Origin of the sequence: Endobacter medicaginis (assembly GCF_014192375.1) — a bacterium.
Classification (GTDB): Bacteria; Pseudomonadota; Alphaproteobacteria; order Acetobacterales; family Acetobacteraceae; genus Endobacter; species Endobacter medicaginis.
In genome coordinates, this window is sequence record NZ_JACHXV010000001.1 from 282,815 (window position 1) to 339,088 (window position 56,274).

At 68.5% G+C, this 56,274-nt stretch carries 53 protein-coding genes (1 of these 53 running past the window's edge); 31 read left to right on the forward strand and 22 right to left on the reverse strand.

The genetic code is table 11. The features are described 5' to 3' along the window. Positions 1-24: 24 nt before the first annotated feature. The 7 genes from FHR90_RS01290 to FHR90_RS17290 all read right to left on the reverse strand — a co-directional run bounded on the left by FHR90_RS01290 (position 25) and on the right by FHR90_RS17290 (position 7,730). Positions 25-852, reverse strand: coding sequence for an aldo/keto reductase (locus tag FHR90_RS01290; RefSeq protein WP_176622312.1), 828 nt, complete (start codon positions 850-852; stop codon positions 25-27). Positions 853-1,007: 155 nt separating this feature from the next. Beyond that, complete coding sequence (locus tag FHR90_RS01295) at positions 1,008-2,036, reverse strand: aldo/keto reductase (protein ID WP_176622310.1); 1,029 nt, start codon at positions 2,034-2,036, stop codon at positions 1,008-1,010. 73 nt (positions 2,037-2,109) lie between these two features. Next, positions 2,110-3,354 (reverse strand): multidrug effflux MFS transporter, encoded by a 1,245-nt coding sequence (locus tag FHR90_RS01300; protein WP_176622308.1) that lies wholly within the window; start codon positions 3,352-3,354, stop codon positions 2,110-2,112. 8 nt (positions 3,355-3,362) lie between these two features. Continuing rightward, positions 3,363-4,544: a lactonase family protein gene (locus tag FHR90_RS01305; protein ID WP_176622306.1), complete on the reverse strand. Its 1,182-nt coding sequence runs from the start codon at positions 4,542-4,544 to the stop codon at positions 3,363-3,365. Further along, positions 4,541-5,989 (reverse strand): metalloprotease TldD, encoded by a 1,449-nt coding sequence (tldD, locus tag FHR90_RS01310; RefSeq protein WP_183274615.1) that lies wholly within the window; start codon positions 5,987-5,989, stop codon positions 4,541-4,543. The genes FHR90_RS01305 and tldD overlap by 4 nt, the downstream gene beginning before the upstream one ends. Before the next feature lie 26 nt (positions 5,990-6,015). Then, entirely contained in the window at positions 6,016-7,278 is a 1,263-nt protein-coding gene (locus FHR90_RS01315) for an MFS transporter (RefSeq protein ID WP_183274672.1), read from the reverse strand. Positions 7,279-7,289: 11 nt separating this feature from the next. Next, positions 7,290-7,730 carry a hypothetical protein gene (locus FHR90_RS17290; protein WP_176626795.1) on the reverse strand — a complete coding sequence of 147 codons (441 nt, stop codon included), beginning with the start codon at positions 7,728-7,730 and terminating at the stop codon, positions 7,290-7,292. A 155-nt stretch (positions 7,731-7,885) separates the two neighbouring features. Here FHR90_RS17290 and FHR90_RS01325 point away from each other — a divergent pair, with 155 nt between their 5' ends. Together FHR90_RS01325 and FHR90_RS01330 are read left to right on the forward strand one after the other, a co-directional pair. Continuing rightward, on the forward strand, positions 7,886-8,572 hold the full coding sequence (locus tag FHR90_RS01325; protein ID WP_183274616.1) for a TVP38/TMEM64 family protein: 687 nt from the start codon (positions 7,886-7,888) through the stop codon (positions 8,570-8,572). 93 nt (positions 8,573-8,665) lie between these two features. Next, positions 8,666-9,928, forward strand: a complete 1,263-nt coding sequence (locus FHR90_RS01330) for a multidrug effflux MFS transporter (RefSeq protein ID WP_183274617.1) — start codon at positions 8,666-8,668, stop codon at positions 9,926-9,928. On the opposite strand, the gene FHR90_RS01335 is transcribed toward FHR90_RS01330, so the two are convergent. Next, positions 9,900-10,532, reverse strand: a complete 633-nt coding sequence (locus FHR90_RS01335) for a TetR/AcrR family transcriptional regulator (protein ID WP_183274618.1) — start codon at positions 10,530-10,532, stop codon at positions 9,900-9,902. The genes FHR90_RS01330 and FHR90_RS01335 overlap by 29 nt on opposite strands. 147 nt (positions 10,533-10,679) lie before the next feature. Here FHR90_RS01335 and FHR90_RS01340 point away from each other — a divergent pair, with 147 nt between their 5' ends. The 4 genes from FHR90_RS01340 (at position 10,680) to FHR90_RS01355 (ending at position 18,025) form a co-directional block, all read left to right on the forward strand. Next, positions 10,680-11,855: an efflux RND transporter periplasmic adaptor subunit gene (locus tag FHR90_RS01340; RefSeq protein ID WP_176623268.1), complete on the forward strand. Its 1,176-nt coding sequence runs from the start codon at positions 10,680-10,682 to the stop codon at positions 11,853-11,855. Next, positions 11,855-15,028, forward strand: a complete 3,174-nt coding sequence (locus FHR90_RS01345; protein ID WP_176623267.1) for an efflux RND transporter permease subunit — start codon at positions 11,855-11,857, stop codon at positions 15,026-15,028. The genes FHR90_RS01340 and FHR90_RS01345 overlap by 1 nt, the downstream gene beginning before the upstream one ends. Then, on the forward strand, positions 15,025-16,560 hold the full coding sequence (locus FHR90_RS01350; RefSeq protein WP_176623265.1) for an efflux transporter outer membrane subunit: 1,536 nt from the start codon (positions 15,025-15,027) through the stop codon (positions 16,558-16,560). The genes FHR90_RS01345 and FHR90_RS01350 overlap by 4 nt, the downstream gene beginning before the upstream one ends. A gap of 115 nt (positions 16,561-16,675) precedes the next feature. Further along, positions 16,676-18,025 carry an 8-oxoguanine deaminase gene (locus FHR90_RS01355; protein ID WP_183274619.1) on the forward strand — a complete coding sequence of 450 codons (1,350 nt, stop codon included), beginning with the start codon at positions 16,676-16,678 and terminating at the stop codon, positions 18,023-18,025. On the opposite strand, the gene FHR90_RS01360 is transcribed toward FHR90_RS01355, so the two are convergent. Continuing rightward, entirely contained in the window at positions 18,026-19,171 is a 1,146-nt protein-coding gene (locus tag FHR90_RS01360) for a CaiB/BaiF CoA transferase family protein (protein WP_183274620.1), read from the reverse strand. It lies immediately after the preceding gene. A 30-nt stretch (positions 19,172-19,201) separates the two neighbouring features. Then, complete coding sequence (locus FHR90_RS01365) at positions 19,202-20,008, reverse strand: IclR family transcriptional regulator (RefSeq protein ID WP_176625856.1); 807 nt, start codon at positions 20,006-20,008, stop codon at positions 19,202-19,204. Positions 20,009-20,210: 202 nt separating this feature from the next. Here FHR90_RS01365 and FHR90_RS17580 point away from each other — a divergent pair, with 202 nt between their 5' ends. The 5 genes from FHR90_RS17580 to FHR90_RS01385 all read left to right on the forward strand — a co-directional run bounded on the left by FHR90_RS17580 (position 20,211) and on the right by FHR90_RS01385 (position 25,953). After that, positions 20,211-22,334, forward strand: a complete 2,124-nt coding sequence (locus FHR90_RS17580; protein ID WP_183274621.1) for a 3-hydroxyacyl-CoA dehydrogenase NAD-binding domain-containing protein — start codon at positions 20,211-20,213, stop codon at positions 22,332-22,334. Between the two features lie 15 nt (positions 22,335-22,349). After that, positions 22,350-23,558: an acyl-CoA dehydrogenase family protein gene (locus tag FHR90_RS01375; protein ID WP_176623860.1), complete on the forward strand. Its 1,209-nt coding sequence runs from the start codon at positions 22,350-22,352 to the stop codon at positions 23,556-23,558. Between the two features lie 11 nt (positions 23,559-23,569). Beyond that, positions 23,570-24,046, forward strand: a complete 477-nt coding sequence (locus FHR90_RS17305; protein WP_246329943.1) for an acyl-CoA dehydrogenase family protein — start codon at positions 23,570-23,572, stop codon at positions 24,044-24,046. Positions 24,047-24,127: 81 nt separating this feature from the next. Beyond that, positions 24,128-24,736 (forward strand): acyl-CoA dehydrogenase family protein, encoded by a 609-nt coding sequence (locus tag FHR90_RS17310; protein ID WP_266152612.1) that lies wholly within the window; start codon positions 24,128-24,130, stop codon positions 24,734-24,736. A 14-nt stretch (positions 24,737-24,750) separates the two neighbouring features. Next, positions 24,751-25,953 carry an acyl-CoA dehydrogenase gene (locus FHR90_RS01385; protein WP_176623862.1) on the forward strand — a complete coding sequence of 401 codons (1,203 nt, stop codon included), beginning with the start codon at positions 24,751-24,753 and terminating at the stop codon, positions 25,951-25,953. Positions 25,954-25,978: 25 nt separating this feature from the next. Here FHR90_RS01385 and FHR90_RS01390 read toward each other — a convergent pair whose 3' ends face one another. The 3 genes from FHR90_RS01390 to FHR90_RS01400 form a co-directional block, all read right to left on the reverse strand. Continuing rightward, on the reverse strand, positions 25,979-26,533 hold the full coding sequence (locus FHR90_RS01390; RefSeq protein WP_176623864.1) for a hypothetical protein: 555 nt from the start codon (positions 26,531-26,533) through the stop codon (positions 25,979-25,981). Between the two features lie 96 nt (positions 26,534-26,629). Then, on the reverse strand, positions 26,630-27,583 hold the full coding sequence (locus tag FHR90_RS01395) for an electron transfer flavoprotein subunit alpha/FixB family protein (RefSeq protein ID WP_183274622.1): 954 nt from the start codon (positions 27,581-27,583) through the stop codon (positions 26,630-26,632). A 2-nt stretch (positions 27,584-27,585) separates the two neighbouring features. Then, on the reverse strand, positions 27,586-28,335 hold the full coding sequence (locus FHR90_RS01400) for an electron transfer flavoprotein subunit beta/FixA family protein (RefSeq protein ID WP_176625645.1): 750 nt from the start codon (positions 28,333-28,335) through the stop codon (positions 27,586-27,588). A 249-nt stretch (positions 28,336-28,584) separates the two neighbouring features. Between FHR90_RS01400 and FHR90_RS01405 the strand changes: the two genes are divergently transcribed. Next, positions 28,585-29,100 (forward strand): adenine phosphoribosyltransferase, encoded by a 516-nt coding sequence (locus FHR90_RS01405; RefSeq protein ID WP_176625647.1) that lies wholly within the window; start codon positions 28,585-28,587, stop codon positions 29,098-29,100. A 59-nt stretch (positions 29,101-29,159) separates the two neighbouring features. On the opposite strand, the gene metE is transcribed toward FHR90_RS01405, so the two are convergent. Then, the gene (gene metE, locus FHR90_RS01410; protein ID WP_338082143.1) at positions 29,160-31,421 is read right to left on the reverse strand and encodes a 5-methyltetrahydropteroyltriglutamate--homocysteine S-methyltransferase; all 2,262 of its coding nucleotides are present in this window, start codon (positions 31,419-31,421) and stop codon (positions 29,160-29,162) included. A 181-nt stretch (positions 31,422-31,602) separates the two neighbouring features. Between metE and FHR90_RS01415 the strand changes: the two genes are divergently transcribed. After that, the gene (locus FHR90_RS01415; protein ID WP_176624175.1) at positions 31,603-32,511 is read left to right on the forward strand and encodes an ArsR/SmtB family transcription factor; all 909 of its coding nucleotides are present in this window, start codon (positions 31,603-31,605) and stop codon (positions 32,509-32,511) included. 108 nt (positions 32,512-32,619) lie between these two features. On the opposite strand, the gene accC is transcribed toward FHR90_RS01415, so the two are convergent. The 3 genes from accC to aroQ form a co-directional block, all read right to left on the reverse strand. Then, positions 32,620-33,969 (reverse strand): acetyl-CoA carboxylase biotin carboxylase subunit, encoded by a 1,350-nt coding sequence (accC, locus tag FHR90_RS01420; RefSeq protein ID WP_176624177.1) that lies wholly within the window; start codon positions 33,967-33,969, stop codon positions 32,620-32,622. Between the two features lie 10 nt (positions 33,970-33,979). Next, entirely contained in the window at positions 33,980-34,456 is a 477-nt protein-coding gene (locus FHR90_RS01425) for an acetyl-CoA carboxylase biotin carboxyl carrier protein (protein ID WP_176624179.1), read from the reverse strand. A 64-nt stretch (positions 34,457-34,520) separates the two neighbouring features. Next, positions 34,521-34,970: a type II 3-dehydroquinate dehydratase gene (aroQ, locus tag FHR90_RS01430; protein WP_176624181.1), complete on the reverse strand. Its 450-nt coding sequence runs from the start codon at positions 34,968-34,970 to the stop codon at positions 34,521-34,523. Between the two features lie 407 nt (positions 34,971-35,377). On the opposite strand from aroQ, the gene FHR90_RS01435 reads away from it, so the two are divergent. Then, positions 35,378-35,971 (forward strand): septal ring lytic transglycosylase RlpA family protein, encoded by a 594-nt coding sequence (locus FHR90_RS01435; RefSeq protein ID WP_183274624.1) that lies wholly within the window; start codon positions 35,378-35,380, stop codon positions 35,969-35,971. A gap of 6 nt (positions 35,972-35,977) precedes the next feature. On the opposite strand, the gene FHR90_RS01440 is transcribed toward FHR90_RS01435, so the two are convergent. Continuing rightward, positions 35,978-37,018 (reverse strand): YihY/virulence factor BrkB family protein, encoded by a 1,041-nt coding sequence (locus tag FHR90_RS01440; protein WP_176624460.1) that lies wholly within the window; start codon positions 37,016-37,018, stop codon positions 35,978-35,980. A 340-nt stretch (positions 37,019-37,358) separates the two neighbouring features. Here FHR90_RS01440 and FHR90_RS01445 point away from each other — a divergent pair, with 340 nt between their 5' ends. Further along, a complete protein-coding gene (locus tag FHR90_RS01445) occupies positions 37,359-38,495 on the forward strand; it encodes a type III PLP-dependent enzyme (protein ID WP_176624462.1) in 1,137 nt (378 codons plus the stop codon). Positions 38,496-38,523: 28 nt separating this feature from the next. On the opposite strand, the gene FHR90_RS01450 is transcribed toward FHR90_RS01445, so the two are convergent. Next, complete coding sequence (locus FHR90_RS01450; RefSeq protein ID WP_176624464.1) at positions 38,524-38,967, reverse strand: acyl-CoA thioesterase; 444 nt, start codon at positions 38,965-38,967, stop codon at positions 38,524-38,526. Positions 38,968-39,050: 83 nt separating this feature from the next. On the opposite strand from FHR90_RS01450, the gene FHR90_RS01455 reads away from it, so the two are divergent. Together FHR90_RS01455 and FHR90_RS01460 are read left to right on the forward strand one after the other, a co-directional pair. Further along, the gene (locus FHR90_RS01455) at positions 39,051-40,544 is read left to right on the forward strand and encodes an RAD55 family ATPase (protein ID WP_176624466.1); all 1,494 of its coding nucleotides are present in this window, start codon (positions 39,051-39,053) and stop codon (positions 40,542-40,544) included. A 24-nt stretch (positions 40,545-40,568) separates the two neighbouring features. Further along, the gene (locus FHR90_RS01460; RefSeq protein WP_176624468.1) at positions 40,569-40,937 is read left to right on the forward strand and encodes a response regulator; all 369 of its coding nucleotides are present in this window, start codon (positions 40,569-40,571) and stop codon (positions 40,935-40,937) included. Between the two features lie 7 nt (positions 40,938-40,944). Here FHR90_RS01460 and ccmB read toward each other — a convergent pair whose 3' ends face one another. Further along, positions 40,945-41,601 (reverse strand): heme exporter protein CcmB, encoded by a 657-nt coding sequence (gene ccmB, locus FHR90_RS01465; RefSeq protein WP_183274625.1) that lies wholly within the window; start codon positions 41,599-41,601, stop codon positions 40,945-40,947. Beyond that, complete coding sequence (gene ccmA / locus FHR90_RS01470) at positions 41,598-42,194, reverse strand: heme ABC exporter ATP-binding protein CcmA (protein WP_266152607.1); 597 nt, start codon at positions 42,192-42,194, stop codon at positions 41,598-41,600. The genes ccmB and ccmA overlap by 4 nt, the downstream gene beginning before the upstream one ends. A gap of 153 nt (positions 42,195-42,347) precedes the next feature. On the opposite strand from ccmA, the gene acnA reads away from it, so the two are divergent. The 5 genes from acnA to FHR90_RS01495 all read left to right on the forward strand — a co-directional run bounded on the left by acnA (position 42,348) and on the right by FHR90_RS01495 (position 47,830). After that, entirely contained in the window at positions 42,348-45,035 is a 2,688-nt protein-coding gene (gene acnA / locus FHR90_RS01475; protein WP_176624738.1) for an aconitate hydratase AcnA, read from the forward strand. 72 nt (positions 45,036-45,107) lie between these two features. Further along, positions 45,108-45,557, forward strand: a complete 450-nt coding sequence (locus tag FHR90_RS01480; RefSeq protein ID WP_176624740.1) for a hypothetical protein — start codon at positions 45,108-45,110, stop codon at positions 45,555-45,557. 91 nt (positions 45,558-45,648) lie between these two features. Next, positions 45,649-46,242, forward strand: a complete 594-nt coding sequence (locus tag FHR90_RS01485; RefSeq protein ID WP_176624742.1) for a sigma-70 family RNA polymerase sigma factor — start codon at positions 45,649-45,651, stop codon at positions 46,240-46,242. Further along, positions 46,239-46,997: an anti-sigma factor family protein gene (locus tag FHR90_RS01490; RefSeq protein WP_183274627.1), complete on the forward strand. Its 759-nt coding sequence runs from the start codon at positions 46,239-46,241 to the stop codon at positions 46,995-46,997. Before FHR90_RS01485 ends, FHR90_RS01490 begins: the two co-directional genes overlap by 4 nt. Next, the gene (locus FHR90_RS01495; protein ID WP_183274628.1) at positions 46,994-47,830 is read left to right on the forward strand and encodes a hypothetical protein; all 837 of its coding nucleotides are present in this window, start codon (positions 46,994-46,996) and stop codon (positions 47,828-47,830) included. The genes FHR90_RS01490 and FHR90_RS01495 overlap by 4 nt, the downstream gene beginning before the upstream one ends. Here the strand turns inward: FHR90_RS01495 and FHR90_RS01500 are convergent. Further along, a complete protein-coding gene (locus FHR90_RS01500) occupies positions 47,772-48,395 on the reverse strand; it encodes a DNA-3-methyladenine glycosylase I (RefSeq protein ID WP_246329945.1) in 624 nt (207 codons plus the stop codon). The two genes, FHR90_RS01495 and FHR90_RS01500, sit on opposite strands and share 59 nt — an antisense overlap. 89 nt (positions 48,396-48,484) lie before the next feature. Here FHR90_RS01500 and FHR90_RS01505 point away from each other — a divergent pair, with 89 nt between their 5' ends. The 9 genes from FHR90_RS01505 to FHR90_RS01545 form a co-directional block, all read left to right on the forward strand. Continuing rightward, positions 48,485-48,784, forward strand: coding sequence for a hypothetical protein (locus FHR90_RS01505; RefSeq protein WP_176624066.1), 300 nt, complete (start codon positions 48,485-48,487; stop codon positions 48,782-48,784). Then, positions 48,754-49,470 (forward strand): trypsin-like serine peptidase, encoded by a 717-nt coding sequence (locus tag FHR90_RS01510; RefSeq protein WP_176624064.1) that lies wholly within the window; start codon positions 48,754-48,756, stop codon positions 49,468-49,470. Before FHR90_RS01505 ends, FHR90_RS01510 begins: the two co-directional genes overlap by 31 nt. A gap of 113 nt (positions 49,471-49,583) precedes the next feature. Next, on the forward strand, positions 49,584-51,056 hold the full coding sequence (locus tag FHR90_RS01515) for a carbohydrate porin (RefSeq protein WP_176624062.1): 1,473 nt from the start codon (positions 49,584-49,586) through the stop codon (positions 51,054-51,056). Positions 51,057-51,207: 151 nt separating this feature from the next. Continuing rightward, positions 51,208-52,236: an NHL repeat-containing protein gene (locus FHR90_RS01520; protein WP_246329946.1), complete on the forward strand. Its 1,029-nt coding sequence runs from the start codon at positions 51,208-51,210 to the stop codon at positions 52,234-52,236. Next, positions 52,233-53,495: an iron uptake transporter deferrochelatase/peroxidase subunit gene (gene efeB / locus FHR90_RS01525; protein ID WP_183274629.1), complete on the forward strand. Its 1,263-nt coding sequence runs from the start codon at positions 52,233-52,235 to the stop codon at positions 53,493-53,495. The genes FHR90_RS01520 and efeB overlap by 4 nt, the downstream gene beginning before the upstream one ends. A 95-nt stretch (positions 53,496-53,590) precedes the next feature. Continuing rightward, positions 53,591-53,953, forward strand: coding sequence for a hypothetical protein (locus tag FHR90_RS01530; RefSeq protein WP_246329947.1), 363 nt, complete (start codon positions 53,591-53,593; stop codon positions 53,951-53,953). A 54-nt stretch (positions 53,954-54,007) separates the two neighbouring features. Continuing rightward, positions 54,008-55,432, forward strand: coding sequence for an argininosuccinate lyase (argH, locus tag FHR90_RS01535; RefSeq protein WP_176624692.1), 1,425 nt, complete (start codon positions 54,008-54,010; stop codon positions 55,430-55,432). Further along, positions 55,429-55,596 (forward strand): hypothetical protein, encoded by a 168-nt coding sequence (locus tag FHR90_RS01540; protein WP_176624688.1) that lies wholly within the window; start codon positions 55,429-55,431, stop codon positions 55,594-55,596. Before argH ends, FHR90_RS01540 begins: the two co-directional genes overlap by 4 nt. A gap of 133 nt (positions 55,597-55,729) precedes the next feature. Then, positions 55,730-56,274 carry the 5' portion of a glycosyltransferase family 2 protein gene (locus tag FHR90_RS01545; RefSeq protein WP_176624690.1) on the forward strand. The gene runs 409 nt beyond the window's last position, so only the first 545 of its 954 coding nucleotides appear in the window; its start codon is at positions 55,730-55,732; the stop codon falls past the right edge of the window.

Consider the following 56,274-nt stretch of genomic DNA (forward strand, 5'->3'; position numbering starts at 1 on the left):
TCTGACGCGGAAGGCCACATGGCATCACAGCATGGCGAGATGCCGCTTGCGCTTGGGCGGGGCGAAGGCCGCATCCAGTTCGGCCAGGTCCTCGCCGGTCATTTGCAGCTTCGCCCCTTCGATGTTGTCGCGCTGATGCGCTGCCGTGCCGGCCTTGGGGATGGCGAGCATGTTGTCCTGCCGCAAGACCCAGGCCAGCGCGACCTGCGCCGGTTTCGCACCGTGGCGTTTGGCGATCGTCGCCAGCGCGGGATGCTGCAGCAGATCGCCACCCTGACCGAGCGGCGAATAGGCCATGGTGACGACCCCGGCCTCGCGGTCGCGTTCCAGCAGGTCGAATTCGGTGCCGCGATACTCGAGGCTGTAGAGGATCTGGTTGGCCGCACAGTCGGGGCTGACCGATTCCAGATTTTCCATGTCATCGACGTCGAAGTTCGACACCCCCCAGGCGCCGATCTTGCCCTGGTCGCGCAGCCGCTCGAACCCCTCGACGGTGTCCGACAGCGGCACGCCGCCGCTCCAGTGCAGCAGATACAGATCGACGTGATCGGTGCCGAGACGCTTCAGCGACGCCTCGCAGGCGCGCTGCACGCCCGAGGTCGACGCGTTCGACGGCAGCACCTTGGTGACCAGATAGACCTCGTCGCGCCGCCCGGCGATCGCCTCGCCGACCAGCTTTTCCGAACGGCCGGAGCCATACATCTCGGCCGTGTCGATGACGGTGAGCCCCGCATCGAGACCGACGCGCAGCGCCTCGATCTCGGCCGCGCGTTTCGCGCTGCTGTCGCCGATGTTCCAGGTGCCCATGCCAAGGGCCGGCACCGTGGTACCGGCAATGGTGACGGTTTTCATGGTGTGATCCTCGGTTGATGTTCTTTCTTGCAAGAAAGAACCAAAGAACTTTTAAATTTTGGGCGGCTTCGGAAAGTGCCGCAGCATTCCGAACCGCCCAAATCGAGTCGAAGTCTTTTTGCTTCTTTTTCTTCAGAAAAAGAAGGAATCCTCCCTCACACCGGCGCCGGATTTCGCTCCCTGAACCCCGCCTGATGCCAGTAGGGGTAGGGAGCAGGCAGCGCCGATGCCTCATCCAGCCTTGCCACCTGATCCGCGGTGAGATCCCAGCCGATCGCGCCGAGGTTCTGGATGAGCTGATCCTCGTTGCGCGCGCCGACGATAACGCTGGACACGGTCGGGCGTTGCAGAAGCCAGTTCAGCGCGATCTGCGGCACCGTCTTTCCGGTCTCCTTCGCGATCTCGTCGATCGCGTCGACGACCTTGTAGAGATGGTCGAGCTCCACCACCGGACCGCCGACATCGCCGCCCTGCGCGAGACGGCTGCCCTCGGGCAAGGGCTGGCCACGACGGATCTTGCCGGTGAGGCGCCCCCAGCCGAGCGGGCTCCACACGATCGCGCCGATGCCCTGGTCGAGGCCGAGCGGCATCAGTTCGTGCTCGTAGTCGCGGCCGACCAGCGAGTAGTAGGTCTGGTTGGCGACGTAGCGCGGCAGGTTGTAGCGGTCGGCAACTCCGAGGGACTTCATGATGTGCCAGCCGGAGAAGTTCGACACCCCGACATAGCGGATCTTGCCCGAGCGGACGAGACCGTCGAGCGTGTCGAGCGTCTCTTCCACCGGGGTCTGCGCATCGAAGCCGTGCAGCTGGAAGATGTCGATATGCTCGGTGCCAAGCCGTCGGAGCGAGCCTTCAACGGCCTCGATCAGATGGCTGCGCGACGAGCCGACATCGTTGGGCGCGCCGGAGAAGCGGAAGGTGGCCTTGGTCGAGACCAGCACCTTGTCGCGACGCCCCCTGATCGCGGCACCCAGCACTTCCTCGGAGCCGCCTTTGGAATAGATGTCGGCGGTGTCGAAGAGGTTCAGGCCATGATCGAGACACAGATCGACAATGCGGGTCGCCTCGGCGGCTTCGGTCGCGCCCCATTTCTCGAAGAACTCACCGCGGCCGCCGAACGTGGCGGTGCCGAGGCTGAGAGCGGGGACGGTCAGGCCGGAGCGGCCCAGGCGTCGGAACTGCATCGTCGAACTCCATCGCTGTGCGGTGTTCGATATCGGGGCCGGAGCCGGGGGCTTCAACCCGCCGTCGTGAGGTTCACACGGGCGCTGCACGCACCGAGGCGGTCATCGCGAACGCGCCGGCACACAGCATCGCCGCCAGCGGCCACAGGGCGGGATGCAGCGAGAGCGCGGACATCAGCGCGCCGGCGACGGCGCCGAGCGCATACTGGATGGTGCCCATCAGCGCCGAAGCGCTGCCGGCCTGGTGCGGATGCGGTACCAGCGCGGCCGCGGCGGCGTTGGAGAACACGAAGCCGAGCGAGCCGATACAGACGAAGCACAGCCCCATCACCGGTATGACCGGCGGGTGATGGTCGCAGAGGACGGCGAGCAGGGCCAGCCCGAGCGCGCCGGCCAGGCAGAGCGAGGTGCCCAGATACAGCAGCCGCCGCAGGCCGAGCCGGTGCACCAGCGCGGCATTGGCCTGGGTGGCGGCGATGTAGCCCATCGCATTGAGGCCGAAGGCGATGCCGTAATCGCGCGGGCTCAGCCCCAGCAGGGTCTCGAACACCATCGGGCCGGCAGCGAGATAGGTGAACATCACGAAGCCGCCGAAACCGCCGGCGAGCGCGTTGGTCACGAAGGCGCGGTCGGCGAGGATGCGCACGAAGCGCTCGAGCATGTCCATCGGCGCGAGCCCGGCGCGCATCGAGGGCGGCATCGTGTCGGGCAGCAGCCGCCAGGCGGCGAACAGGCTGAGCGCGCCATAGAGCACGGTGATCCAGAACAGGTCGCGCCAGGAACCGAAGGCCAGCAGCGCGCCACCCAGGGCCGGGGCGGCGATCGGCACCACGCCCATCACCAGGGTGAGGCGCGACATCGCCCGGGCGGCGGCAGGGCCGGAGGCGATGTCACGCACCATCGCGCGCGGGATCACCATGCTGGCCGAGCCGCCGATCGCGGCCAGCACGCGGAAGATCGAAAGCGCGGTGAGCGAGCTGGCCGTCGCACAGCCGATCGAGGCCAGCGTGTAGAGAGCCGTGCCGGCGAGCAGCGGCGCGCGGCGGCCGAACCGGTCCGACAGCGGCCCCTGGCTGAGCTGGCCGATGGCGAGGCCGACGAACCAGGCCGACAGCGTGATCTGCACGCTGCCGGGCGCGCAGTGCAGGTCGCGCTCGATGGCGGGGAAGGCCGGCAGGTACAGATCGGTGGAGAACGGTCCCACTGCAATCAGCCCACCGAGCAGGAGGGTGAGCCAGAGCGGGAAGCGGGCGGTTCCGGGCGGCGGGGGACTGGCAGGCTGGGACGGCAGGCGGTCGCGGGTCGATGGCAGGCTCATGGCTGCGCTTATGACAGGAAACTCATCGTCACCGGGCTGCCGATCCCGAAATACTGACCTGTGAAGGCGAGCTGGCCCGAGCTCTGGTCGATGCGGAAGGAGGTGATGCTGTCGCCGCGCTGGTTGGCGCAGAACAGGAACCGGCCGGACGGGTCGATGGTGCAGTTGCGCGGGTAGTCGCCGCGCGTCCAGGTCTCGTCGATCAGGCGCAGGCGCCCGTCGGCGCCGATCGCCAGCACGCTGATCGAATCGTGCAGGCGCTGGGTGGCGTAGAGGAAGCGGCCATCGGCCGAGATCACCAGCTCGGCGGCGAGATTGCTGCCCGCGAAGCCCAGTGGGAGGCTGCGCACGCGCTGGAACGGGGTCAGCGCGCCGGTGACAGGGTCGAAATGGAAGGCGTCGATGGCGGAATCCTGCTCGCTGAGCACGTAGACCGTGCGTCCATGGCCGCCGAACACCAGATGGCGCGGCGCCGAGCCGGGTTCCAGCGCGACGAAGGGCCTCGCCGCCGCGCGCAGCCTGCCGGTGGCGAGATCGATGGAGAACACGTCGATCCGGTCACGCCCGGCGTCCACCGCAAGGACGAAGCGCCCCGTCGGATCGGCCCGGACCATGTGCATGTGCGAGGCGGCATGGTCCGATTTCGCATGGTTGTCCGGCGCGGTGGCGGGGTGCTCGGGACCGCGCGGTCCGGTGCCGGGGACGATATCGGCGGCGGGCGCGAGCTGTCCGTCGGGCTGGCGGACCGGCAGCACAGAGATGTTGCCGCCCATGTAGTTCGCGCACAGCACGTAGCGGCCGGAGGGATGCACGCTGACATAGGCGGGAGCAGCTCCCCCGGAGGCGACCTCGTTGAGCCGGCGGAGGGAGAAATCGCCCGGATCGATCGCCCAGGCACTGACCGCGCCGTCGGATTTCTCGTCGAGCGCATAGAGGTTGCGCCGGGCCGGATCGATCGCGATCCAGGACGGATCGCCGGTGGTGACCTGGGCGATCTTCGACAGCGCGCCGCTGTGCGGCTCCATGCGCACCAGGGTGATGCCGGGACCGACCCCCTGATTCTCGGCCGAGGTATAGGAGCCGACATAGGCAAGGCCCTGGCGCTCGATCGGTGCCGCGCGGCCAGTGGCGGAGCGCGCCCATGGCGCCGCCAGGCCCGCGGCGAGCAGGGTGCGGCGGCGCAGGCTCATCGTCCCGTACCGCCCACGGTCAGCCCGGTCATCTTCAGGGTAGGCTGGCCGACGCCGACCGGCACGCCCTGGCCCTGCTTGCCACAGGTGCCGACGCCGGGGTCGAGGGCGAGGTCGTTGCCGATCATGCTGACCCGGTTCATCGCGTCCTTGCCGTTGCCGATCAGGGTCGCGCCCCGCACCGGGGCGGTGATCCTGCCGTTTTCGATCAGCCAGGCCTCGGAGGCGGCGAAGTTGAAGTTGCCGGAGGTGATGTCCACCGAGCCGCCGCCGAAATTCGCCGCATAGATGCCGCGTTTGACCGAGGCGATCATCTCTTCCTTCGTGTGCTCGCCCGGTGCCATCACCGTGTTGGTCATCCGTGGCATCGGCGCATGCGCATAGGATTCGCGCCGTCCATTGCCGGTGGGGGCGACGCCCATCAGGCGGGCGTTGAGGCGGTCCTGGATGAATCCGACCAGGATTCCGTCCTCGATCATCACCGTGCGGCCGGCCGGCGTGCCCTCGTCATCGACGGTCAGGCTGCCACGCCGGTCCTCGATCGTGCCGTCATCGACGATGGTGACCCCTTTCGATGCCACCCGGCTGCCGACCAGCCCCGCGAACACCGAGGTGCCCTTGCGGTTGAAATCGCCCTCGAGGCCATGCCCGACCGCCTCGTGCAGCAGGATGCCGGGCCAGCCATTGCCCAGCACCACCTCCATCTCGCCGGCCGGCGCAGGGCGCGAGTCGAGATTGACCAGGGCGAGGCGCAGTGCGCTGTCGCAGGCGGTTTTCCAGTAGGTCTCGGCCAGCACCGAGGCGTAGGGCTGGCGGCCGCCGCCGCCGAAGCTGCCGCTCTCGCGACGGCCATCCTTCTCGACCACGACGGAGACGTTGAGCCGCACCAGCGGGCGCAGGTCGGCGACGCGCTGGCCGTCGGCTCGGATGATCTGCACCGCCTGCCACTCGGCGGCGAGCGAGGCGGAGACCTGCACCACGCGCGTGTCGGCGCCACGCACATAGGCGTCGATCCGGCCGAGCAGCGCGGCGCGCTCTGCGAAGGTGCTCTCGTGCAGCGGGTTGAAATCGGCGTAGCGGCGGGCATTGGAGGCGCGCGGCCCTTCGCCGGCCTCGCCGGAGCGGCCGCGACGCACCGCGCCGACCGTCTCGGCGGCACGGGCGAGGGCGGCTTCGGAGATCTCGCCGGCATGGGCGTAGCCGCTCTCCTCGCCGAGCACCGCGCGCAGGCCGAACCCCGACGAGGTGTCGAAGCTGGCGGTGCGGATCACCCCGTCATCAAGGCTGAGGAATTCGCTCTCGCGGTATTCGAGGAACAGCTCGCCGTCATCCATGCCGGCCAGTGCTGCGGCGGTGAGCCGTTCGGCACCGTCGCGGTCGAGCGCGCTGGCGGCGTCGTCGAAGAACAGTCGGTCGGTGGCGGCGAGGGCGGAGATCGCGGTCATGTCGGTCTTTCGGCGGGGCTCGCCTTTCAATATAGGCGCAACTGGCGAGATCGCCACCATGCCGCACCCAGTGTGGCGAGCACCGGCCCGAGCGCGCCCAGCGCGCCGAACAACGGCGTGGGAGCGATGCCGGCACGCTGCAGGGCGGCGATCGCCAGCGCGCCGGCGACCATCGCCGCCGCCGACAGCGTGTTGGCGCGCGCGATCCAGCGGGCGCGCTGTCCGGGCGGGCTGGCAGCCTGCAGGATCGCGCCGGCCGGCACGCCGATCAGCCCGGCGCAGACCGCCATCGCCACCGCGTCGGCGAGCATCGGCGCAGTGCCGGCGGCGAGCAGCGCCTGCCAGTCGCGTGCCGGGCCGGCCGGTGCGGACAGATGGGCGGCGCGCCGGCAGAGATCGAGCATCGCCAGGCCCAGCCCGACGCTTCCCGCCAGCGCGGGGGCGAGGCTGATGCGCCCATGCTGCCATCGCGCGGCCAGCACGGCGCCGGGGCCGATGCCGAGCGCGAAGGCGCCCAGGGCGAGGGCCGCGGCCTGCGAATCGCCGCCGAGCGTCTGTTGCACCAGCACCGGCAGCAGCGCCATCGCCAGGCTGCCGGCGAGCCAGAACCAGGTGCCGGCGACCAGGGCGGCGGCGATCGCGGGGTCGAGCCCGCGCCAGCCCGGCAGCGCGCCGTCGCGCTCGCCGGCCGGGCGCGGCGGGGCAGGCGGGATCAGCATGGCGGCGATCAGGGCGATGGCGGCGGTGGCGAGCAGCGCGGCGGCGAGGGCGAGACGCGGCCCGTCGTGCCGGCCGTCGAGCAGCGCGCTGCCGTTCAGCCCGCCGGCGAAGGTGCCGGCGAGAATGGCGAGGAAGGTGGTGGTCTCGATCGCGGCATTGGCCGCCGGCAGGCGGGGCTTGGGCAGATGGTCGGGCAGCAGGGCGTATTTGACCGGCCCGAACAGGGCGGCACAGACACCGTAGCCGAGCAGGGCGAGATACAGCAGGGCGGCCACGGCGTGGCCGCGTGCGCACAGGCCGGTCATGGCGACCACGGTGCAGCCGAGCTCGGCGGTCTTGATGTGCCGGGCGAGGCGGGCGCGGTCGCACCTCTCGGCGAGGCGTCCGGCAAAGGTCGAGCCGAACAGGAACGGCAGCACCAGGGTCGCCCCGACGATCGCCACCCCCGCCCCGGCCCAGGCAGCGGGCAGGGTATAGAGCAGGATGATCGCCAGCGCCGACTTGAGTAGGTTCTCGCCGAGTGCGGCGCTGGCCTGGCAGACCAGCAGCGGCCAGAGGGACCGGCCGATGGGGTGCGGTCCTAGCGGTTCAGGCCGGACTGGACCGGCGAGAGCGTGCCGGGCGCGGAGAGATTGGCGCCCGGCGAGGGCGAGGAACTGCCATAGGCGCTGCCGAACTGCCCGATCGCGGCGTCGGTGTTGGCGTCGCGGCCGGAGCCGGGGCGATAGCGCGATGTATTGAGCCAGCCCTGCTTGCCGCGATAGGTGCCGCCCTCGAACTTGTTGATCACGTCGCTGTTGTAGGTCGGCAGTGCGACGAAGTGGCGCTGGCCGTGCACGGTGAAGTTCTCGGTCGAGCCTTCCATCGGCGCGGGCGCATCGGCGCCGACCTTCGCCGCATCCGCGCCGCGTACCGTCGTGCCGGGCGGGGCGGCGATCGCAGTGGAAACGAGCCCCAGACCGGCCAGGGAAGCGAGCCAGTGCGGTGTCAGGCGGCGCGTCGCCTTGGGGGGAGGGCTCATCACGATGGTCTCTTTCCGGCTTCGTTCAGCTCGATCATGCGGGCGCGACATGTGTCGCGATTACGCAAGACCCAACATGGGTTGCCGCAGTGCATCATGCAAACGAAATGCGCCTCCCCTTGCGCAGGGCGGGGCAGCGTCCGACAACCGCGCCGATGACGATGCCCACCACCGATCGCGAGGCGCCGCCGGCGGCCGGGGCGGCGACGCTGCTCAGGCCGGCGCTGACCGTGGCGGTGCTGCTCGGCGTCGGCCTCGGGCTGCGGGTGCTGCTGCTGCACCATGGCGGTCTGGCGGGGTTGCAGGATCTGCGGCTGCCGTGGTGGGAGTTCACAGCGCTTGGAGCGGTGGTCTGTGCGGTCGGGCTGCCGCGCCAGGCGGTCTGTTTCGCCGCCGCCTTCGCCTATGGCACGGGTGCCGGGCTGGGGCTCGCCTTCGCCGCCAACCTGATCGCCTGTCTGGCCGTGTATGGTCTGGCGCGCGGGCTGGCGGGCACGATGCGGACGCGCTGGCTGCGGCCGGACGGGCGCGGGCGGCGGCTGGTCGCCCGGCTGCGGGCGCGGCCGTTCGTCGCGGTGCTGACCCTGCGCCTGCTGCCGGTGGGCAGTTCGCTGCTGATCAACCTCGCTTCCGGGGCTGCCGGGCTGCGGCTGGTTCCGTTCGCGCTTGCGACCGCGTTGGGCAGCCTGCCGCAGACGGTGATCTTCACCCTGCTGGGCGGTGGCACGCGGATCGGCCATGTCGGTCAGATCGGGCTCGGCATCGGGCTGTTCGTGCTGTCGGGGCTGTGCGGTGTGGCGCTGCTGCGGCGCAATGAGGCAGAAATCGGGCCGGCGGATTAAATTGCTGCATTGCGGCATTTTTTGTCTTGAGACCGGTGGGCAGCGCTCCTCATAGTCGCGGACACGATGACCCAACCCGCGAGAGTCATGCCCATGCGCCCTTCCGCGCACGCCCCGTCGGCGTTCTGGCTGCGGCTGATGCCGGTGATCCTCGGCATCCTGACCGCGGTCGGCCCGGTCTCGACCGATATCTACCTGCCGGCCTTCCCCGCGCTCGAGCACAGCTTCGGCACCGCCGCCGGCTCGGCGCAGATCACGCTGGCGGTCTGGTTCATCGGCCTCGCCTGCGGGCAGATCACCCAGGGACCGTTCTCCGACCGCTTCGGCCGACGGCTGCCGCTGCTGCTCGGCGGCGTGCTCTACACGCTGGCCTCGATCGGCTGCGCGCTGGCGCATGACCTGTGGAGCTTCACTGCCTGTCGTTTCATCGCTGCCCTCGGCGCCTCGGCGGCCATGGTGGTGCCGGCCGCGACCGTGCGCGATGTCAGCGAGGGCGCCGAGGCGGCGCGCAAGATGTCGACGCTGGTGCTGATCATGGGCGTGGTGCCGATCCTGGCCCCGGCGATCGGCGGCGTCGTGCTGGGCTTCGCCTCCTGGCGGGTGATCTTCTGGGCTGCGGCGGTCTATGGCGTGGTCTGTCTGGCCCTGGTGTGGCGGGTGCTGCCGGAGACGCTGCCGCATGAGCGCCGGACCGCGCTGCCGCCGGTCGCGCTGCTGGCGCGCTATCTTCACATCGCCCGCGATCCGCAGTTCTCCACCAATGCGGTGATCGGCGGCTTCTCCGCTTTCGTCTGTTTCGCCTATCTCGGCGGCGCGCCGGGCCTGTTCATCCGGGAACTGCATTTCAGTCCTACCCAGTTCGGCGTGCTGTTCGGAATGAATGCGGTAGCGATGATCGGCGCGAGCCAGGTCAACGGATTGCTGGTGCGCCGGGTGGGCGTGTCGCGCCTGCTGCGCTTCGCGGTGGCCGGCACGATGGCGGCGTCTCTGCTGCTGCTGGCGGCCAGCCTTGCCGGGCGGGCGCATCCCACCGCGGCGCTGTTCGTCGCACCGGTGATGCTCTGCCTCGCGCCGCTGGGTCTGGTCGGGCCGAACGCCACCGTCGGTGCGCTGGCGCGCCACGCCCAGCATGCCGGCAGTGCCGCCGCCCTGCTCGGCACGCTGCAATACCTGCTGGGCGCGGCCTCGGGCTTCATCATCGGCCTGCTGCCGGGCGGCACGCCGCTGTCGATGGCCGGGCTGATGGCGGCGGGCGCGCTCGGCATGGTGCTGGCCGACCGGGTCAGGCTGCGCGACGAGCGCCGCCACGGCACGCCGTCCATCGATCTCAGCACGGCTGCAATGGCGGTTCACTGATCGCCGACCCGCCGGCCCCGCGCCGCCGCAAGGCATACAGTGCGAGGCCGGCGCGCTCGCGCAAGGTGGCGTCGAACTCGTGACCCGAGACCGCGTGCTTGGTCACCTCCAGCAGCCCGTCGAGCAGATACGTGGAGAGGGTCAGATCGAAGATGAGCTGCCCACCCGCCGTCGGGTCGGTATCGGGCAGGCTTCCGGCGGCGATCTCGGTGGCGACCCAGGTCGCCAGCACGTCCTGATCGCGTTCGAGCAACAGGCGGGTGAAGATGTCGCGCATCGTCTCGGTCTGGCGCCGCTCGGCGACGATCAGCCGGATCAGGGCCAGGCGCTCGGGGGCAAGCAGGAGGTCAGCGAAGCGGCCCAGCAACGCGGTGAGGCGGTCGAGATGGTCGCCGGGGTCGGAGCTGGTCTGCGGGGCGATGTCATGCTCGAACAGCCGTGCGCGCACCAGATCCTCGAACAGCGCTGCCTTGGACGAAAACAGGCGATAGAGCGTCTTCTTCGACATGCCCGCACGGCTGGCGATCGCATCGGTGGTGGTGGCGGTGTAGCCATCGCGCAGGAACAGCTCCGAGGCGGCGTCCAGCAGCGTGCTCCGCCGCATCTCCTCTATCCCGCCGCTCACCGTGTTCCCCGCCTCATTGCGGCCACGAGCATGCCCGGTTGACCGGCGTTTGGAAACCCGATAGTTTCCATGTTACGGAAACTATCTGGTTTCCTTTTTTCGACGGCGTGTTTGGGGAGCGTGGCTATGCGCCTGCATCTGCATGGTCTGGTGTGTCTGGCGGCCGTCACGCTGCTCGCGGGATGCGACCGCAAACCGAAACAGCCCCCCCAGCACACGCCCGATGTCGATGTGGTGGTGCTGCACACGCAGCCGGTGACGCTGAAGACCGAGCTGCCCGGGCGGCTGTCGGCGCATCGCATCGCCGAGGTTCGCCCGCAGGTGAGCGGCGTGATCCTGCATCGGCTGTTCGAGGAAGGGCAGGTGGTCCACGCCGGGCAGCAGCTCTACCAGATCGACCCGCGCCCCTATCAGGCGACGCTGGCGAGTGCGAAGGCGTCGGTCGAGAAGGCGCGGGCGTCGGTGTTCGCCGCACAGCAGACCGTCAACCGCTACCGGCCGTTGGCCAAGGCGTTCGCTGTCAGCAAGCTCGATCTCGACAACGCGGTCTCCACCCTGGGCCAGGCGCGCGCCGACGTCGCCTCCGGGCTCGCCGCCGTGCAGAGTGCGGAGGTCAATCTCGCCTATACGAAGATGTTCGCACCGATCACCGGTCGCACCGGTCGCACGCTGGTCACCGAAGGCGCGCTGGTGACGGCCAACCAGACCGATTCGCTGGTCACCGTCACCGAGCTCGACCCGATCTATGTCGATGTCACGCAGCCGGTCGGCACCATGCTGCGTCTCAAGCGCGAGTACGCCGCCGGCCAGCTCCGCTCCGCTGGCGACGAGGCGGCCGAGGTGCATCTGGTGCTCGATGACGGGACCCCCTATGCACAGCCCGGCCGGCTGCTGTTCTCCGAGGTCACCGTCGATCCGTCGACCGGTTCGGTGACGATGCGGGCCCTCTTTCCCAATCCGGACGGCCTGCTGATGCCGGGCATGTTCGTGCGCGAGACGATCGAGGAGGGCGTGCGCCCCGACGGGCTGCTGGTGCCGCAGCGAGGGGTCACGCACGACGCCAAGGGCCAGGCGCAGGCGCTGGTGGTCGGCGGCGACGGCAAGGTCGCGGTCCGCAATCTCGCGATCAACCGCTCCATCGGCACCGACTGGCTGGTCGATTCCGGCCTCGCTGCCGGCGATCGCGTCATCGTCGCCGGCACCCAGTCGGCCAAGCCGGGCAGCGCGGTCAACCCGCATGAGGTGCGTATCGACGGCGTGAAGCTGGTGCCGGTGGGCGCCGCCGCGCCGGGTGCGAACTGATGTCGCAGTTCTTCATCGGCCGCCCGGTCTTCGCCTGGGTGCTGGCGATCGTCACCATCATCGCCGGCCTGCTCTCACTCAACACCCTGCCGGTCGCCCAGTATCCGTCGATCGCGCCGCCGGCGGTGTCGATCACCGTCACCTATCCGGGCGCATCGGCAGAGACCGTGCAGTCGACCGTCGTGCAGGTCATCGAGCAGCAGCTCTCGGGCATCGACCATCTGCTCTACATCGATTCCGAAAGCGACAAGGACGGGTCGATGGACATCACCCTGTCCTTCGACCAGGGCACCAATCCCGACATCGCCCAGGTGCAGGTGCAGAACAAGCTCCAGCTCGCCGAGCCCCGCCTGCCGCAGGAGGTGCAGCAGCAGGGTATCCGGGTCGCCAAGGCGACCAAGAACTTCCTGATGGTGGCGGGGTTCGTGTCGACGGACGGGCGCATGACCAGCGGCGACGTCGCCGACATGATCGCCTCGAAGATCCAGGACCCGCTGTCGCGTACCGAAGGTGTCGGCGACTACCAGCTCTTCGGCACCGAATATGCCATGCGGATCTGGCTCGATCCTGCCAAGCTGAATTCGTACTCGCTGACCACCTCCGACGTCGCTAGTGCGATCTCGTCGCAGAACGTGCAGGTCGCCGCCGGCGAGCTCGGCGGCCTGCCGGCGGTGGGCGGCCAGCAGCTCAACGCCACCATCATCGGGCCGACCTATCTCAACACGCCCGAGCAGTTCTCCAACATCCTCGTCAAGGTGCTGAGCTCGGGTGCGCGCATCCACCTGCGCGATATCGCGCGCATCGAGATGGGGCCTGAGCAGTATTCGGTGAATACAGAATACAACGGCAAGCCGGCGGCCGGCATCGCGATCAAGCTCGCCTCGGGCGCCAATGCGCTCAATACCGTCGCCGCCGTCAAGCAGACCATCGACGAGCTGCGCCCGCAGCTCCCGCGGGGCATCGACGTCGTCTATCCCTATGACACCTCGCCCTTCGTGCGGCTGTCGATCCACGACGTGGTGGAGACGCTGTTCGAGGCCATCGGCCTCGTCTTCGTCATCATGTTCATCTTCCTGCAGAATTTCCGCGCCACCCTGATCCCGACCATTGCGGTGCCGGTGGTGCTGCTCGGCACCTGCGCGGTGCTCGGCGTCGCCGGCTATTCGATCAACACGCTGACCATGTTCGGCATGGTGCTGGCGATCGGCCTGTTGGTCGACGACGCGATCGTGGTGGTCGAGAATGTCGAGCGCCTGATGGAGGAGGACGAGAGCCTTACGCCAAAACAGGCCGCCCGCCGCTCGATGGGCCAGATCACCGGCGCGCTGGTCGGCATCGCCACGGTGCTGTCGGCGGTGTTCCTGCCGATGGCGTTCTTCGGCGGCTCGGTGGGCGTGATCTATCGCCAGTTCTCCGTCACCATCGTCGCCTCGATGGTGCTGTCGGTGATCACCGCAATGGTGTTCACGCCCGCGCTGTGCGCGACGATCCTCAAGCGCAAGAAGAAAGGGGCCGGGGAGCGCGGCTTCTTCGGCTGGTTCAACCGCAGTTTCGACCGCACCAACCGTGCCTATGGCGGCTGGGTGAGCCGGATGATCGCGCGGCCGCTGCTGCCGATGGTAATGTATGTGGTGCTGATCGCGGTGATGGCGTTCGCCTTCCTGCGCATCCCCGGCGGCTTCCTGCCCGACGAGGACCAGGGCGTGATGTTCGTGCAGGTCACCGAGCCGCCGGGTGCGACCGGCAACCGCACCCAGGCGGTGCTCGACGACGTCACGCACTACCTGCTCGACAAGGAAGGCGACTACGTCAAGAGCGTGTTCGCGGTGAACGGCTTCGGCTTCGTCGGCCGCGGCCAGACCGCCGGCATCGCCTTCGTCAGTCTCAAGGACTTCGACAAGCGCGGCTCGGGGCGGGGTTCCGCGCAGGCCATCGCCGGCCGCGCGATGCAGCATTTCGGCGCCATCCGCGATGCGCAGGTGTTTGCCTTCATCCCGCCGGCGGTGCTCGAGCTCGGCAACGCGACGGGCTTCGACTTCGAACTTCGCGACATCGGCGGCGTGGGACACGAGGCGCTGGTCGCGGCCCGCAACCAGTTGCTCGGCATGGCGGCGAAGGATCCGAAACTGTCGCAGGTGCGACCGAACGATCTCGATGACGAGCCGCAGTTCAAGGTCGATATCGATCGCGAGAAGGCTGCCGCCTACGGCATCACGCTGTCCGACATCAACACCATCCTCGGCTCGGCCTGGGGGTCGTCCTATGTGAACGATTTCCTCGCCGAAGGCCGCATCAAGCGCGTCTATCTCCAGGGCGAGGCGGCGACCCGCATGCAGCCGGACGACTTTGCCAAATGGTATGTCCGCAACAATGCCGCCGCCACGGCGGCCAGCGGTGCGACTGTCGGCAGTCTCGAACAGATGGTGCCGCTGTCGGCCTTCATGACCGGAAACTGGATCTACGGTGCGCCGAAGCTGCAGCGCTACAACGGCCTGCCGGCCATCGAGCTGCTCGGCGCGCCGGCAGAGGGCGAAAGCAGCGGTACGGCCATGAAGGAGATGGAAACACTGGCCGGCAAGCTGCCGGACGGCATCGGCTACCAGTGGACAGGCATGTCCTATGAGGAACAGAAGGCGGGCTCGCAGACGACGTTGCTGTACAGCCTGTCGCTGATCGTGGTGTTCCTCTGTCTGGCGGCCCTTTACGAGAGCTGGTCGATCCCGACCGCCGTGCTGCTGGTGGTGCCCCTGGGCATTCTCGGCGTCGCGCTGGCGACGCTGTTCCGCGGGCTCAGCAACGACGTCTATTTCCAGGTCGGCCTGCTGACCACGATCGGCCTGGCGGCCAAGAACGCCATCCTGATCGTCGAATTCGCCAAGGAGAACTACGACGAGGGCATGTCGCTGGTCGACTCCGCGCTGCACGCCGCCGAGCAGCGGCTGCGGCCGATCCTGATGACCTCGCTGGCATTCATTCTTGGCGTGCTGCCGCTGGCGATCTCGACGGGCGCAGGCGCGGGCTCGCAGAACGCGATCGGCACCGCGGTGGTGGGCGGCATGCTGGCCGCGACGGTGCTGGCGATCTTCTTCGTTCCGCTGTTCTTCGTGCTGGTGCTGAAACTCTTCAAGGTGCCGCCCGGTCGGCCGGGCGTGGACGAGGAGCCGGCGCGATGAGACGCAACCTCCTGCTGTCCCTGGTGGCCTCGGCCACCCTGCTCGCGGGCTGCGATCTCTCGCCGGACTATCATCGCCCGGTCTTGCCGACCGCGCCGACCTATCCGGCCAATGGTGCATCGGCGCGTCCGACGATGCCGCCGGCGCAGTCGATCGCCTGGGAGGCATTCTTCACCGACGCGCGCCTGCGCCGACTCATCGGCATCGCACTGCGCGACAACCGCGACCTGCGCACCGCCGTCATCCAGGTCGCGCAGGCCCAGGCGCAGTTCCGCCTCGCGCGGGCCGACCTGTTTCCGTCGATCGGCCTGCAGGGTTCGGCCAATTACCAGGGCCTGTCCGACAGCGGGCTGGTCGGCTCGTCGGCCAGCTCGAGCGCGGGCTCCGCGGGCGTGGGCAACGGCGGCAGCGCGGGTACCGGCGCCGGATCGGGCTCCTCGGGCTTCGCCGGTCAGGGTGGTGGCACGTTCCGCTACTACCAGGCCGGTGTCGGCTTCTCCTCCTACGAGATCGACCTGTTCGGCCGGTTGCGCAATCTCAGCCGCCAGGCCTTCGAGACCTGGCTCGCACAACGCGAGAACCAGCGTGCGGTGCAGATCACCGTCATCGGCACCGTGGCGAGCGACTACATCGCCTGGCTCGCCGATCGCGAACAGCTCAAGGTGACGCTGGACACGCTCGGCGCGCAGTCCGCCACGCTGCGGCTGACCCAGGCCGAGTTCGACCACGGCGCGACCACCCTGCTCACGCTGCGTCAGGTGCAGACTTCCGTCGAGACCGCGCGCGCCAATCTTGCGCAGTATCAGCGTCAGGTCGCACAGGACATCAATGCGCTGGTGCTCGACATCGGCGCCCCGCTGCCGGCCGACCTGCCGCCGCCGGCGCCGCTGGGCTCGCAGACCCTGCTGGCCGACATTCCCGCCGGACTGCCGTCGGATCTGCTCACACAGCGTCCCGACATCATGCAGGCCGAGCACACGCTGCTGGCGGCGAATGCCAATATCGGTGCGGCGCGGGCGGCGTTCTTTCCCCAGCTGACGCTCACGGCGAGCGACGGGCTGCAGAGCCTGCAGTTCAACAAGCTGTTCACCTCGGCGGCGACCACCTGGACGGTCGCACCGGCGCTGACGGTGCCGATCTTCACCTGGGGCAAGAACCGCGCCAATCTCGACATCGCCAAGACGCAGGCCGATGCGGATGTCGCCGCCTACGAAAAAACCATCCAGACCGCGTTCCGCGAGGTGTCCGACGCGCTGGTCGCACGCGCGACCTACCGCGACCAGACCGCCGCCCAGCAGCGCGACGTGAACGCCGCCTCCGATTACTACCGGCTGGCGAAGATGCGCTTCGATGCCGGGGTCGACACATATCTGACCACGCTCGATGCGCAGCGTTCGCTCTATGCCGCGCAGCAGACGCTGGTCAGCGTGCGCGAGGCACAGCTGCAGAACCTCGTCACCGTCTACCGCGCACTCGGCGGCGGCTGGACCAGGCCGGTGGCGGGCACGAAACCTGTTGCCTCGCCCGGCTGAGGATTGCTAGGAGCGGGGTACACCGCCCGTTCGGCAGCCCTTGGCCGCCGATGACGATCCAGCGCTCGCAATGCCGGAACAGGGCCCGTCGCGACACAGCGAAAGGGCCCCGATCATGGCCGATTATCTGGTCATCAACGCCTATCTCGTCATCGACCGCGGTATCGAGATCGCCGGCGGCTGGCTGGCCGTCACTGACGGCCGCATCTCCGCCTATGGCGGACCGGACGTGCTGGCGCCGTCCGCCGCGCGCACCATCGACGCCGGCGGCGCACTGCTCACGCCGGGGCTCATCAACGCGCATCACCACATGTACCAGAACCTCACCCGCGCCCATGCGCCGGCGGTGAACGGCTCGCTGTTCGAATGGCTGACCACGCTGTATCCGCTCTGGGCGGGTCTCGACGACGAGAACGTCTATCTCTCGACCTTCGTCGCCATGGTCGAGCTGCTGATGGGCGGCTGCACCACCTCGATGGACCACATGTATGTCCATCCGCGTCCGCAGCTGATCGACGCGCAGTTCCGTGCGGCGCGCGAGATCGGCTTCCGCTTCCATGCCACCCGCGGCTCGATGACGCGTTCCGTCGACGATGGCGGCCTCCCGCCGGCCTCGGTGGTGCAGGACGAGGACACGATCCTCGCGGACAGCGAGCGTCTCGTGCGTGGCTTCCACGACCCCGCGCCGGGCGCGATGGGCCGCGTCGCCCTCGCGCCGTGCTCGCTGTTCTCGGTGTCGGAATCGATCATGCGCCGTTCGGCCGAACTCGCCGAACGCCACGACCTGCGCCTGCACACCCATCTCGCCGAGGACCATGACGAGGACCGCTATTGCGCCGAGGTCTATGGCTGCACGCCGGTCGAGTATCTCGAGCGCGTCGGCTGGGCCAGCCACCGGACGTGGGTCGCGCATTTCATCTACCCGAGTAAGGCGGAGATCGACCGCCTCGCCCATGCCGGGGTGTGCGCCGTGCAGTGCCCGTGCTCGAACATGATGATCGGCGGCGGCAGCCTCGATGCCATGGATCTGCGCCGGCGCGGCATGCGCGTGGGGTTGGGCTGCGACGGGTCGGCCTCGACCGATTCCGCCTCGCTGTGGCTGGAGACGCGACAGGCGCTGCTGCTTGGCCGCTACCGCAACGGGCCCGCCTCGATGACCGCGCGCGACGCGCTCGATCTCGCCACCCGCGGCGGCGCGGCCTGTCTCGGGCGGGAGGACGAGCTCGGCCATCTGCGCGTCGGCGCATGTGCGGATTTCGTCATCTGGCAGATGTCCGAGGTCGCACTGGCCGGCGCGCTGTCGGACCCCGTCGAGGCCTGGCTGCGCTGCGCCCCGGCGGTCGCCGGCACCACCGTGGTCGCCGGCCGGGTCCTGGTCGAGCGCGGCGAGCCGCAGATCGCCGGTCTGGGCGACATCCTGCGCGCCCACGCACAGGCCGCCCGGCGCATGCAGCGCCTGAACTGATCAGACACGCTCGAGCGGCGGCGGCATCATCCGCACCTGCAGGCGGCGCCCGTCGATCCGGTACGGCGGGGCGAGCACGAAGCGCTCGCCCTGCGCGTTGGTCTCCTGAACGACGCCGCCGGCCCGCCGCGTGCGCTCCGAGGTCAGCGCCTCGTGTACGCCCAGCACCTCGCCGCCGGGGATACCGGCCGCGTCGAGGCGGCGGCGCAGCTCGGCGCGCGGCCGGGCGCGCAGCTCGCGCAGGATCTCGGGGATCAGTGCGGCGCGGTGCGTGCCCCGGTCGAGATTGGTGCGGAAACGCGGGTCGGCGGCAATGTCGGGGCGCTCGATCACCTCGGTGCAGAAGCGCAGGAACTGCGCGTTGTTGCCGACCGTCACCACCAGTGGCCCGTCGGCGGTTTCATAGACTCCGTAAGGCACGATCGAGGGATGCGCATTGCCCCAGCGCGGCGGGTCGCGCCCGTCATGCAGTGCGTCGAGCCCGTAATAGACCAGGAGGTTCTGCCCGCAATCGAACAGCGACAACGCGACATGGCTGCCGCGTCCGGTGCGGCTGCGCCTGTAGAGTGCGGCCAGCACCGCCTGGGCGGCATACTGGCCGGTGAACAGATCGACCACAGCGACGCCGAATTTCAGCGGCGGCTGGTCCGCCTCACCATTGATCGCCATCAGCCCCGCCTCGCCCTGCACCAGCAGGTCGTAGCCAGGACGCGCCGCTTCCGGCCCGTCGGGCGGATAGCCGGACACCGAGCAGTAGATCAGCCCCGGGTTGATCGCCGCCATCGCCTCGTAACCGATGCCCAGACGGTCGGCGCCCCCGAACTTGAAGTTCTGCACGAGAATGTCGGCATTCTTCACCAGACGGCCGACCTCGGCGATGCCGGTCTCGCTGTGCAGGTCGAGGCTGATCGAGCGCTTGTTGCGGTTGATGCTGTCGAAATAGGTGGTGGTGGTCTCGCCGGTGCGGTTGCCCCAGTCGCGGGTGTCGTCGCCGCGCTCGGGGTGCTCGATCTTGAGCACGTCTGCGCCGAAATCGCCGAGCACCATCGCACACCACGGCCCCGCCAGCACGCGGCTGAGATCGAGAACCTTCACCCCCGCTAAGGGAAGATCGTCGTCCGCCGGATCGTCTGCGGCATCGTTCATCGGTCGTTTCCTGTCGTTGTCTTTATGTCTTCACTTGCCGGCACACAGCGAGTGCGCGAGCGCGATCAGCCGTGGCCGGATGTCGTCGAGCAGTCGCACGGGTGAGAGCAGCTCCGCCGGCGCGCCGCAGCTCAGTGCCATCACCGGCATGCCGGGCGCGGTGCGGAAGCCGACGGCGATCGCATTGACCCCGGGCTGCCAGTCGCCGAACGAACGACAGCAGCCGTCGCGGTGGTGATCCTCGATCGCCGCCTGCACCCCCGGCCCGATCGCGGCCCAGCCTTCCGGGTCGACGACGTGCAGCTCCTCGACGATGTCGTGGCGCTCGGCCTCGTCGCAGACGGCAAGATAGGCGCGGCCCATCGAGGAGCGTGCGATCGACAGCCGCGAGCCCACCCCCATGTTCATCGCCGCCGCATGGGCCTCGTCGGTCTCGCAGGCGATGTAGCGCATCGACAGCCGGTCACGCACGCCGAGCCCGACCGAGGCGCCGGAATAGGCCGCCAGCGCCCGCATGCCGGGCCGGGCGATTTCCTTGAGCTCCAGCCCGCCGAGAATGGTCGAGGCCAGCGCGATCAGCGCCGGACCGGGCTGATAACGGCCCTGCTCGGCGTCGAGATGCAGATGCCCGGTCCGGGTCAGCGTCCGCGTCAGGCGCGAGACCGTCGATCGCGGCAGGCCGCTGCGCTGGGCGAAGTCGCCATTGGCGAGACTGCCCTCGCCGCGACGGAAACAGGCCAACAGGTCGAGCCCGCGCGCCAGGGCGGTGACGAAATGACGATCGTCGGGGTCGCTCGGCAGTTCCGCTATGCGGAACTTACTCTGGAGTTGATCCATGTTCAGCCTCCCTCCAAGCGGCCATCAATGACGCCGGATCGCGCCATGTAACTCGACAAGACCGCTGCATATTCCGGCAAACTAAGCGCCTTCGCAAGCTTGCGGCTCCATCGGTTTCGACTTGACCCCTTTCCGGACAAGGCGCACGGTCGACGTCAAGGGTGGATAACGAACTGCATTGCAGAACAAAGTGTCGAACAAGATGCCAGACGAGACGCAGACCGTGACGCGAGAGATGACGCCCGCCGCGGGCGGTGGGGCCGTCGCCATCGAGGATCGCGGCGCCATCCGCGTGTTGGTGATCGACAATCCGCCGGTCAATGCGCTCGCCGGCCGGGTGCGGGCCGGCCTGCAGGCTGCCCTGCGCACAGCCCTGGCCGATCCGGCGGTCGACGGGCTGGTGATCGCCGCCGCAGGCCGCATCTTCGTCGCCGGGGCCGACATCACCGAGTTCGGCAAGCCGCCGCTGCCCCCCGCCCTGCCGGACCTGCTCGACGAGATCGAGGTGGCGGCCAAACCGGTGGTCGCCGCGATCGGCGGTGCCGCCCTTGGCGGCGGTCTGGAGCTCGCTCTGGCCTGTCATGTCCGTCTGGTGTGCCCAAAGGCGCAGCTCGGCCTGCCGGAGGTCAAGCTGGGTCTGCTGCCGGGTGCGGGCGGCACCCAGCGGTTGCCGCGCCTGCTCGATCCGGCGGTGACGTTCGGCATGATCGCCTCGGGCAAGCCCGTCGATGCGGCCCGCGCCTGTGCGCTTGGGCTGGCCGAGCCCGCCGAGGGCGATCTCGTCGGGGCTGCGGTCGCACGCGCCGAGGCGCTGGCCTGTGTCGGCGGCCCCTTGCCAAGTGCCGGCGAGCGGCAGGCCGATCCCACCCGGCGCGAGGCGTTCGAGACCGCCGCTGACAAGGCGATCGCTGCCGATCGCGACGCATTCAACCTGCCGGCGATCGCCGATTGCGTGCGCGCCGCCTTCGGCGACGACCTTGCCGCCGGACTTGCGGTGGAACGCGCCGCCTTCCTCGATCTGATGAACGATCCGCGTTCGGCGGCACTTCGCCACCTCTTCTTCGCCGAGCGCGAGGCGGGCAAGGTGCCTGGCGTGGGCCGCGACACCGCCGCCCGCCCGATCACCCATGTCGCTGTGATCGGTGCCGGCACCATGGGCGGCGGCATCGCCATGGCACTGGTGCAGGCCGGGCTGAAAGTGACGCTGATCGAGAGCGGCGCCGACTCACTCGCGCGCGGAACGGCGCGGATCCACGATCTGTGGGCCAACTCGATCCGGCGCGGCTCGCTGAGCGAGGAGCAGGCTGAGGCGCGACGGGCGCTGATCACCGGCAGCATCGACCTGTCGGACGCCGCCGGTGCGGATCTGGTGATCGAGGCGGTGTTCGAGGAAATGTCGGTCAAGACCGAGCTGTTCGACAGGCTGGATGCGATCGTCCCACCGGATGCGATCGTGGCGACCAACACCTCCTATCTCGACATCGACCGCATCGCCTCGGCGATCTCGCATCCAGAACGGGTCATCGGCCTGCATTTTTTCTCGCCGGCCAACGTCATGCGGCTGCTGGAGATCGTGCGCGGTGCGGCGACCGCACCCGAGGCGATCGCCACCGCACTGGCGCTGGCGCGGCGGATCGGCAAGCTGCCGGTGGTGGTCGGCAACTGCCCCGGCTTCGTCGGCAACCGCATCCTCGGCCCGCGCGGCGTCGCCGCCGAGCGGCTGCTGCTGGCCGGGGTCGCACGCGAGGCGATCGACACGGCGGTGACGGATTTCGGCTTCCGCATGGGCCCGCTGGCAATGGGCGATCTCGCCGGTCTCGACATCGGCTATCGCAACCGCCGCGCCTATGGCGGCTTCGCTCCGATCGCCGACATGATGGTCGAGGCCGGGCGGCTCGGACAGAAGACCGGTGCGGGCTATTTCGCCTATCCCGATGGCACGCGGCAGGGTGTCGCCGATGACGCGGGCGCTGCGATGATCGCGGGCAAGGCCGCGGAGCTGGGCCTCGCACCCCACTCGCTGGAGACACCGGACATCCTCGCGCGCCTGTTCTACCCGATGATCAACGAGGCCGCGCGCATCCTCGACGAGGGCATCGCCGCCGGCGTCTCCGACATCGATCTGGTCTGGGTCAACGGCTATGGCTGGCCGGCCTGGCGTGGCGGTCCGATGCACTGGGCCGATCGCGAGGGATTGTCGAAGATCGCCGACAAACTGGGGCAATTCGCCGAGGAGAGTGGCGACGAGCGACTGCGCCCGTCTGCGCTGCTCGCGCGCCTCGCAGCCGTTGGCGGGCGTTTCGCCGACCTGCCTCGCAAAAGCTGATCACGGAGCACTGCGATGGACCTGAACTACACCACCGAGGAACTGGCGTTTCGTGACGAGGTGCGGGCCTTCCTGCTGGCGGAGATCCCGGAGGCGATCCGCGACAAGGTGTCGCGCGGCGACAAGCTCGAGCGCGACGACCTCGTCACCACGCAGCGCATCCTCAACAGGCGCGGCTGGGCCGTACCCCACTGGCCGGTCGAATGGGGCGGGCAGGACTGGAGCCCCGTGCAGCGCACGATCTTCTTCGATGAGCTGATGTTCGCCGCCGTGCCGCTGCCGCTGCAGTTCAACTGCTTCATGGTCGGCCCGGTGATCGCCCGCTTCGGCAGCGAGGAACAGAAGCAGCGCTTCCTGCCGCGCGCCGCCAATCTCGACGACTGGTGGTGCCAGGGGTTCTCCGAGCCCGGCTCGGGCTCCGATCTCGCCTCGCTGCGCACCAGGGCGGTGCGCGACGGCGACGACTACATCGTCGACGGGCAGAAGACCTGGACCACGCTCGCGCAATATGCCGACTGGATCTTCTGCCTGGTGCGCACCGATCCGGCGGCGAAGAAACAGGAAGGCATCTCGTTCCTGCTGATCGACATGAAGACGCCGGGCATCACCGTGCGGCCGATCATCACCATCGATGGCCGCCACGAGGTCAACGAGGTGTTCTTCGACAGCGTGCGCGTGCCGGTGGCCAATCTCGTCGGGCAGGAAAACAAGGGCTGGGACTACGCGAAATTCCTGCTCGCCAACGAACGCGCCGGCATCGCGCGCATCGGGGTCTCGAAGGAGCGCGTCGCGCGACTCAAGCGCCTCGCGCGTCGCGTGCCGGCCGGTGACGGCACGATGTGGGACGACGCCGCGTTCCGCACCCGGCTGCTGGAGGTCGAGGTCGAGCTCAAGGCGCTGGAGATGACGCAGATGCGGGTGATCGCCGCGCAGGCCAAGAGCCGCACCGCCGCCCCCGATCCGGCCTCGTCGATCCTCAAGATCAAGGGCTCGCAGCTCCAGCAGGCGACCACGCAGCTGCTGATGGAACTGGCCGGTCCCGCGGTGTTTGCGGCCGCCCCCCCGGGCAACGCTCCGAACGGGATCGATGACGATCTCGCAGGGGATCTCGATTGGGCATCCCCTGCGGCCGCGACCTACATGAACTATCGCAAGGTCTCGATCTACGGCGGCTCCAACGAGATCCAGCGCAACGTGATCGCCCGCGGCATTCTCGGACTCTGAAGGCATAGACGATGGATTTCGACCTTTCCTCCGAACAGTCGATGCTGGCCGAGACCGCCACCCGCTGGGCGCGCGACCATTACGGCGCGCTGGCGCAGTATCAGGACGCCGCACGTCAGCCGGCCGGCTTCCCGGCCGCGCAATGGGGTGAGCTCGGCGAACTCGGCCTGCTCGGCCTGCCCTGGAGCGAGGACGAGGGCGGCATCGGCGGCGGCCCGGTCGAGACGATGGTGGTTGCCGAAGCCTTCGGCCGCACGCTGATGCCTGCGCCCTGGCTGGCGTCGGTGATCCTCGCCGGCGGCGTGGCGCGCGTGGCTGCTACCCCAGAACAGCGCGCCACCCTCGCCCCCGGGCTGATCGACGGCAGTGCGAGGCTGGCCTTCGCGCATGGCGAGCGTCAGTCGCGCTACGATCTCACCGACGTCGCCACCACCGCGCGCCGCGACGGCGACGGCTGGGTGCTGGACGGGGCGAAGACCGCGGTCTAGAGCGGCGGCGGGGCGTCGCATTTCCTCATCAGCGCACGCAGCGCCGGATCGCGGCGCGATCGGGACGGTCTGTCGCTGTTCGTGGTCGAGGCGGACCGGCCGGGCCTGTCGGTGCGCGAAGTCGCGACCCATGATGGCGGGCGCGATGCGGAGCTGGTGCTCGACGGCGTCCGCGTCGACGACGCGGCCCGCATCGGGGTGCTCGGCGAGGCCTTCGCCGCCATCGAGCAGGGATTCGACGTCGCGGTGGCGGCGCTGTGTGCGAACGCGGTCGGCGCGATGGCGGCCCTGCACGAGATGACGGTGGATTATCTCAAGACCCGCAAGCAGTTCGGCGTGGCGTTCGGCAGTTTCCAGTCCTTGCAGCATGCGGCGGTGGACATGCTGACCGCGCTCGAGCAGTCGCGGTCGATGTCGTACTACGCGGCGATGATGGCCTCACACGAGAATGCCGGTGAGCGTGCCGCGGCGATCTCGGCGGCGAAGGTGCAGATCAATCGCGCCGCCCGCCAGATCGGCGAACAGGCCGTGCAGCTGCATGGCGGCATCGGCATGACCGAGGAATATCTCGGCGCGCATTACTTCCGGCATCTTGCCTTGCTCGAGTTCCGCCTCGGCGACACCGACTGGCATCTCTGCCGGCTCGATGCCCGGGGCGGGTTGATCGGCGGTCTGGTCAAGGCTGCATAGGAGAGGAAACGGTCATGGACGGTTCCGCACATTCGCCGAAGGCCGCGTTCGACTGGGCCGACCCGCTGCGCCTCGACGCGCAGCTCACGCCCGAGGAGATCGACATCCAGCAGACGGCGCGTCGCTATGCGCAGGACAAGCTGGCCCCGCGCGTGACCGACGCCTTCCTCGACGAGACCACCGATCCCGAGATCTTCCGCGAGCTCGGCGCGCTCGGCCTGCTCGGCGTCACCGTCGCCGAGGAATATGGCGGTGTCGGCGCGGGCTATGTCGCCTACGGCCTGGTGGCGCGCGAGGTGGAGCGGGTCGATTCCGGCTATCGCTCGATGATGAGCGTGCAGTCCTCGCTGGTGATGTATCCGATCGAGGCCTATGGCAGCGAGGAACAGAAGCAAAGATACCTGCCCAGGCTCGCCACCGGCGAATTCATCGGCTGTTTCGGTCTCACCGAACCGGAAGCCGGCTCCGACCCGGGCGGCATGCACACCCGCGCCGAGAAGATCGAGGGCGGCTACAGGATCACTGGCAACAAGACCTGGATTTCCAACGCGCCGATCGCCGACGTGTTCGTGGTCTGGGCGAAGTCCGACGCGCATGAGGGCCGCATCCGCGGCTTCGTGCTGGAAAAGGGCATGAAGGGTCTCTCCGCACCGAAGATCGAGGGCAAGCTGTCGCTGCGCGCCTCGATCACCGGCGAGATCGTGATGGACAATGTCGAAGTCGGCGAGGACGCGCTGCTGCCCAACGTCTCCGGCCTCGGCGGCCCGTTCGGCTGCCTCAACCGCGCGCGCTACGGCATCTCCTGGGGCGCGATGGGCGCTGCCGAGGATTGCTGGCACCGCGCACGGCAGTACGGCCTCGACCGCCGCCAATTCGGCCGCCCGCTGGCCGCCACCCAGCTGCATCAGAAGAAGCTCGCCGACATGCAGACCGAGATCGCGCTCGGCCTGCAGGGCTCACTGCGGGTGGGTCGCCTGTTCGAGGCCGGCGAGATGGCCCCGGAGATGATCTCGCTGATCAAGCGCAACAACTGCGGCAAGGCCCTCGACATCGCCCGCGCCGCCCGCGACATGCATGGCGGCAACGGCATCCAGGCCGGCTATCACGTCATGCGCCATCTGATGAATCTGGAAACCGTCAACACCTACGAGGGTGCGCACGACGTGCATGCGCTGATCCTCGGTCGCGCGCAGACGGGGATCCAGGCGTTCTACTGAGCATCCGAACGAACGACGGTTGCGGCTACGGGGACGCCGGGGTCCGGTCCCCATAGGGATCACACCAGAAGAATCGCGGGCGGAGGCGTATCGCCCGGCCCCGGCAGATGTCTTGCATGACGGCCTTGTCTCCCCAGTGCATCGTATCTGGGGGGTGGGCCGGTCGGCCTTGCATCAGGGCCTGCGGATCATCCGTGTAGATGAAGAAGGAGCCTGTCTGACCGAAGCCACCGCCCCATAAAAACGCCCGAAAGTGCCGCTGATCGGGCGGAAGCCTGGCGAGCGCCCGATCATACGCCGGGACGACTTTTGACAGTTCAAGCTCGAGCTTCGCAAGTTCCAGCGTCGGCATCATCCCGAACATCACGCCGATGGCCACCATGCAAGACAAGACCGATCGCCATCGTCTCCTCAACAAGTGCAGCAGACCGATGATGATCGTGATTGGCACGACGAGGATCCACAGGGCAACAAGTCCGTAAGACGGCAGCCCCGCCAGCCAGTGAGCCGCGATGAAGAGCGAGCCGAAGAGTCCCGGAAGGCCCACGGCCAACCGCAGATCGACGGGATGCCTTTTCATGTCTCGTCGTTCCCGGTCCTGCGCCGGCCCGCAGATCCGGTGGCTCGGACAGTTGCATCTGCCTCGATGGGGCGGTCTGCGACCGCCCCATCGGCGTCAGGCCTTCGCCAGTTCCGCGTCCAGCTCCGGCACCGCCTTGAACAGGTCGGCGACCAGGCCGTAATCGGCGACCTGGAAGATCGGCGCTTCCTCGTCCTTGTTGATCGCCACGATGACCTTGCTGTCCTTCATGCCGGCGAGGTGCTGGATCGCGCCGGAAATGCCGATCGCGATGTAGAGCTCGGGGGCGACGATGGTGCCGGTCTGGCCGACCTGGCGGTCGTTGGGCACGAAGCCGGAATCGACCGCCGCGCGCGAGGCGCCGATGGCGGCACCCAGCTTGTCGGCGATCGGTTCGAGCAGCTTGAAATTCTCCGAGGCCGCCATGCCGCGGCCGCCGGAGACCACCACGCGGGCGGCGGACAGTTCCGGGCGCTCGGATTTGTGGATCTCGTAGGAGACGTGACGCGACTTTGCGGCGGCTGCCTTGGCCGCATCCAGCGCGGCGGCGGGAGCTGCCTCGGTGCTGGCACTGCCGCCCGTGGGCTCGGCCGGCGGGAATGCGGCGGCACGCACCGTCAGCACCCTCACCGGGTCCTTCGACTTCACCGTCGCCAGCGCATTGCCGGCATAGATCGGCCGGATGAAGGTGTCGGCGCCCTCGACGCCGACGATGTCGGAGATCACCTGCGCGTCCAGCAGCGCGGCCGCACGCGGCAGCGCGTTCTTGCCGGCGGCGGTGGCGGCCGCGGCGACGTGGCTGTAGTCGCCGGCCAGTGCGGTGAGCAGCGCGGCCAGCGGCTCGGCGAGGTTGTCGGCGAGCACCGCGTCCTCGGCGGTTAGCACCTTCGCAACGCCCGCGATCGACGCGGCGGCGGTGGCGGCGGCAGACAGATCGGTGCCGGCGAGCAGCACATGCACGTCGCCGAGCTTGGCCAGGGCGGCGATCGCCGAGCGCGACGGCTGACGGATGGCGCCGTTCTCGTGTTCGATAAAGACAAGTGCGGTCATGGTCAGATCACCCGTGCTTCGGTCTTGAGCTTCTCGACGAGTTCGGCGACCGAACCCACTTTCTTGCCGCCCTGGCGCTTGGCCGGCTCGGCGACCTTCAGCGTCTCCAGGCGCGGGGTCACGTCGACGCTGAGATCGGCCGGCGTGAGCGTCTCCAGCGGCTTCTTGCGCGCCTTCATGATGTTGGGCAGCGCAGCGTAGCGCGGCTCGTTGAGGCGCAGGTCGGTGGAAATGATCGCCGGCAGCTTCAGCGCGACGGTCTCCAGACCGCCATCGATCTCGCGGGTCACCTCGACCTCCTCGCCCTTGACCTCGACCTTGGAGGCAAACGTGCCCTGCGGCCAGTCGAGCAGCGCGGCGAGGGACTGCGAGGTCGCGTTCATGTCGTCATCGATCGCCTGCTTGCCCAGGATGATGATCGACGGCCCTTCCTTCTCCGCGACAGCCTTGATGAGCTTGGCGACGGCCAGCGGCTCCGGGTTCGGCTCGGCGGTAATCAGCACCGCGCGGTCGGCCCCCATGGCGAGCGCGGTGCGCAACGTGTCCTGTGCCTGGGCGGGGCCGATCGACAGCACGACGATCTCGGTGGCGACGCCCTTTTCCTTGAGGCGCACGGCCTCCTCGACGGCAATCTCGTCGAACGGGTTCATCGACATTTTCACGCCGGTGGTCTCGACGCCCTGCTGGTCGGCGCGGACGCGGACCTGCACGTTGTAATCGACCACCCGCTTGACGGGGACGAGGATTTTCATGGGACTCACGCTTCTCCGGATGCGTTGCGGACGCAGGTCTTATCGTGGTTGCCGTATACGGCAAGGGGGGCAAACTAGTCGGCGGTTTTGCAGCGTGTCAAACGCCCGGCGCAGCAGAACCCGGCGCGGCGTCCGCGTCAAACCGGTTGCCGCCACCTTGCGGGCAGGCTAGAGCCCTTCCGCCCCCGATTTTCGACATCCAACCCATCAGGAGACCCGCCGATGGACAGCCTGCCGCGTGCCGACGGGATCGACCTCAAGGCGCATATCCGCAGCGTTCCGGATTTTCCGAAGCCCGGCATCCTGTTCTATGACATCTCGACGCTGCTGCGTGACGCGGATGCATGGCAGATCGCGATTGCGCGCATGACCCGCGCGCTCACCCCGCGTCGTCCGGAGCTGCTGGCCGGCATCGAATCGCGCGGCTTCCTGCTCGCTGCACCGCTCGCCAGCCGGCTGGGGCTGGGTTTCACCATGATCCGCAAGCCCGGCAAGCTGCCGGGGCCGACCGTCGGGCTCGATTACGAGCTCGAATACGGCTCCGACCGGCTGGAAATCCAGCAGGACGCGGTGCGCCCGGGACAGCGCGTGGTCGTGCTCGACGACCTGCTCGCGACCGGCGGGACCATGGCGGCGGCGATCAGCCTGCTTCAGCAGGTGGGGGCCGAGGTGGTCTCGGCTGCGGTGACCATCGAGCTGAATTTCCTCGGCGGCCGCGACAAACTCGGCGTACCCGTGGACGCGCTCGTCAGCTACGACGAATAGCCGGGCCGGCCCGTAGAGACGAAAAAGGCGCCGGGCCTTGCCGCCCGGCGCCTTTCGGATCAGCCAGCGTTCGACGGCGCCGGCGTCTTGACCGTCTCGCGCAGGCGGCGCGCGGCCTCGACCATGGCGACGATCGCCGGCTCCACTTCCGGCCATTTGCGGGTCTTCAGACCGCAATCGGGGTTCACCCAGAGCTGATCAGGCGACAGGCGCTTGGTGGCCAGCTCCAGCAGCTCGGTCATGTCCTCGACCGCCGGCACGCGCGGCGAGTGGATATCATACACGCCCGGGCCGATCTCGGCCGGGTAGCCATGGCTGCGGAACGCCTCCAGCAGCTCCATCTTCGACCGCGCCGTCTCGATCGAGATCACGTCGGCATCCATCGCCCCGATCGCGGCGATGATGTCGTTGAACTCCGAGTAGCACATGTGGGTGTGGATCTGCGTGGTGTCGGCCACACCGGAGGCCGCGATGCGGAAGCACGCCACCGCCCACTCCAGATACGCGTCCCACTCGCTGCGGCGCAGCGGCAGGCCCTCGCGCAGGGCCGCCTCGTCGATCTGGATCATCGGCGCGCCGGCCGCCTCGAGATCGAGCACCTCGTCGCGGATCGCGAACGCGATCTGGCGGCAGGTGCGCTGGCGCGGCTGGTCGTTGCGCACGAACGACCAGTTCAGGATCGTCACCGGGCCGGTGAGCATGCCCTTCATCGGCTTGGCTGTCAGCGACTGCGCATAGCGCCACCACTCGACGGTCATCGGCGCGGGCCGAGCGACATCGCCATAGATGATCGGCGGACGCACGCAGCGCGAGCCGTAGGACTGCACCCAGCCATGACGCGTGAAGGCGAAGCCGTCGAGCTGCTCACCGAAATACTGCACCATGTCGTTACGCTCGAACTCACCATGCACCAGCGCGTCGAGCCCGACCTTCTCCTGCCAGGCGACGGTGCGGGCCGTCTCCTCGCGCAGGAACTGCTCGTAGGCGGCGTCGTCGATACGGCCGGCGGTGTGGTCGGCACGAGCCTTCCGCACCTGCTCGGTCTGCGGGAACGAGCCGATGGTGGTGGTCGGGAAGGCCGGCAGCTTGAGGCGCTCGCGCTGCGCGCGCTGGCGCTCGGCGAACTCCGAGCCGCGACGCAGCAGGGCCGGATCGGGATCCGACGCGCGGGCACGGACATCGGCGCGGTCGATGCGCGGCGAGCGGCGGCGGGTGTCGAGGGCGGCCGTGGCGGCGTCGAGCTCGGCGGCGACCGCCTCGCGGCCCTCGCGCAGGGCGCGGGCAAGGATGTTGAGCTCGGAGATCTTCTGCACCGCGAAGGCGAGCCAGGAACGCAGCTCGTCATCGAACTCGGTCTCGCGGTCGAGATCGATCGGGCTGTGCAGCAGCGAGCAGGACGGCGCGATCACCACCGAACCGCGCGCGGCCACCACCGGCTCGATGCGGTTGAGGATCGCGGCGAGGTCGGCGCGCCAGATGTTGCGGCCGTCGATCACGCCGAGCGACAGCAACAGATCGGCGCGCGCGCCGGCGAGCACCGCGTCGAGCTGCTCGGGCGCACGCACCAGGTCCACATGCAGGCCGGCGACGGGGAGCGATAGGGCGAGATCGGTATTGTCGCCCAGCGCGCCGAAATAACTGGTCAGCATCAGCTTGACCGGTGCGTCGGCAAAGGCGGCGTAGGCGGTGCGGTAGGCGGTGCGGGCGGCGTCGGAGAGGTCGAGCACCAGGGCGGGCTCGTCGATCTGCACCCATTCGGCGCCGGCCTCTGCGAGACGGGCGAAAAGCTGCTGGTAGACCGGGATCAGGCGGTCGAGGAGGCGGATCGGGTCGAAGCCCTCGGTGTGCGACTTGGCGAGCAGCAGATAGGTCACCGGGCCGATCACCACCGGGCGCGGGGTCACGCCCGCCTCCTCGGCGGCGGCAAGCGCGTCGAGCAGACCCTGCGGATGCAACGCGAAGTTCTGCTCCGGCGACAGCTCCGGCACGATGTAGTGGTAGTTGGTGTCGAACCACTTGGTCATCTCGGCGGCCGGCTGGGTGCGGCTGCCGCGGGCGGTGGCGAAATACGCGTCCAGCCCCTCGGGGACCACGCCGAGCAGCACCGAGGTGTCGAGCACCTGGTCATAGAGGGCGAAATCGCCGACCGGCAGCAGGTCGGCGCCGAGCGAGGCCTGGCGCTGCCACGAATCGCTGCGCAGGGTGCGCGCGGTGGCGATCAGCGCGCCGGCGTCGCTCTTACCGGACCAGAAGGACTCGAGCGCCGCCTTGAGCTCGCGCTTCGGGCCGATGCGCGGGAAGCCCAGGGTGGCGACCTGGATATTCGAAGTCGAACTCATCGTGCTGTCTCGATCTGCGGTGACGAACAGGCCTGCTTCGGCCCTGAGCGGCGCAGATGAAACCGGGGCACGGTGCGAGTCAATGAAAATCAGAATATAAGCATATCTTTATGTGTCGTATATTGCGCTTGCAGACATAAGCACATGTTTATATGTCACATCGGTGAACCACGCCCTCGAATTGTTCAATGCCGTCGCCGATCCGTCGCGCCTGCGCATCCTTGCCCTGCTGCGGGTGATGGAGCTCTCGGTGGGCGAGCTGGCGCAGTCGCTCGGCCAGAGCCAGCCGCGCGTGTCGCGTCATGTGAAGATCCTCGATTCCGCGGGGCTGCTGGCGCGCCGGCGGGAAGGGGCATGGACTTTCCTCGCCCCGACCCAGGCGGCAAAGCCGGTCTATGCAATCCTCGATGCCGAGCCCGCCGACCCGGTTCTGGCTGATGACCGTGCCCGGCTGGAAGCGATCCGGGCTATCCGGGTCGAGGAGGCCGACAGCTACTTCGACCGCCAGGCGCCGCACTGGGACGCGCTGCGCTCGCTGCAGGTGCCGGAGGCGCAGGTCGAGGCGGCGATCGTCGAGAGGCTGTCCGGCGCGCCGATCGGGCGGCTGCTCGATATCGGCACCGGGACGGGGCGGATGCTGGAACTGCTCGGCCCGCTGGCCGCCTCGGCGACCGGATTCGACCGGTCACCGGCGATGCTGCGTCTAGCTCGGGCCAAGCTGCCGGCCCTCGATCTGCGCCAGGGCGACATGTATGCGCTGCCGATCCCGCCCGCCGCCTTCGACACGGTGGTGATGCACCAGGTGCTGCACTATGCGCAGCATCCGGGCGCGGCGATCGCCGAGGCCGCGCGCGGTCTGGCGGAGGAGGGGCGACTGCTGGTGGTGGATTTCGCCACCCATCGCAGCGAGGCGCTGCGCGAGCGCCACGCGCATCAGTGGCTCGGGTTTTCCGATGCCCAGATCGGCGCGTGGTTCACGGAGGCGGGGCTTGAAAGCAGCCCGCCGCTCGCACTGGAGGGAGCCCTGACGGTAAAGTTGTGGCTGGGAAGAAAGGAGCGTTCTTTTCTGTAAAAAAGAACCAAAAAACTTTTATCCGTTTTCGGTCCAGGGGCCGCCAACGCACTGTCACCTGACGGATAAAAGTCTTTTTGCTTCTTTTTCTTCAGAAAAAGAAGGCCTTCAGCCCTTGTTCTGCTCCGCCACGAACTTCTCGAGCCAGTGGATGGTATAGTCCCCCGACCGGAACTGCGCGTCGGCGAGGATCTTCCGGTGCAGCGGGATCACCGTCTTCACACCTTCGATGACGAACTCGTCCAGCGCACGCTGCATGCGCGCGATCGCCGCCTCGCGGGTGGGCGCATGCACGATCAGCTTGGCGATCATGCTGTCGTAATAGGGCGGCACCCGATAGCCGGTGTAGATCGCGCTGTCGATGCGCACGCCCAGGCCCCCGGGCGGGTGAAACACGCTGATCTGGCCCGGGGTGGGCATGAAGGTCTCGGGGTCTTCGGCGTTGATCCGGCATTCGATGGCGTGGCCCTCGAAGCGGATGTCGGACTGGCCGTAGCCGAGCGCCTGGCCGGCGGCGATGCGGATCTGTTCACGCACCAAGTCGACATCGCAGACCATCTCCGTCACCGGATGCTCGACCTGCAGGCGGGTGTTCATCTCGATGAAGCAGAACTGCCCGTCCTGGTAGAGGAACTCCAGCGTGCCGGCATTGCGGTAGCCCAGCTTCCTCAGCGCCGCGGTGGCGATCTCGCCGATCTCCTCGCGCTGCGCAGGCGTGAGCGCGGGCGAGCCGGCCTCCTCGAGCAGTTTCTGGTGGCGACGCTGCAGCGAGCAGTCGCGCTCGCCGAAATGCACCACGCCGCCATGGGTGTCGGCGAGGATCTGCAGTTCGATATGGCGGGGCTTGTCGAGATATTTCTCCAGATAGACCTCGTCATTGCCGAACGCAGCCTTGGCCTCGGTGCGGGCGACGCGCCAGGCTTCTTCCAGTTCGTCGGCCGTCTGCGCCACCTTCATGCCGCGTCCGCCGCCGCCGGCGGCGGCCTTGATCAGCACCGGGTAGCCGACGCGCTCGGCCACCACCCGCGCCGCGTCGATATCGGCAAGTGCCCCGTCGGAGCCGGGCACCAGCGGCACGCCGAGCGAGGCCATCGCCGTCTTGGCGGTGATCTTGTCGCCCATCATGCGGATATGCTCGGGCGAGGGACCGATGAAGGTCAGCCCGTGCGCCTCGACCGCCTCGGCAAAGGAGGCGTTCTCGGAAAGGAATCCGTAGCCGGGATGGATCGCGTCCGCGCCGGTGATCATCGCCGCGGTCAGGATCGCCGGCACGTTGAGATAGGAGTCGCGCGAGGCCGGCGGGCCGATACAGACGCTCTCGTCTGCGAGGCGGACATGCATCGCGTCCGCATCCGCCGTGGAATGCACAGCGACGGTGCGGATGCCCAGCTCGCGGCAGGCGCGCAGCACCCGCAGCGAGATCTCGCCGCGATTGGCGATCAGGATCTTGTTGAACATGATGAGCGGCTTACTCGATCACCGCCAGCACTTCGCCGAACTCGACCGGATCGCCCGAGGCGACGAGGAACTGGGTCAGCGTGCCGGCCTTCGGCGCCTTGATCTGGTTGAAGGTCTTCATCGCCTCGATCAGCAGCAGGGTCTGCCCGGCAGTGACCGGCTGGCCCATCGAGGCAAAGGGTGCGGCGCCGGGCTCGGGCGAGAGATAGGCCACGCCGACCATCGGCGAGGTCACGGCGCCGGGATGCTTCGACAGATCCGCCGTGGCCGGCGTTACCGAGACCGGCGTCCCGGCCGCCGGGTGGGCCGCGGCGGGTGTGGCCGCGGCAACGGGCGCGGCATAGGTGGCGGGGGCGATGGCGGCGGGCGCGCGGACGACGCGGATGCGCGAATCCTTCTCCGCAATCTCGATCTCGGTCAGACCGGTCTCGGTCAGGATCTTGGCCAGCGAGCGTATCGCCTCGGCGTCCACCGGCAGTCGGCTCATGTCTCTTGCGTCCCTCGTCATGTCTTGTTTCTCGTCTGCCCTTGTAGCGGGTTCGCCCCGCTTCTCAATGTCCGGCGTCGTCCAGCAGATCGGCCATCGCGGAGAGGGCCAAGTCGTAGCCGCGGATGCCCAGGCCGCAGATCACCCCCACCGCGGCGCGCGAGACATAGGAATGATGGCGGAAATCCTCGCGCCGGTGGATGTTGGAGATGTGTACCTCGATCACCGGCAGCTCGACCGCCAGCAGCGCGTCGAGCAGCGCGATGGAGGTGTGCGAATAGGCCCCCGGGTTGATGACGATGCCGCGCGCCCGGCCGCGGCACTCATGCACCCACGACACGAGCTCGCCCTCGCCGTTGGTCTGGCGGAAATCGATCGCCAGTCCGGCGCGCTCGGCCGCCTGCGCGCAGAGCTGCTCGACATCGTCGAGCGTCGCATGGCCGTAGACCGCCGGCTGGCGCAGTCCGAGCATGTTGAGGTTGGGGCCGTTGAAGACGGCGACGAGCGGGCGCATGGCCGGGCGGTTAGCACGCCCGATGCTTCACGTCCAAGAGGCGTGGGGGTCGGAGGAATCGCCCGGCCGGGGGTTGCAATCCCGGCGGTCCCGTGGCCAGTAACGTCGCTGCGAGGTCGGTCGGCAAAATCCTCGATGCTGCAACGCAAAATAAGAAAAACTCGATATAACCCTGATTACGAAACAAGGTTTCGCTTGATCTTGAGAATGTGATCGTTCATTTTCGCGAGATCACAGGAGAGCGGACCGGATTTGTGCAGCTTCTGACCGATACCTCGGCCCCTTCGTGTTTTCGCTCCGGTTTGCGGCGTCTAGGCTTGGCCCTTGTGCTCCCGGTGGGGGTCGCGGCGATGTCGGTTTCGGCGGGTTCCCTTGCCTCTGCGCGGGCTGCCTCGGTGTCCACGGACATGACGGCCATCGATGACGGTCATCAACCCGTCCGTCCGGCCTGGCTGGCCTCGATCGGCCCGGATGGCCGGTCTCTTCCGGCCACTGCTGCCGTGGCGTCCCCTGTCGGCGATGCGCAGCCTCACAGCCTGGCCGATCGTGTCGGCGCGGCATGGCAGCAGCGCCTGCACAGCATCCGCGGCAAGGTGCGCGCGGTCGCGTCCTGGACCGAGCATGGCGTCGCCACCTGGTATGGAAGCTGGCACAAGGGCCGCCGCACCAGCAGCGGCGCGGTCTTCAACCCCGCGCTGATGACCGCTGCCCATCCCAGCCTGCCGCTGGGTACCCGGCTGCTGGTCACCAACACCACCACCGGCGACAGCGTGGTCGTCACCGTCAACGACCGCGAGCCGAAGCACCCCAACTCGATCATCGACCTGTCGCGCGGTGCCGCCTCGCGGCTCGGCTTCGTCTCGTCCGGCCGTGCGGCCGTGAAGCTCACCCGCCTCGAGCCTGGCCAGGACCCGGTCGAGGTCGCCGATGCGCCGGACGGCGTCTCCGGCCCCCAGCCCGCCCCCGAGGGCGCGGCGATGGGTCTGCCGGCCGCGGACTAGGCCGCCTCAGCCCTGCGCCACGTGGTCGGCGACGAAGGCGCCGCGTTCGCCGGGCGGGGCTTCGGGTCGGGTGGTGCTGTCGCGCCGGGTCTGGAGCTCCAGCTCCGAATTCAGCTCCGCGCCGAGCAGCACCACGAAGGCGGTGACGAAGAACCACATCATGATCGCCGCCACCGCGCCGAGCGGCCCGTAGGTCGCGTCATACGACGCGAAGTGGCTGACATAGAACGAAAATCCCCATGAAGCGATCAGCCACAGCGCCGTTGCCAGCGTGACACCCGGGGCAATCCATGGCCAGCGCGCCGGGGCACGTGAGGGGCCGTAACGATACAGCAGCGTGAAGGCGAGCGAGACAAACACGATCAGCGCCACCGGGGTGGCCAGTGACAGCATCCATTTGAGCTGGTCGTTCACCCAGGTCAGGCCCAGCCGCTCGGGCAGGAACTGCACCGCCGCCGGCAGGAAGATCAGCAGGCTGATGGTCATGATCGCGCCAAGGATCGCGCACAGCGTCATCGCCAGCGCGGTGGCCTGGAAGCGGACGAAGCCGCGGCTCTCCTTCTGGTCGTAGGCGATGTTGAGCGCTGACAGGATCGCCTTGGTGCTGGCCGAGGTGGACCACAGGGCGATGGCAATCGACACGATCAGCCCGATCGTCAGGCTGCCGCGCGGCCGGCTGACCAGCTCGTGTACACGATCGGTGATCATTGTGTACGCAACCCCCGGCAGCAGCCGTTGCAGCGCACGAAGCTGCGGCTCGACCGTGGCCGGGTCGAACACCAACCCATAGAGCGAGATCAGCGTCGAGATGGCCGGGAACAGCGCCAGCGTCGCATAGAAGGCGCAGCCAGCAGCGGCCAGCCCCATCTGGTCCGACATCATCTCGGCGACGGTGCGCTTGCCGACCTGCTTCCAGCCGGCGAGCGGGATGGCGAGCGGGCGTTCGGCATCACGGCCGAGGGCGCGTTCGATCTCTTCGGGTTCGAGATGCTGGTCGGCCGGAACGGTCATCGGACCGCCTGCGGTCGCCTGCGTTGCGTCGGACATCCACTCGCTCTCCGCCCACGAAACCGCGTCGATCCGCCAGGCTCGGCCATCGTCGCACTGTTAGAACAAAACGGTTGCGTTCGGTTCCCTGTGCAGTGGGAAAGAAATCGCACAAGGCCGCAAGATTTCTGTTGCACCAGGGGGGCGATGGCCTCATATGCGCCCCCTACGCAGCAACGCACGTGCCTCTGGCCCCAAGTGGTTACGCAACGACGTCAAGCGTTCTGGCACTCGGGTCCCCGCAAGGGACGCAAGCCTTGGTCGCTGGTTCGTTGGACCGTTTCGCAACTCTCATCCGTCGCCTCAACAGGCGGATGTTTCGTGGGAAAGGAAGGGCGCGATGACTCCCAAGATCGCGAAGTTCCTGGCTGAGCAGAATCCTGCGACGCCATGCCTCGTCGTCGACGTCGATCGCGTCGCCGCGCGCTACGGCGCGCTGGCCGACGCGCTGCCGCTGGCGCGCATCTACTATGCCGTGAAAGCCAATCCGGCCGCCCCGATCCTGTCGCGGCTGACCGCGCTGGGTTCGTATTTCGATGCCGCCTCGATCGAGGAGATCGAGATGTGCCTCGAGGCGGGCGCCGAGGCGTCGAAGATCAGCTTCGGCAACACCATCAAGAAGGTGTCGGCGATCCGTCGCGCGTTCGCCGCCGGCGTGCCGATGTTCGCCTTCGACTCCGCCGAGGAGCTCGACAAGCTGGCCGAGAACGCGCCCGGCGCGCGGGTCTATTGCCGCCTGCTGGTCGAGAACGAGGGTGCGGAGTGGCCGCTGTCGCGCAAGTTCGGCACCACGCTGGATCATGCGCGCGACCTGATGGTGCGGGCCCGCGAGCTGGGCCTCGACCCGTACGGGCTGTCGTTCCATGTCGGCAGCCAGCAGACCGGCACCGCGCCCTACGAGGCGGCGATCGGCCGGGTGGCGATGCTGTTCACCGATCTGGCCGAGGCAGGGATCGACCTGCGCATGGTCAATCTCGGCGGCGGCTTCCCGGTGCGCTATCGCGACGAGGTGCCCGGGATCGACGATTTCGGCCGTGCGATCATGCACGCGATGACCGAGCATTTCGGCAACGACCTGCCGGAGATGATCGTCGAGCCGGGCCGTTTCATCGTCGCCGATGCGGGGCTGGTGCGTTCGGAGGTGGTGTTGGTCAGCCGGCGCGGTGCGGACAACCCGGTGCGCTGGGTGTATCTCGACATCGGCCGCTTCGGCGGCCTGGCCGAGACCGAGGGCGAGTCGATCAGGTATCGCATCGCGACCGCGCACGACGAGACGGGCGCCGAGACCGGCCCGGTGGCCATCGCCGGCCCGACCTGCGACGGCGCCGACATCATGTACGAGCGCGCGAACTATCGCCTGCCGCTCGCCCTGCGCTCGGGCGACCTGGTCGACCTGCTCAGCACCGGTGCCTATGTCAGCACCTATGCGGCGCAAAGCTTCAACGGCTTCGCACCGCTCGCCGAGCACTACATCTGAGGGGGGTGGGGGCTTCGTGCCCCCACCTTCACATCGCCGCTTCGAGCGCCTGCCGCATCGCGCCGTCGATCGCGACCGGGCGGCGGGTCACGGTATCGATCCAGACCTGGGCGGAGGTGATCTCCGCCGCCGGTCGGTCCGAGCCGGCCTGGAAGATCCCGATCCGGTAGGTCAGCGAACTCCGGCCCAGCCGGTCGACCCGCAATCCGACGGTCAGCACGTCCGGAAAATGCGTCTCGCTGAGATAGCGCGCGCCATTCTCCACCGTCACCATGGTGCGTGCCTCGGCGAGCAGATCGTGGCGCATCCTGAACAGCGCGATCACCGTGTCGGCGAAGCGGTAATACGCGGTGTTGTTGATATGGCCGTTGGTGTCCTGGTCGGTATAGGCGGTGGGTACCTCGATGGTGAAGCCGTAGGCGCTGCGCGGCAGCGGCTCGGGGCGGGCCGGGGCGGGGGTCGGTTCTGACATTGCGATGCTTATCGCGTGAGCGGCGGCGTGCTGTCCATCCGGCCTCTACTCAAGATGTGACCGTCCGGGCTAGCTTGTGCGCCATGCAGCAGGCACCGCTTCCCAGATTGCGCACGGGTATCCCGGGTTTCGACGTACTGGTCGGCGGCGGGCTGATCGAAGGCACCTCGATCATCATCCAGGGGCGCCCCGGTTCGGGGAAGACCATCCTCGCCAACCAGATCGCCTTTCATCACGCGAGCCAGGGCGGCCGGGTGCTGTGCGCGACCGTGCTCGCCGAGCCGCACGAGCGGCTGTTCCAGTTCCTCTCGACGCTGAGCTTCTTCGACCGCGAGCGGGTCGGCGTCGACATCCAGTATGTCAGCGCCTTCGATACGCTGCGCTCCGGCGGCCTGGCCGCCGTGGTGGCCCTGCTGCGTCGCGAGATCATCCGCCATCGCGCCACGCTGATGCTGGTCGACGGGTTGCTGACCGCGCGCGGGGCGGCCGAGACCGCGCTCGACACCAAGATGTTCGTCGCCGAGTTGCAGGGCCATGCGGCGTTCGCCGGCTGCGGGGTGCTGTTCCTGACCTCCGCGCTGCTCGATGACGGCAGCCCCGAGCACACCATGGTCGACGGGGTGGTCGAACTCGCCGAACAGATCGGGGTGGCGCGCTCGTCGCGCTGGCTGACCCTGCGCAAGACGCGCGGCACGGCCGCCATCGGCGGGCGGCACGAGTTCGAGATCGGCGCCGATGGGGTGGTGGTGCATCCGCGGCTCGAGGCGTTGCTCGGCTTCTCGCCCGAGGCCGCCGAGATGAGCAATCCGACGCCCGAGGAGCTCACCGCCGAGCTTGCCGCCGACCGGCGGACCCCGCGGGTGAACGTCGCGATCGAGGGGTTCGACCATCTGCTTGGCGGCGGTCTGCCCTGCGGCTCCGGCACGCTGATCGCCAGCCCCTCCGGCGGCGGCAAGACGCTGGCCAGTTTGTGTTTCCTGGCCGGCAGCACGCTGGCGGAGCCCGGGCTGATGGTGGGATTCTTCGAACCCCCGGTGCGGCTGGTGCGCAAGGGGGAGGCGGTGGGCCTGCCGATCGCGCGGCTCGCCGGCAGCGGCGCGCTGCGCTTCCTGCATTGCGGCCTGGCGGTGCGCTCGATCGACGCGATCGGCCACGAGATCCTCACCGCGGTGTTCGACTACGGCATCAAGCGCATTGTGATCGATTCCGCCGGTGCCCTGTTCCGAATTGCATCAAACCCCGGGCGCGTCGTCGAGTTCTTCTTTGCACTCACCTCAGTGCTGCGGCAGCGCGGCGTGACGGTGCTGACGACCTGGGAGACGCCGGACATGACCGGTTCGACATCGACCGCGGTGATTTCCACCGATGCCGCCTCCGGTGCCCAGGGCGGGCTATGGTCGAGCCAGATCTATTCGTCCTGCGACAATCTGCTCAGCGTGCATTTCGATGATCGCGGCGGCGTGCTGCGCCGCATCCTGCGCGTGCAGAAGATGCGCGACAGCCACTATGACCCCCAGCAGCGCGAGTTGCAGATCGCCTCGGACGGGCTGCGTCTCGTCACCACCGCGGCGCTCTGAGTCCCGGATGGGGGTCGGGCGCGGATGACCACGATTCTCGTTGTCGATGATGAATATCTCGTCGCGGACGTGGTCGCCTTCGCGCTGGAGGATGCCGGCTACCTGGTGGTCACGGCGCCGAACGGCCGGCTGGGGCTGGAAGCGGTGATCCGCGAGCGGCCCGATCTGGTGATCACCGACTACATGATGCCGGTCATGAACGGCATGGAACTGGCCAGTGCCCTGGAGGAGCGTGCCGCCGCGGGTGCCCGGCGCATACCGGTGGTGCTGATGACCGGCGCGCAGCGCGCGCTCGCCCAGCAGAGCCCCGAGCTGTTCGCCGCCATCATCGACAAGCCGTTCGTGATGAGCGAGCTGATGCGGATCATCGGCGATCTCGTCGGACCGCCCTAGATTTGTCTCAGCCCTCGCGCAATGCCAGCCCGGCGGCGAGCGGGCAGACCGGCAGGGCCGCGCAGAGGAAGGCGGCCAGCAGCGCGAGATCGGATGTCGCGTCCAGCCCCAGCCGGGCGGCATCCGCCGCCGCGGCGCCGAAGATCAGCGGCGCGGTCGCCAGTGGCAGGGCGAGCAGCGGCAGCAGCAGCGTTCCGCGCCGCGCGCCCAGCGACACGCAGGCCGCCACCCCGCCGATCAGCGACAGGCACAGCGTGCCGAGGGCGAGGGCGGCCAGCCCGACCGGCGTCGGGGCGGCGCCCAGCATCACCTGCACCGGCACCGAGGCCGCGATCACCGGCACCCCGCAGGCGAGCCAGTGGGTGAGCATCTTGGCCGCCGCGATGGCCGGTGCCGGCAGGCCGGCGGCGAGCAGTTCGTCGAGCCCGCCATCCTCGTGGTCCGCGCCGTAGAGGCGTTCGAGCGGCAGCAGGGCGGCGAGCAGCGCCAGCACCCAGACGGTGCCGGTCGCCATTCGTGCCAGCAACGCCGGGCCGGGGCCGAGGGCGAGCGGAAACAGGGCCGCGGCGAGGGCGAAGAACAGCACCGCCGCGAGGCTGTCGCCCGCATGGCGGAGGGCCAGGCGAAGCTCGCGCACGATCGCGGCGGCGAACAGGCGCCTCATCCGAGCACGAGCCCGGCCGCGCCCGGCAGCGGCAGCGCGACATGGCTGGAGGCGACGATCATTCCGCCAGCGGCGCGGTGATCCGCCAGCAGCGCGCCGAGCCGTGCGACGGAGACCGCATCGAGCCCGACGCTGGGCTCGTCGAGCAGCCACAGCCGCGCTGGCGACAGGCTGAGGCGGGCCAGAGCGAGCCGGCGGCGCTGGCCGGCCGAGAGCATTCGCGCCGGCATCTCGGCGAGGGCGGCGAGATCGAGCCTGGCCAGGGCGGCCTCGATCGCGGCGTTGCGGTCGCGATGGTGGCAGGCGGCGAAGGCGAGGTTCTCGCACGCGGTCAGCGCCGGCTTGAGCGCGTCGGCATGGCCGAGCCAGCCGCGCGGCGGGGCATCGGCGAGCGTTTCGCCACCGAGACGGATCGTGCCGGAGCGGGGCCGCAGCAGGCCGGCCAGCGTGCGCAGCAGGGTGGTCTTGCCGGCGCCGTTGCACCCCGACAGCAGCAGCGCACCGCCGGCCTCGAGATCGAGGTCGAGATGCTCGATCACCGGCAAGCCGCCGCGCCAGATGCAAACGTCTCGCAACGCTAACCTGTACGTCACTGGTGGCTTGCCTCTGGCACCGGGGAGACTATGTTCGGCGCCAAGTTAACTGACTTGACCATTTTGCCGGCCGGGCGCACGCGGGTGGGCAGATCGGTCGCGGCGCGCAGACAAACGACAGCCGCCCTGCCTGGGCGGAAGGGAGACAGCCAGATGAAATCGGTCGGACACGACAGCCTCAAGACCCGCAAGACGCTCGATGTGGATGGCAAGACCTACCACTATTTCTCCATCCCCGAAGCGGCTGCGACGATCGGCGACGTGTCCCGCCTGCCTGTCAGCCTCAAGGTGCTGCTGGAAAACGTGCTGCGCTTCGAGGACGGGCGTTCCTACAGTGTCAAGGACGCCGAGGCGGTGTTCCGCTGGCTGGAGAAGGGCCGCAGCACCGAGGAGGTGCCGTTCAAGCCCGCGCGCATCCTGATGCAGGATTTCACCGGCGTTCCGGCGGTGGTCGATCTCGCCGCGATGCGCGACGGCATCAAGAGCCTCGACGGCGACCCGCAGAAGGTCAACCCGCTGGTGCCGGTCGACCTGGTCATCGACCACTCGGTGATGGTGGATGTCGCCGGCACGCCGGACGCGCTGCAGAAGAACGTCGAGATCGAGTTCGAGCGCAACGGCGAGCGCTATGCGTTCCTGCGCTGGGGCCAGGAGGCGTTCGAGAACTTCCGCGTCGTCCCGCCGGGTGCGGGCATCTGCCATCAGGTGAACCTCGAATACATCGCCCAGGCCGTCTGGACCGGCACCGTGGCCGGCGAGACCTTCGCGTATCCTGACACGCTTTACGGCACCGACAGCCACACCACGATGGTCAACGGCATGGGCGTGCTCGGCTGGGGCGTGGGCGGCATCGAGGCCGAGGCGGCGATGCTCGGCCAGCCGATCGCCATGCTGATCCCCGACGTGATCGGCTTCCGCCTGACCGGCAAGCTGCCCGAGGGGGCGACCGCCACCGACCTGGTGCTGACCGTCACCCAGATGCTGCGCAAGAAGGGCGTGGTCGGCAAGTTCGTCGAGTTCTTCGGGCCCGCCCTCGATCACCTGCCCGTCGCCGACCGCTCCACCATCGGCAACATGGCGCCCGAATACGGCGCGACCTGCGGTTTCTTCCCGGTCGATGCGCTCACCCTCGACTACCTGCGCCAGACCGGTCGCGACGAGCACCGCGTGAAGCTGACCGAGGCCTATCTCAAGGCGCAGGGCATGTTCCGCGATGAAAACAGCCCCGAGCCGGTGTTCACCGACACGCTCGAGCTCGACCTGTCCACCGTCGAGCCCTCGCTCGCCGGCCCGAAGCGTCCGCAGGACCGCGTCGCGCTGAAGGACGCCGCCTCTGCCTTCCTCAAGGAGCTGACCGGCAGCCTCGGCGTGCCCGCCAACGATGCCGGCAAGACCGCGCCGGTCTCGGGGACCAATTACGAGATCACCCATGGCGACGTGGTGATCGCCGCGATCACCTCGTGCACCAACACCTCCAACCCGGCCGTGCTGATCGCCGCCGGTCTCGTCGCCCGCAAGGCGCGCGCCCTGGGGCTGACGCCGAAGCCGTGGGTCAAGACCTCGCTCGCCCCGGGCAGCCAGGTGGTCACCGAGTATCTCGACCGCTCGAACCTGTCCCAGGACCTCGACGCGATGGGGTTCAACACGGTCGGCTACGGCTGCACCACCTGCATCGGCAATTCCGGCCCGCTGCGTGACGAGATCGTCGACGCGATCGAGAACAACAAGCTGGTCGCGGTGTCGGTACTGTCGGGCAACCGCAATTTCGAAGGCCGCATCAGCCCCAACGTGCGCGCCAACTATCTCGCATCCCCGCCGCTGGTGGTCGCCTACTCGCTGCTGGGCAACATCCGCGAGGACATCACCACCGTCGCACTCGGCACGTCGAAGGACGGCAAGCCGGTCTATCTGCGCGACATCTGGCCGACCAACAAGGAGATCGCCGACCTGATCGCGTCGTCGATCTCGCGCGAGCAGTTCATCGACCGTTATTCCAAGGTGGCCCTCGGCACGCCGGAGTGGCAGGCGCTCAAGGTCGAGACGGGTTCCGAGACCTACAAGTGGAACTCCGGCTCCACCTACGTGCAGAACCCGCCCTATTTCGAGGGCATCACCATGACGCCGGCGCCGCGCGGCGACATTCTCGGCGCGCGCGTGCTGGCACTGCTGGGCGACAACATCACCACCGACCACATCTCGCCCGCCGGCTCGATCAAGAAGGTCTCGCCCGCCGGCGAATACCTGCTCGAGCATCAGGTGCAGCCGCTGGACTTCAACTCCTACGGCTCGCGTCGCGGCAACCATGAAGTGATGATGCGCGGCACCTTCGCCAACATCCGCATCAAGAACGAGATGGTGCCGGGCGTCGAAGGCGGCATCTCCAAGCACTACCCGTCGGGCGACGTCGCACCGATCTACGACATCGCCACCCGCTACAAGGCGGAAGGCACCCCGCTGGTGGTGTTCGGCGGCAAGGAATACGGCATGGGCTCGTCGCGCGACTGGGCGGCGAAGGGCACCCTGCTGCTCGGCATCCGCGCGGTGATCGCCGAGAGCTTCGAGCGCATCCACCGCTCGAACCTGGTCGGCATGGGCGTGCTGCCGCTGCTGTTCGAGGAAGGCACCAACCGCCAGACCCTCGGCCTGGTCGGCGACGAGATCATCGACCTGCCGGGTCTGGAAACCATCACCCCGCGCATGACGGTGACGATGAAGATCACCCGCGCCGACGGTTCGGTGACCGAAGTGCCGCTGCTCTGCCGCGTCGATACGCTCGACGAGGTCGACTACTACAAGCATGGCGGCATCCTGCAGTACGTGCTGCGCGGCATGGCGGCCTGACCGTCCATCGCTGTCTGTGCCTATGGTGAAAGGGCGGCCCCGAGGGGCCGCCCTTTTTCGTTGGGGGGAGACGTGGTCGATCTGCTGATCGCATTGCAGGGCCTGCAGGTGCTGTTCCTTTGGCTGCATGACTGGGTGCCGGTGCCGCCGCTCAACGATGTGGCCGCGGTGCGGGCAGAGGACGGCACGGCGAAGCTCGCCCGCACGACCTTGATCCAGGCGGCGCCGTGGACGATCGGCCTGGTGGCGAGCGCATATTTTGCCAAGGTCGGGTTTCCGCCCTGGCTGCGCTGCTGGCTGTGGGTCAGCTACGGTCTGCTGTTTGCCGGCGAGATCCGCGCCTGGTGGTCGCCCTATCTGGTCGAGGCCGAACCCGCGCGTGCCGCCCGCTACCGGCGGCTGTTCGGCCGCACGGCGTCGTTCCTGCCGCAGCGCAACGGCATGGCGCCGAACACCCTGCATTGTCTGCTGCACGCCTGCACCCTTGCCACGTTGCTCGTGCTGGCCTGGGTGAGCATCTGACCTCCTTGCGCTCCGGGAATAAAATGCCGCTCCCGCCGATCTGTCTGGCAGTGTGGTGTACGACCATGGCCGGCGAAGCGGACGGGGAGAGATGCGCAAGATCGAGCGATCGCGTCTGCTGAGGCCACGCCTTGCGTTTTCGGCTGACGCGCCGAAGCCGCAGGCGACCGCGCGGGCGGACCGCTTCCGCGAGATCATGCTGCCGCATCTCGATGCCGCCTATAATTACGCCCGCTTCCTCAGTCGCGATCCCTACCGCGCAGAGGACATCACCCAGGATGCGTTCCTGCGCGCCTTTCGCAGCTTCGACACCTGGCGGGGCGAGGCGGCGCGGCCGTGGCTGCTGCAGATCGTGCGCAACTGCTTCCTTGCCTCGCTGCCGGATCGCGACGCGGCCACAAGCGAGCCGTACGGGGGCTCGGAGCCGGTCGAACTGCGTCATCCGGAGGTCGTTGTCGCCGAGAGGGACGAGGCGACGCTGCTGCGGCAGACCATCGCCAGCCTGCCGGAGCCGTTCCGCGAGACGCTGATCCTGCGCGAACTCGATGAGCTGTCCTACAAGGAGATTGCCGAGCTGACCTGTGTTCCGATCGGCACCGTGATGTCGCGCCTGTCGCGTGCGCGCAGCCTGCTGGCCGAACTGCTGCTGCCCGAGGGCCCGTTGCGGGCGGGGGTGGGGCGATGAGCGCGTGTCCTGACAGGCTGCTGCTGCTGCACGGTCTGTCCGACGGCGAGCTAGACGCGGCGAACACGCTGGCGATCGAGACGCATCTGCGGAGCTGCGAGGGCTGTGCGGCGGAGTATGAGCGCATCACCGCGCTACGGGCACGAATCGCACGTGCGGGCGTGCGCTATCCGGCTCCGGAATCGCTTGGCAGGGCCATCGGGCAGGCGATCGCCCCGCTGCCGCCGGCGCCGTCGCTGCAGCGGGGCTGGGTCGGCACCGCGACGGGCGCGCTGGGCGGGCTTGCAGCCGGCATCGCGCTGATGCTGGCATGGCCGTCGCGTCAGCCGGGCGCCGACGCGCTGCCCTCCGAGCTGGTCGCCGATCACGTGCGCTCGCTGCTGGCCGGGCACCTGACCGATGTGCAGACCTCCGACCAGCATCTGGTCAAGCCATGGTTCAACGGGCGGATCGATTTCGCGCCCGCGGTGCCGGAACTGTCGGCGGACGGGTTTCCGCTTGCCGGCGGGCGGCTCGACTATGTCGATGGCCGCACGGTCGCGGCGATCGTCTATCATCGGCGTCTGCACAGCATCAATCTGTTCGTCTGGCCGTTTTCGGGTGATGCGCCGAGCGGGGTCAGTGTCCGCCATGACGACGGCTTCAACCTCGTGCACTGGGCGCAGGGCGGCCTGGGTTACTGGGCGGTGTCGGATCTCAACACGAAGGAACTGCTGCAATTCCAGCAGAGCTTCGCCAGCAGGAGCATCGGATGATCCAGGCCGCGCCGCCACCCCGGCTTCCATCCGCTCCTGCCCCGCGGCGCGGGACCGTCGCCTTGCTGCGCGACGCAGGCATGAGTGCTGACGGGACTGCCGTCCGTGCGGTCGCTGCACGCGGCGCGTGGTCGGCCGAGCGGGTCTATTTCACCGGCCTCGCGCTGGCCAGCGCGATCGTCATCTTCATCGGCTTCTCGCCAACCTATTTCCTCAGTCGCTGGCTCGCGCCGCCGGACTCGACGGCGCTTGGCCTGCTCGCGCATGTCCACGGTGCCGTGTTCACGAGCTGGGTGCTGCTGGGCGTCGCGCAGCCAGCATTGATCGCGGGCGGAAACCGTGCGCTGCACAGGCGTCTCGGCTGGGCCGCCGCGGTGCTGTTGCCGGCGATGGTGGTGCTGGCCGTCGCCCTCGGCATCCAGACCCTTCGCGTCGCCGCCCACGACCCGTCCGTGCATTTCACCATACCGCCGTGGCTGTTGTTCGCGCTCAACCTGCAGTCGCTCCCGGGCCTGGTCGCGCTGGTCGGGTTGGCGATGGCGTGGCGGCGGCGCTCGGCGGTCCACAAGCGACTGATGGCGTTGAGCTGGGGGCTGCTGACGGCGCCGGCCGTGGGCCGGATCCTGATCCACCATCATTTGCCGGTGCTCTATGCCATGGCCGCCATGCCGGTGGTGATGCTGAGCGGCATCGTCTTCGATCTGGTCACGCGCCGTCGGATCCATCCCGTCTGGCCGATCGGCGGTCTCGCGGCGATGGGCTCCGGCCAACTGTTCATGATGTTCGCGCATACGCCTGCGTGGAGGGCGTACTGCGCCTGGCTGGCGGGATGAACATCGCCCGCGCGGCGTCGCAATCGGCACGGCAGGCACAGCCCGGCGCATGATCGTTGACGATGCCGGCGGCCTGGAGGAACGCGACCATCGTGGTCGGGCCGACGAAGCGCCAGCCGCGACGGCGCAGGTCCTTCGACAAGGCGGCCGCATCGGCGATCGACCAGACATGCGCTGCGAGTGACCCGGACTCGTGCCGCAGCGCGGGCAGCAGCCGCGCATTGCCGATCACCGCCTCGATCTTGCCGCGATGGCGCACGATGCCGCGGTCGGCGAGCAGGCGGGCGATGTCGGTCTCGGTGAAGGCCGCGACACGCGCCGGATCGAAGCCTGCGAAGGCAGCGCGGAAATTCTCCCGCTTGGCGAGGATCGTGCGCCAGCTCAGCCCGGCCTGGAAACCCTCCAGGGACAGCATCTCGAACAGGCGCGTATCATCGGCGACAGGGTGGCCCCACTCGGTATCATGATAGGCGATATACTCCGCGTCGGCGAGGCACCAGGCGCAGCGTTCGATGCCGTCCGGGCCGGTCTGGGTCGCCATCATGCCGCCACGATGGCGCGGCATGGCAGCGGCGTCGAGTGGCGGCCGGGCGGATTCCCAAACGGCGGGTCGTCGGCTAGAAGACGACGCGTCGGACGAAGGGCAAAAGGCAGATGGAACACGCAGCCGGATGGGTGCTCGGCCTGATCGCGACCCTGGCCGCGCTGGTGATCGCGGCGATCGTTGCGATCGAACATTTCGCCCGTTCGGCGCTGGGCGGCATCGGTATTGTCGGCGATGCGCAATCCGGCCTGCTGATCGTGCTGTTCCTGTTGCTGGCGGTGGCCGCACTGCGTCTGTTCGGGCGGCTGTTCATCGTGCTGGTGCTGGTGTTCCTGGTGCTGTGGCTGTTCAACGTGGCGGTGCCGCACCGGCTGCTGCTGTGGGATCCCACGCAGGGCATCCCGGCCTGAAGCGCCTGCTCGCAGCACTGCTGTGGCTCGCGGTTCCGGCGGCGGCTCAGGATGTGCTGCCTGGCCTGCGCGGTGGTGTCCGCGTTCCGGCCGATCTCGATCACGGCGCCTTCCGTGCGCTGTTGCGTGTGCAGACGGAGCTCGGGGTGAAATGCACCGGCTTCATGGTCGCACCGGCGATCGCGATGACCGCGGCGCATTGCCTGTATCTCGGCAAGGTGGGGCGCTTCATCCAGCCCGGCTCGGTGCATGTGCTGCTGGGCTATCGTCTCGGCGCCTATCGCGCGCATGCGCGGGTGCGCCGGTTCGTGATCGCCTCCGGCTACGATCCGGCACACCCCATCGCCACGATCGGCGAGGATCGCGCCGTGTTGCTGCTGGATCATGCGATCGCCGATGCGGGGTCGATCCTGCCGGTGGCGGCGGTGCCGTCGGGCGGGCAGGTGGCGGTGCGGGTTGCGGCCTATGACCAGGATCGCGCCGAGCTCGCGCTCTCCTCACCGCCCTGCGCGCTGACCGGTTCGGTCCGCGATGCGACCGGTGCCGCGGTGCTGACCCAGGATTGCTCCATCACCCACGGCGCGTCGGGCGCGCCGCTGGTGGCGGTGATCGACGGGCGTGACAGCGCTGTCGGCATGGTGGTGGCGGGGGCGGCGGCGAGCAATCTGGCGGTTCCGCTCAGGTAACGAAATCCGACGCTGCGTTTCGAGTTGCAACCGCGACTGCGAACCACTCGCAATACCAGAACCGATCGCGTAGCGTCCGCCGCACTTCGAAAACGGGTGGGTCGGGACGGCGGATGATCGGGTGGCGGAGACGGGGCATCGCGCTGGTGGCGCTGGCGGCATGTCTGCCGTCCGGGCGGGCCCATGCCGCGCCGCCGCCGCTGGCGGCGCCGATCAACCTGACCGGCACCAGTGCCACGGCGGTGGGCGGCCGGACCAACTTCCTCTCCAACCTCAACCGCAGCAACTACATGTTGGGCGACCTGTTCGGGGTGCGGACCTTTCTGGCGCGCTATGGCATCTCGCTGGCGGTGCAGGAGACCTCCGAGGTGCTGGGCAATGTCAGCGGCGGCATCCACAAGGGCGCCGATTATGACGGGCTGACGCAGATGATCCTGCAGCTCAATACCGACCGTGCGTTCGGCTGGCACGGCGGTCTGTTCAATGCGAGCGCGCTGCAGATCCACGGCCGCAATCTCTCGGCCGACAATCTCGGCACCATCCAGACCGCATCGGGCATCGAGGCTGACCGTGCGACGCGGCTGTGGGAGCTGTGGTACGACCAGAAATTTCTCGACGAGGATGCCGCCGACATCAAGATCGGCCAGCAGAGTGTCGATCAGGAGTTCATCACCAGCGCCAATGCCGCGCTGTTCGTCAACACCATGTTCGGCTGGCCCGCGGTGCCGTCCTACGACATGCCCGGCGGCGGCCCGGCCTATCCGCTGTCGGCCCCCGGCATCCGCCTGCGCTGGCGCTTCACCGAGGCGCTGACGGTGCTGACCGGGGTGTTCTCCGGCAACCCGGCCCCCAATCGCGACGGCGATCCGCAGGCGCTCAACGCCTCGGGCACCAGCTTTCCGCTCGACACCGGCACGCTGGTGATGACCGAGATCCAGGATGCCTATCCCGGTCTCGGCGCGATGGAATATCCCGGTGCCGGCGCACCGCTCGGCCATGTCTACAAGCTCGGCTTCTGGTATGATTCCGATGGCGTGGACGACCAGCGCTTCGGCAATGACGGGTTGCCGCTCGCCGATCCGGCCAGCAACGGCATCACCCGCCATCATCGCGGCAATTTCGGCGTCTATGGCGTGTTCGACCAGATGTTGTGGCGGCAGTCGAGCGATCCGAACCGCACGATGAGCGTGTTCGGCCGCGCGCTGTTCGCCCCGCAGGCCGACCGCAACTTCCTGCGCGCCTCGCTCAATCTCGGCGTGACCTATCGCGAGCCGATCAAGGGCCGCGCCGACGATACGGTGGGACTTGCGGTTGGCTATGCACGGGTGAGTTCCTCGGTCAGCAATGCCGATCGCGATGCGCGCGATTTCGGGCAGGTGCCGGGTGATGGCCTGCAATGGCCGATCCGTCGCAACGAGACCTTCATCGAGACCACGTATCAATACCAGATGCGGCCGTGGTGGCAGATCCAGCCGGATTTCCAATACGTCTTCAACCCCGGGGGCGGGATCGCCAACCCGAACGACCAGAGCAGGAAAGTGAAGGACGAGGCGGTGATCGGAGTGCGTACCAATGTCCTGTTCTGATCGCGCTGGTGCGCGCACCGCTCCAGAGAAATCGAAAGTTCTTTGGTTCTTTCTTTCAAGAAAGAACATCCTTCTTTTTTCGCTGCTTGTGTGTGGCACAACACACGCCGCCGACCGCGCCGGCTTTCTCGAGACCATCCACAAGCACCGGATGGTGACCTCGACGGTGACGCCGAACGGCGACGTCAACCCTTACGCGATCGTCGTCGCACCCGCGAGTGCGGGGATGATCGAGAAGGATGACGTTCTGGTCGACAATTTCAACAACATCTCCAACCTCCAGGGCACCGGCACGACGATCATCGGCTACCGGCCGTCGACGAAGGCGACCTATGTGTTCGCGCGTCTGCCGCAGCACCTTGCGCAATGTCCGGGCGGGGTGGGGCTGACCACCTCGATGGCGATGCTGAAGACCGGCTGGGTGATCGTCGGCTCGACGCCGTCCACCGACGGCACCACGGCCACCAAGGGCGATGGCTGCCTGATCGTGATCGATCCTCAGGGCCATCCGGTCACCGCCTGGTCGGGCGCTCATATCATCGACCCCTGGGGCAACATGGCGGTGAGCGATGCGGGCGGGCAGGCGACGCTGTTCGTGTCGATGGCGGGCGAGGGCATCCCCTCGCCGGACGTGACCGATCCGCAGACGCATCTGCCGGTGATCGTGCGAAAGGCCTCGGTGCTGCGCATCGACCTGCGCATTCCCGACGGCAAGCCGCCGGAAATCGCCTCCGAGACGGTGGTGGGTGACGGGTTCTCGCAGCGTGCGGATCGCGACAACTTCCTGCTCGGCCCGACCGGCGAGGCGCTGGCGCCGGATGGCACGCTGTATGTGACCGACGGGCTCGACAATCTCGTCGTCGCGATCCCCGACGCGCTCACCCGCACGACTTCGGCCGGCACCGGCCGGGTGGTGACGAAGGACGGGCTGCTGGCCTGGCCGCTGGCGCTGGACTGGACGCCGGAAGGCCATCTGCTGGCCTGCAACGGCAAGGATGGCCGCGTGGTCGAGATCGACCCGAAATCGGGGCAGCAGATCTATGCGCAGTGGATCGACAACGACCAGGCGCAGTCGCCGCCGGGCAATGGCGATCTGTTCGGCATCGCGATGATGCCCGACCGCAAGGGCTTCTATTACGTCGAGGACGACATGAACACGCTGATGGAGGCGCGGCCGTGAGTTCGGGACGGCGCGGCTTCCTCGGCGGGATCGGGCTGGCGGGTCTGGCCGGGGCGGTGGCCGCGTCGCAGCGATCCGCGCGCGCGGCGCGCACGGCGCCGCTCGCACCGGTGGCCGGCGGCGGCATCGTGCCGTTCTTCGGTGCGCATCAGGCCGGGATCGCCACACCACAGCAGCGCGCCATCTACTGGGCGGTGTTCGACATGGTGGCGACGACGCGGCCGGAGCTGGCGAAGCTGATGGCCGACTGGACCGCGGCGGCGGCGAAGCTCTGTGCAGGGGCGGGGCTCGACGATGCGACGCCCGATCCCGCGCAGCCGGGGCGCGACAGCGACGATACGATGGGGATGCGCCCGGAGCGGCTGACGCTGACCTTCGGGTTCGGGCCAACCCTGTTCAGCAAGGACGGCGCGGACCGGTTCGGCCTCGCGGCGCGGCGGCCGGCGGCGTTCGTCGACCTGCCGCAGTTTCCGGGCGACCAGCTCGTGCCTGGGCGGACGGGGGGTGACCTGTCGGTACAGGCCTGCGCGGATGATCCGCAGGTGTGTTTCCATGCCGTGCGCCAGCTCGCGCGGCTTGCGGACGGGGTGGCGAAGCTGCGCTGGGTGCAGGCCGGGTTCCTCGCCGACTATGCCGCCGGGCAGACGCCACGCAATCTGATGGGGTTCAAGGACGGCACCATCAATGTCGCCACCGGAGAGGCGCGCGCGATGGACCGCTTCGTCTGGGCCGATGCGTCGCAGGGCTGGATGGCGGGCGGCAGCTATCAGGTGGCCCGGCCGATCCGCATCGCGCTCGAGCACTGGGACCGCATGAAGCTGGGCTTCCAGGAACAGACCTTCGGCCGTCACAAGGCCTCCGGTGCGCCGATCGGCTGTCGCCGCGAGTTCGACCGGCTCGATCTGGATGCCAACGATGCCGACGGCAACCCGGTGATCGCCGAGAACGCGCATGTCCGTCTCGCCGCGCCCGAGACCAATGGCGGGGCGCAAATCCTGCGGCGGTCCTATTCCTACGACAACGGCGTCAGCTATGTCGCCGAGCGCTGGCCGCCCTGGCGGCAGGGCATGGAATACGATGCCGGGCTGCTGTTCATCTGTTACCAGGCCGATCCGCGCGCCGGGTTCATCCGGCTGTTCGAGAAGATGAGCCGCTTCGACATGATGAACCAGTTCACCACCCATGTCGGCGGCGGCCTCTTCGCCTGCCCGGGCGGGGCGCGGCCGGACCGCTATGTGGGCGAGGCGCTGCTCGGCTGAGGCGTGCCGGTCTGCCGCAGATTCGCCACAGATCGGGCGAATGGTCGCATCATGGCTGGCGGGAGGCTGCCGGCCGATCGCTCATGGAGCCGTTCATGTCGTCTCGTTCTGTCCTGATGCTCTGCGCCGGCGTGCTCGGTGCGTCGTTGGTCGCCCCGGCCGCTCTCGCCGAGCCGGGCGGCTGCCTCAAATATGGCGCGGTCGGCGGGGTCGGCGGGCATCTCGCCCATCACGGCGTGCTCGGTGCGGTCGGCGGTTGCGCGACGGGCATGTATGTCCGCCATGAATATCGCAAGGAAGCCCGGCAGAAGGCGGCGCTGTGGGACCAGGAGCACCCCGGCGACAAGCGCTCCTATGCGAACAAGGCGGCCGCCTATGATGCCGAGCACAATACCCAGCCCGGCCAGATGAACGCGGCCCCCGCACCGGCCGGACAGGCTCCCGCCCATTCAATGTGAGCGATGCGGGCGGTGCGATTGCGCCGCCCGTTCGCGACCGATACGGTCCGGCGCATGACTCGACCCGACACCCCTGCCCAGACCAGCCCGGCCGCCAACCAGCAATGGGGCGGCCGGTTCGCTGCCGGCCCGGCCGAGATCATGGGCCGGATCAACGCCTCGATCGGCTTCGACCAGCGCTTGTGGCGACAGGACATCGCCGGCTCGAAGGCGCATGCGGCGATGCTCGGCACGCAGGGGATCATCGAACCGGCCGATGTGAGCGCCATCACCGCCGGGCTCGACGCCATCGCCGCCGAAATCGAGGCCGGGCGTTTCAGCTTCGACGAGGCGCTGGAAGACATCCACATGAATGTGGAAGCGCGGCTGTCGGCGGCGATCGGCGATGCGGGCCGCCGGCTGCATACCGCGCGCTCGCGCAACGACCAGGTGGCGACCGATTTCCGCCTCTGGGTGCGCGACGCGATCGACGCGCTCGATGCACAGGTGGTCGGGCTGATGGTGGCTCTCGCCACCCGCGCGGCCGAATATGCCGCGACCCCGATGCCCGGGTTCACCCATCTGCAGACCGCGCAGCCGGTGACGTTCGGCCATCACCTGCTGGCCTATGTGGAGATGCTGTCGCGCGATCGCGGCCGGCTGCGCGATGCGCGCGCGCGGCTCAACGAGCTGCCGCTCGGCTCGGCGGCCCTTGCCGGCACCTCGTTTCCGATCGACCGCCATGCGGTGGCAGCCGCCCTCGGCTTTGACCGGCCGACGGCCAACTCGCTCGATGCGGTCTCGGATCGCGACTTCGCGCTCGAATATCTTTCGGCCCTGTCGATCCTCGCCGTGCATCTGTCGCGCCTGGCGGAAGAGATCGTGATCTGGTGCTCGCAGCCCTATCACTTCATCCGCCTTTCGGACGCCTACACCACCGGCAGCTCGATCATGCCGCAGAAGCGCAATCCGGATGCCGCCGAGCTCGCACGCGCCAAGTCGGGCCGCATCACAGGCGCCCTGGTCGGGCTGCTGATGGTCATCAAGGGCCTGCCGCTGGCCTATGCCAAGGACATGCAGGAGGACAAGCAGCCGGTGTTCGACGCGACCGACGCGGCCGGCCTTGCGCTCGCCGCGATGGAGGGCATGGTTCGCGATCTGGTGGCCGACGCGGCGGCGATGCGGGCCGCGTCGGGGAGCGGCTATGCCACCGCGACCGATCTGGCCGACTGGCTGGTGCGGGTGCTGAAGCTGCCGTTCCGCGATGCCCACCATGTCACCGGCCAGATCGTCGCACTGGCCGAGCGGCAGGGTGTGGATCTCGCCGGGCTCGAGCTCGCCGCGATGCAGTCGGTGGAACCGCGCATCACGGCGGCGGTGTTCGACGTGCTCACCGTCGAGGCGTCGGTCGCCTCGCGCACCTCCTATGGCGGCACCGCGCCGGGCAATGTGGCGGCACAGGCGGCCGGATGGCTGCAACGGCTGGAGATCTCACGATGACTGCGCGCAGGCCTGCCCAGGTCGCCATCACCACCGGGTTGATCGCGGCGATGATCGGCATCGCGCTGGCGCTCGGACTGTCGGGCTGCGGCAAGAAGGGTGCGCCCAGTCCGCCGGGCCCGGCGGACGAGATCCATTATCCGAGGATCTATCCGGCGCAGTAGGATCTTCTTTTTCTGAAGAAAAAGAAGCAAAAGGACTTTTGTCCGTCAGAGTCCGCGCGGATAATCGAAAGTTCTTTGGTTCTTTCTTTCAAGAAAGAAGACTTTTCTTTTTCGTGTGAGTTGGTCTGACGAGATGAGCGACTATGCCGACGTGGCGGTGCTGGTGCCCTGCTACAACGAGGAAGCGGCGATCGGGACGGTGGTGCGCGATTTCGCAGCCCACCTGCCGGGGGCCGCGATCTACGTCTATGACAACAACTCCTCCGACGGCACGGCCGAGGTCGCGCGCGCGGCCGGTGCGATCGTCCGCCGCGAGCCGTTGCAGGGCAAGGGGCATGTGCTGCGGCGGATGTTCTCCGACATCGAGGCCCATATCTACGTGCTGGTCGATGGCGACTCGACCTACGATGCGGCTTCCGCGCCGGCCATGGTGGCGCGTCTGCGCGACGAGCGGCTGGACATGGTCAATGGCGCGCGCGTCACCGAGATCGAGGCGGCCTACCGTCGCGGCCACGTGCTGGGCAACCGCGTGCTGAGCGGCCTGGTGGCCGGGATCTTCGGCGACCGGCTGCGCGATCTGCTGTCGGGCTACCGGGTGTTCTCGCGCCGCTTCGTCAAGTCCTTCCCGGCACTGGCGGCCGGGTTCGAGACCGAGACCGAGCTCACCGTGCATGCGCT

Excerpts from the sequence above, each read along its gene's own strand:
- FHR90_RS01435 (WP_183274624.1), top strand. The coding sequence starts at position 35,378 with ATGACGGCCATCGATGACGGTCATCAACCCGTCCGTCCGGCCTGGCTG.
- FHR90_RS01350 (WP_176623265.1), top strand. The coding sequence starts at position 15,025 with ATGAGACGCAACCTCCTGCTGTCCCTGGTGGCCTCGGCCACCCTGCTC.
- FHR90_RS01540 (WP_176624688.1), top strand. The coding sequence starts at position 55,429 with ATGACTGCGCGCAGGCCTGCCCAGGTCGCCATCACCACCGGGTTGATC.
- FHR90_RS01325 (WP_183274616.1), top strand. The coding sequence starts at position 7,886 with ATGACGATGCCCACCACCGATCGCGAGGCGCCGCCGGCGGCCGGGGCG.
- accC (WP_176624177.1), bottom strand. The coding sequence starts at position 33,969 with ATGTTCAACAAGATCCTGATCGCCAATCGCGGCGAGATCTCGCTGCGG.
- FHR90_RS01400 (WP_176625645.1), bottom strand. The coding sequence starts at position 28,335 with ATGAAAATCCTCGTCCCCGTCAAGCGGGTGGTCGATTACAACGTGCAG.
- FHR90_RS01520 (WP_246329946.1), top strand. The coding sequence starts at position 51,208 with ATGGTGACCTCGACGGTGACGCCGAACGGCGACGTCAACCCTTACGCG.
- FHR90_RS01340 (WP_176623268.1), top strand. The coding sequence starts at position 10,680 with ATGCGCCTGCATCTGCATGGTCTGGTGTGTCTGGCGGCCGTCACGCTG.
- FHR90_RS17305 (WP_246329943.1), top strand. The coding sequence starts at position 23,570 with ATGGATTTCGACCTTTCCTCCGAACAGTCGATGCTGGCCGAGACCGCC.
- FHR90_RS01425 (WP_176624179.1), bottom strand. The coding sequence starts at position 34,456 with ATGAGCCGACTGCCGGTGGACGCCGAGGCGATACGCTCGCTGGCCAAG.
- FHR90_RS01365 (WP_176625856.1), bottom strand. The coding sequence starts at position 20,008 with ATGGATCAACTCCAGAGTAAGTTCCGCATAGCGGAACTGCCGAGCGAC.
- FHR90_RS01515 (WP_176624062.1), top strand. The coding sequence starts at position 49,584 with ATGATCGGGTGGCGGAGACGGGGCATCGCGCTGGTGGCGCTGGCGGCA.
- FHR90_RS01490 (WP_183274627.1), top strand. The coding sequence starts at position 46,239 with ATGAGCGCGTGTCCTGACAGGCTGCTGCTGCTGCACGGTCTGTCCGAC.
- FHR90_RS01395 (WP_183274622.1), bottom strand. The coding sequence starts at position 27,583 with ATGACCGCACTTGTCTTTATCGAACACGAGAACGGCGCCATCCGTCAG.
- tldD (WP_183274615.1), bottom strand. The coding sequence starts at position 5,989 with ATGACCGCGATCTCCGCCCTCGCCGCCACCGACCGACTGTTCTTCGAC.
- FHR90_RS01375 (WP_176623860.1), top strand. The coding sequence starts at position 22,350 with ATGGACCTGAACTACACCACCGAGGAACTGGCGTTTCGTGACGAGGTG.
- FHR90_RS01485 (WP_176624742.1), top strand. The coding sequence starts at position 45,649 with ATGCGCAAGATCGAGCGATCGCGTCTGCTGAGGCCACGCCTTGCGTTT.
- FHR90_RS01300 (WP_176622308.1), bottom strand. The coding sequence starts at position 3,354 with ATGAGCCTGCCATCGACCCGCGACCGCCTGCCGTCCCAGCCTGCCAGT.
- FHR90_RS01445 (WP_176624462.1), top strand. The coding sequence starts at position 37,359 with ATGACTCCCAAGATCGCGAAGTTCCTGGCTGAGCAGAATCCTGCGACG.
- FHR90_RS01305 (WP_176622306.1), bottom strand. The coding sequence starts at position 4,544 with ATGAGCCTGCGCCGCCGCACCCTGCTCGCCGCGGGCCTGGCGGCGCCA.
- FHR90_RS01500 (WP_246329945.1), bottom strand. The coding sequence starts at position 48,395 with ATGCCGCGCCATCGTGGCGGCATGATGGCGACCCAGACCGGCCCGGAC.
- FHR90_RS01360 (WP_183274620.1), bottom strand. The coding sequence starts at position 19,171 with ATGAACGATGCCGCAGACGATCCGGCGGACGACGATCTTCCCTTAGCG.
- FHR90_RS01440 (WP_176624460.1), bottom strand. The coding sequence starts at position 37,018 with ATGTCCGACGCAACGCAGGCGACCGCAGGCGGTCCGATGACCGTTCCG.
- FHR90_RS01295 (WP_176622310.1), bottom strand. The coding sequence starts at position 2,036 with ATGCAGTTCCGACGCCTGGGCCGCTCCGGCCTGACCGTCCCCGCTCTC.
- FHR90_RS01385 (WP_176623862.1), top strand. The coding sequence starts at position 24,751 with ATGGACGGTTCCGCACATTCGCCGAAGGCCGCGTTCGACTGGGCCGAC.
- FHR90_RS01450 (WP_176624464.1), bottom strand. The coding sequence starts at position 38,967 with ATGTCAGAACCGACCCCCGCCCCGGCCCGCCCCGAGCCGCTGCCGCGC.
- aroQ (WP_176624181.1), bottom strand. The coding sequence starts at position 34,970 with ATGCGCCCGCTCGTCGCCGTCTTCAACGGCCCCAACCTCAACATGCTC.
- ccmB (WP_183274625.1), bottom strand. The coding sequence starts at position 41,601 with ATGAGGCGCCTGTTCGCCGCCGCGATCGTGCGCGAGCTTCGCCTGGCC.
- FHR90_RS01505 (WP_176624066.1), top strand. The coding sequence starts at position 48,485 with ATGGAACACGCAGCCGGATGGGTGCTCGGCCTGATCGCGACCCTGGCC.
- FHR90_RS01530 (WP_246329947.1), top strand. The coding sequence starts at position 53,591 with ATGTCGTCTCGTTCTGTCCTGATGCTCTGCGCCGGCGTGCTCGGTGCG.
- FHR90_RS01495 (WP_183274628.1), top strand. The coding sequence starts at position 46,994 with ATGATCCAGGCCGCGCCGCCACCCCGGCTTCCATCCGCTCCTGCCCCG.
- FHR90_RS01345 (WP_176623267.1), top strand. The coding sequence starts at position 11,855 with ATGTCGCAGTTCTTCATCGGCCGCCCGGTCTTCGCCTGGGTGCTGGCG.
- FHR90_RS01390 (WP_176623864.1), bottom strand. The coding sequence starts at position 26,533 with ATGAAAAGGCATCCCGTCGATCTGCGGTTGGCCGTGGGCCTTCCGGGA.
- acnA (WP_176624738.1), top strand. The coding sequence starts at position 42,348 with ATGAAATCGGTCGGACACGACAGCCTCAAGACCCGCAAGACGCTCGAT.
- FHR90_RS01335 (WP_183274618.1), bottom strand. The coding sequence starts at position 10,532 with ATGCGGCGGAGCACGCTGCTGGACGCCGCCTCGGAGCTGTTCCTGCGC.
- FHR90_RS17580 (WP_183274621.1), top strand. The coding sequence starts at position 20,211 with ATGCCAGACGAGACGCAGACCGTGACGCGAGAGATGACGCCCGCCGCG.
- FHR90_RS01460 (WP_176624468.1), top strand. The coding sequence starts at position 40,569 with ATGACCACGATTCTCGTTGTCGATGATGAATATCTCGTCGCGGACGTG.
- FHR90_RS17290 (WP_176626795.1), bottom strand. The coding sequence starts at position 7,730 with ATGAGCCCTCCCCCCAAGGCGACGCGCCGCCTGACACCGCACTGGCTC.
- FHR90_RS01355 (WP_183274619.1), top strand. The coding sequence starts at position 16,676 with ATGGCCGATTATCTGGTCATCAACGCCTATCTCGTCATCGACCGCGGT.
- FHR90_RS01330 (WP_183274617.1), top strand. The coding sequence starts at position 8,666 with ATGCGCCCTTCCGCGCACGCCCCGTCGGCGTTCTGGCTGCGGCTGATG.
- FHR90_RS01455 (WP_176624466.1), top strand. The coding sequence starts at position 39,051 with ATGCAGCAGGCACCGCTTCCCAGATTGCGCACGGGTATCCCGGGTTTC.
- argH (WP_176624692.1), top strand. The coding sequence starts at position 54,008 with ATGACTCGACCCGACACCCCTGCCCAGACCAGCCCGGCCGCCAACCAG.
- FHR90_RS01290 (WP_176622312.1), bottom strand. The coding sequence starts at position 852 with ATGAAAACCGTCACCATTGCCGGTACCACGGTGCCGGCCCTTGGCATG.